At 72.6% G+C, this 57,671-nt stretch carries 45 protein-coding genes and 1 pseudogene (1 of these 46 cut by a window edge); 30 read left to right on the forward strand and 16 right to left on the reverse strand.

Going from position 1 to position 57,671, the window contains the following annotated elements; all coding sequences use genetic code 11:
- From IE145_RS15940 to IE145_RS15965, 6 genes are all read left to right on the forward strand, one after another.
- Nucleotides 1-83, forward strand: the final stretch of a protein-coding gene (locus IE145_RS15940) for an ABC transporter ATP-binding protein (RefSeq protein WP_189525695.1). 1,075 nt of this gene lie to the left of the window's left edge; only the last 83 of its 1,158 coding nucleotides appear in the window; its start codon lies beyond the left edge, outside the window; the stop codon is at nt 81-83.
- A complete protein-coding gene (locus tag IE145_RS15945) occupies nt 80-1,021 on the forward strand; it encodes an ABC transporter permease (RefSeq protein WP_189525696.1) in 942 nt (313 codons plus the stop codon). Before IE145_RS15940 ends, IE145_RS15945 begins: the two co-directional genes overlap by 4 nt.
- Entirely contained in the window at nt 1,021-1,824 is an 804-nt protein-coding gene (locus IE145_RS15950) for an ABC transporter permease (RefSeq protein ID WP_189525697.1), read from the forward strand. Before IE145_RS15945 ends, IE145_RS15950 begins: the two co-directional genes overlap by 1 nt.
- A gap of 23 nt (nt 1,825-1,847) precedes the next feature.
- The gene (locus IE145_RS15955; RefSeq protein WP_189525698.1) at nt 1,848-3,263 is read left to right on the forward strand and encodes an NAD(P)/FAD-dependent oxidoreductase; all 1,416 of its coding nucleotides are present in this window, start codon (nt 1,848-1,850) and stop codon (nt 3,261-3,263) included.
- A gap of 136 nt (nt 3,264-3,399) precedes the next feature.
- Nucleotides 3,400-3,900, forward strand: coding sequence for a hypothetical protein (locus IE145_RS15960; RefSeq protein ID WP_189525699.1), 501 nt, complete (start codon nt 3,400-3,402; stop codon nt 3,898-3,900).
- Between the two features lie 90 nt (nt 3,901-3,990).
- A complete protein-coding gene (locus tag IE145_RS15965) occupies nt 3,991-5,817 on the forward strand; it encodes a chitinase (protein ID WP_189525700.1) in 1,827 nt (608 codons plus the stop codon).
- On the opposite strand, the gene IE145_RS15970 is transcribed toward IE145_RS15965, so the two are convergent.
- Nucleotides 5,783-6,301: a phosphatase PAP2 family protein gene (locus IE145_RS15970; RefSeq protein ID WP_229825584.1), complete on the reverse strand. Its 519-nt coding sequence runs from the start codon at nt 6,299-6,301 to the stop codon at nt 5,783-5,785. The two genes, IE145_RS15965 and IE145_RS15970, sit on opposite strands and share 35 nt — an antisense overlap.
- Nucleotides 6,302-6,775: 474 nt before the next feature.
- Nucleotides 6,776-8,116, reverse strand: coding sequence for a 4-aminobutyrate--2-oxoglutarate transaminase (gene gabT, locus IE145_RS15975; protein ID WP_189525701.1), 1,341 nt, complete (start codon nt 8,114-8,116; stop codon nt 6,776-6,778).
- A gap of 268 nt (nt 8,117-8,384) precedes the next feature.
- Between gabT and IE145_RS15980 the strand changes: the two genes are divergently transcribed.
- The 3 genes from IE145_RS15980 to IE145_RS15990 all read left to right on the forward strand — a co-directional run bounded on the left by IE145_RS15980 (nt 8,385) and on the right by IE145_RS15990 (nt 14,345).
- A complete protein-coding gene (locus IE145_RS15980) occupies nt 8,385-10,916 on the forward strand; it encodes an ATP/GTP-binding protein (RefSeq protein WP_189525702.1) in 2,532 nt (843 codons plus the stop codon).
- Between the two features lie 195 nt (nt 10,917-11,111).
- The gene (locus IE145_RS15985) at nt 11,112-12,695 is read left to right on the forward strand and encodes a PucR family transcriptional regulator (protein ID WP_189525703.1); all 1,584 of its coding nucleotides are present in this window, start codon (nt 11,112-11,114) and stop codon (nt 12,693-12,695) included.
- Between the two features lie 204 nt (nt 12,696-12,899).
- Complete coding sequence (locus IE145_RS15990; RefSeq protein ID WP_189525704.1) at nt 12,900-14,345, forward strand: aldehyde dehydrogenase family protein; 1,446 nt, start codon at nt 12,900-12,902, stop codon at nt 14,343-14,345.
- Between the two features lie 160 nt (nt 14,346-14,505).
- On the opposite strand, the gene IE145_RS15995 is transcribed toward IE145_RS15990, so the two are convergent.
- The gene (locus IE145_RS15995; RefSeq protein WP_189525705.1) at nt 14,506-14,796 is read right to left on the reverse strand and encodes a hypothetical protein; all 291 of its coding nucleotides are present in this window, start codon (nt 14,794-14,796) and stop codon (nt 14,506-14,508) included.
- A gap of 173 nt (nt 14,797-14,969) precedes the next feature.
- Between IE145_RS15995 and IE145_RS16000 the strand changes: the two genes are divergently transcribed.
- The 8 genes from IE145_RS16000 to IE145_RS16035 all read left to right on the forward strand — a co-directional run bounded on the left by IE145_RS16000 (nt 14,970) and on the right by IE145_RS16035 (nt 25,801).
- Entirely contained in the window at nt 14,970-16,925 is a 1,956-nt protein-coding gene (locus tag IE145_RS16000) for an acyl-CoA dehydrogenase family protein (protein WP_189525706.1), read from the forward strand.
- A 113-nt stretch (nt 16,926-17,038) separates the two neighbouring features.
- Nucleotides 17,039-18,280, forward strand: coding sequence for a 3-phosphoshikimate 1-carboxyvinyltransferase (gene aroA / locus IE145_RS16005; RefSeq protein ID WP_189525707.1), 1,242 nt, complete (start codon nt 17,039-17,041; stop codon nt 18,278-18,280).
- A 71-nt stretch (nt 18,281-18,351) separates the two neighbouring features.
- Complete coding sequence (gene dxr, locus IE145_RS16010; protein ID WP_189525708.1) at nt 18,352-19,605, forward strand: 1-deoxy-D-xylulose-5-phosphate reductoisomerase; 1,254 nt, start codon at nt 18,352-18,354, stop codon at nt 19,603-19,605.
- Nucleotides 19,602-20,912, forward strand: coding sequence for a M50 family metallopeptidase (locus IE145_RS16015; RefSeq protein WP_189525709.1), 1,311 nt, complete (start codon nt 19,602-19,604; stop codon nt 20,910-20,912). The genes dxr and IE145_RS16015 overlap by 4 nt, the downstream gene beginning before the upstream one ends.
- Nucleotides 20,913-21,094: 182 nt before the next feature.
- Complete coding sequence (gene ispG, locus IE145_RS16020) at nt 21,095-22,252, forward strand: flavodoxin-dependent (E)-4-hydroxy-3-methylbut-2-enyl-diphosphate synthase (protein ID WP_189525710.1); 1,158 nt, start codon at nt 21,095-21,097, stop codon at nt 22,250-22,252.
- Between the two features lie 152 nt (nt 22,253-22,404).
- Nucleotides 22,405-23,250: a GNAT family N-acetyltransferase gene (locus IE145_RS16025; protein ID WP_189525711.1), complete on the forward strand. Its 846-nt coding sequence runs from the start codon at nt 22,405-22,407 to the stop codon at nt 23,248-23,250.
- A 47-nt stretch (nt 23,251-23,297) separates the two neighbouring features.
- Nucleotides 23,298-23,861, forward strand: coding sequence for a GNAT family N-acetyltransferase (locus IE145_RS16030; protein WP_189525712.1), 564 nt, complete (start codon nt 23,298-23,300; stop codon nt 23,859-23,861).
- A 236-nt stretch (nt 23,862-24,097) separates the two neighbouring features.
- Nucleotides 24,098-25,801 carry a proline--tRNA ligase gene (locus IE145_RS16035; RefSeq protein ID WP_189525713.1) on the forward strand — a complete coding sequence of 568 codons (1,704 nt, stop codon included), beginning with the start codon at nt 24,098-24,100 and terminating at the stop codon, nt 25,799-25,801.
- A gap of 69 nt (nt 25,802-25,870) precedes the next feature.
- Here the strand turns inward: IE145_RS16035 and IE145_RS16040 are convergent, their stop codons facing one another.
- The 3 genes from IE145_RS16040 to IE145_RS16050 are packed head-to-tail and all read right to left on the reverse strand — an operon-like array spanning nt 25,871 to nt 27,911.
- Nucleotides 25,871-26,800, reverse strand: a complete 930-nt coding sequence (locus IE145_RS16040) for an aminoglycoside phosphotransferase family protein (RefSeq protein WP_189525714.1) — start codon at nt 26,798-26,800, stop codon at nt 25,871-25,873.
- A gap of 32 nt (nt 26,801-26,832) precedes the next feature.
- A complete protein-coding gene (locus tag IE145_RS16045; RefSeq protein ID WP_189525715.1) occupies nt 26,833-27,357 on the reverse strand; it encodes a ferritin-like domain-containing protein in 525 nt (174 codons plus the stop codon).
- Entirely contained in the window at nt 27,354-27,911 is a 558-nt protein-coding gene (locus IE145_RS16050; protein WP_189525716.1) for a hypothetical protein, read from the reverse strand. Before IE145_RS16050 ends, IE145_RS16045 begins: the two co-directional genes overlap by 4 nt.
- A gap of 176 nt (nt 27,912-28,087) precedes the next feature.
- Here IE145_RS16050 and rimP point away from each other — a divergent pair, with 176 nt between their 5' ends.
- The 10 genes from rimP (at nt 28,088) to IE145_RS16100 (ending at nt 41,228) form a co-directional block, all read left to right on the forward strand.
- Nucleotides 28,088-28,591, forward strand: a complete 504-nt coding sequence (rimP, locus tag IE145_RS16055; RefSeq protein ID WP_088572755.1) for a ribosome maturation factor RimP — start codon at nt 28,088-28,090, stop codon at nt 28,589-28,591.
- 2 nt (nt 28,592-28,593) lie between these two features.
- Nucleotides 28,594-29,634, forward strand: a complete 1,041-nt coding sequence (nusA, locus tag IE145_RS16060; RefSeq protein ID WP_006127966.1) for a transcription termination factor NusA — start codon at nt 28,594-28,596, stop codon at nt 29,632-29,634.
- A gap of 113 nt (nt 29,635-29,747) precedes the next feature.
- The gene (locus tag IE145_RS16065; RefSeq protein WP_179891516.1) at nt 29,748-30,026 is read left to right on the forward strand and encodes a YlxR family protein; all 279 of its coding nucleotides are present in this window, start codon (nt 29,748-29,750) and stop codon (nt 30,024-30,026) included.
- A gap of 148 nt (nt 30,027-30,174) precedes the next feature.
- A complete protein-coding gene (gene infB / locus IE145_RS16070) occupies nt 30,175-33,288 on the forward strand; it encodes a translation initiation factor IF-2 (RefSeq protein WP_189525717.1) in 3,114 nt (1,037 codons plus the stop codon).
- Nucleotides 33,289-33,465: 177 nt separating this feature from the next.
- A complete protein-coding gene (locus IE145_RS16075; RefSeq protein WP_065489697.1) occupies nt 33,466-33,759 on the forward strand; it encodes a DUF503 domain-containing protein in 294 nt (97 codons plus the stop codon).
- A 36-nt stretch (nt 33,760-33,795) separates the two neighbouring features.
- Complete coding sequence (rbfA, locus tag IE145_RS16080; protein WP_010061881.1) at nt 33,796-34,278, forward strand: 30S ribosome-binding factor RbfA; 483 nt, start codon at nt 33,796-33,798, stop codon at nt 34,276-34,278.
- Nucleotides 34,275-35,174 (forward strand): tRNA pseudouridine(55) synthase TruB, encoded by a 900-nt coding sequence (gene truB, locus IE145_RS16085; protein ID WP_189525718.1) that lies wholly within the window; start codon nt 34,275-34,277, stop codon nt 35,172-35,174. The genes rbfA and truB overlap by 4 nt, the downstream gene beginning before the upstream one ends.
- Nucleotides 35,175-35,508: 334 nt before the next feature.
- Nucleotides 35,509-39,060 carry a trypsin-like peptidase domain-containing protein gene (locus tag IE145_RS16090; RefSeq protein ID WP_189525719.1) on the forward strand — a complete coding sequence of 1,184 codons (3,552 nt, stop codon included), beginning with the start codon at nt 35,509-35,511 and terminating at the stop codon, nt 39,058-39,060.
- A 43-nt stretch (nt 39,061-39,103) separates the two neighbouring features.
- Nucleotides 39,104-40,060 (forward strand): bifunctional riboflavin kinase/FAD synthetase, encoded by a 957-nt coding sequence (locus tag IE145_RS16095; RefSeq protein WP_189525720.1) that lies wholly within the window; start codon nt 39,104-39,106, stop codon nt 40,058-40,060.
- Between the two features lie 49 nt (nt 40,061-40,109).
- Entirely contained in the window at nt 40,110-41,228 is a 1,119-nt protein-coding gene (locus tag IE145_RS16100; RefSeq protein ID WP_189525721.1) for an XdhC family protein, read from the forward strand.
- Here the strand turns inward: IE145_RS16100 and IE145_RS16105 are convergent.
- A pseudogene (locus IE145_RS16105) lies at nt 41,223-41,711 on the reverse strand (MFS transporter); the annotation flags it as partial. The gene IE145_RS16100 and the pseudogene IE145_RS16105 sit on opposite strands and share 6 nt — an antisense overlap.
- Before the next feature lie 81 nt (nt 41,712-41,792).
- On the opposite strand from IE145_RS16105, the gene IE145_RS16110 reads away from it, so the two are divergent.
- Nucleotides 41,793-42,356, forward strand: a complete 564-nt coding sequence (locus tag IE145_RS16110) for a dihydrofolate reductase family protein (RefSeq protein ID WP_189525722.1) — start codon at nt 41,793-41,795, stop codon at nt 42,354-42,356.
- 11 nt (nt 42,357-42,367) lie between these two features.
- Here IE145_RS16110 and IE145_RS16115 read toward each other — a convergent pair whose 3' ends face one another.
- From IE145_RS16115 to eccE, 9 genes are all read right to left on the reverse strand, one after another.
- Entirely contained in the window at nt 42,368-43,405 is a 1,038-nt protein-coding gene (locus IE145_RS16115; protein ID WP_189525723.1) for an oligopeptide/dipeptide ABC transporter ATP-binding protein, read from the reverse strand.
- A complete protein-coding gene (locus IE145_RS16120) occupies nt 43,402-44,529 on the reverse strand; it encodes an ABC transporter ATP-binding protein (protein ID WP_373296591.1) in 1,128 nt (375 codons plus the stop codon). Before IE145_RS16120 ends, IE145_RS16115 begins: the two co-directional genes overlap by 4 nt.
- Nucleotides 44,475-45,428 (reverse strand): ABC transporter permease, encoded by a 954-nt coding sequence (locus IE145_RS16125; RefSeq protein WP_229825586.1) that lies wholly within the window; start codon nt 45,426-45,428, stop codon nt 44,475-44,477. Before IE145_RS16125 ends, IE145_RS16120 begins: the two co-directional genes overlap by 55 nt.
- Before the next feature lie 8 nt (nt 45,429-45,436).
- Nucleotides 45,437-46,528 carry an ABC transporter permease gene (locus IE145_RS16130; protein ID WP_189525726.1) on the reverse strand — a complete coding sequence of 364 codons (1,092 nt, stop codon included), beginning with the start codon at nt 46,526-46,528 and terminating at the stop codon, nt 45,437-45,439.
- A gap of 3 nt (nt 46,529-46,531) precedes the next feature.
- Entirely contained in the window at nt 46,532-48,409 is a 1,878-nt protein-coding gene (locus IE145_RS16135) for an ABC transporter substrate-binding protein (protein ID WP_189525727.1), read from the reverse strand.
- Between the two features lie 218 nt (nt 48,410-48,627).
- On the reverse strand, nt 48,628-51,702 hold the full coding sequence (locus IE145_RS16140) for an SCO5717 family growth-regulating ATPase (RefSeq protein ID WP_189525728.1): 3,075 nt from the start codon (nt 51,700-51,702) through the stop codon (nt 48,628-48,630).
- A gap of 360 nt (nt 51,703-52,062) precedes the next feature.
- Nucleotides 52,063-52,296, reverse strand: coding sequence for a DUF397 domain-containing protein (locus IE145_RS16145; protein ID WP_010061864.1), 234 nt, complete (start codon nt 52,294-52,296; stop codon nt 52,063-52,065).
- A 151-nt stretch (nt 52,297-52,447) separates the two neighbouring features.
- Complete coding sequence (locus IE145_RS16150) at nt 52,448-53,158, reverse strand: hypothetical protein (RefSeq protein WP_032770050.1); 711 nt, start codon at nt 53,156-53,158, stop codon at nt 52,448-52,450.
- On the reverse strand, nt 53,155-54,525 hold the full coding sequence (gene eccE, locus IE145_RS16155) for a type VII secretion protein EccE (RefSeq protein ID WP_189525729.1): 1,371 nt from the start codon (nt 54,523-54,525) through the stop codon (nt 53,155-53,157). The genes IE145_RS16150 and eccE overlap by 4 nt, the downstream gene beginning before the upstream one ends.
- A 195-nt stretch (nt 54,526-54,720) precedes the next feature.
- Between eccE and eccB the strand changes: the two genes are divergently transcribed.
- Nucleotides 54,721-56,253: a type VII secretion protein EccB gene (gene eccB / locus IE145_RS16160; protein ID WP_189525730.1), complete on the forward strand. Its 1,533-nt coding sequence runs from the start codon at nt 54,721-54,723 to the stop codon at nt 56,251-56,253.
- Nucleotides 56,254-56,255: 2 nt separating this feature from the next.
- Entirely contained in the window at nt 56,256-57,539 is a 1,284-nt protein-coding gene (gene mycP, locus IE145_RS16165) for a type VII secretion-associated serine protease mycosin (RefSeq protein ID WP_189525731.1), read from the forward strand.
- The last annotated feature ends 132 nt before the right edge of the window (nt 57,540-57,671 follow it).

Here is a 57,671-nt window from a genome sequence, read left to right on the forward strand (position 1 = left end):
ACTGGAACCCCGCCCACGCCTTCGGCCTCGACGCCGCCCAGGCCATCGACGCGGGCGCCACCAGCGTGGAGGACGCGGAGTGAGCGTCACCGAGGCGCCGCCCGCGCCGACCCCGAACCCCGAGGAGCCCCGGGAGCTCAAGCTCCGCAAGCCCTCCACCCGCAAACGGCTCGTCCCCTACTGGCTGCTGCTCCCCGGCATCCTCTGGCTGCTCGTCTTCTTCGCCCTGCCGCTCGTCTACCAGGCCTCCACCTCCGTACAGACCGGCTCGCTGGAGCAGGGCTTCGAGGTCACCTGGCACTTCCAGACGTACGTGGACGCGCTGCGCGAGTACTACCCGCAGTTCATCCGTTCCCTGCTCTACGCGGGCACCGCCACGATCCTGTGCCTGCTGCTGGGCTACCCGCTCGCCTACCTCATCGCGTTCAAGGCGGGCCGCTGGCGCAACCTGGTGCTGGTGCTGGTCATCGCCCCGTTCTTCACCAGCTTCCTCATCCGCACGCTGGCGTGGAAGACGATCCTCGCCGACGGCGGCGCGGTCGTGGACGTGCTCAACACCCTGCACGTGCTGGACGTCACCAGCTGGCTCGGCTGGACCGAGTCCAACCGGGTCCTGGCCACCCCGATGGCCGTCGTCTGCGGTCTGACGTACAACTTCCTGCCGTTCATGATCCTGCCGCTCTACACCTCGCTGGAGCGGATCGACGGCCGGCTGCACGAGGCGGCGGGCGACCTCTACGCCACCCCCGCGACCACCTTCCGCAAGGTGACGTTCCCGCTCTCCATGCCCGGCGTGGTCTCCGGCACCCTGCTGACCTTCATCCCGGCCAGCGGCGACTACGTCAACGCCGAACTCCTCGGATCCACCGACACCAAGATGGTCGGCAGCGTCATCCAGAGCCAGTTCCTGCGGGTCCTGGACTATCCGACGGCCGCCGCGCTCTCGTTCATCCTCATGGCGATCGTCCTGCTGATGGTCACCTTCTACATCCGCCGCTCCGGGACGGAGGACCTGGTCTGATGCCCGTACTGCGCTGGATTCGCCGGAACCTGATCGTCATCGCGGGTCTGCTGACCCTCGCGTACATGATCCTGCCGAACATCGTCGTGATGGTGTTCTCCTTCAACAAGCCCAAGGGGCGCTTCAACTACGCCTGGCAGCAGTTCTCGCTGGACGCCTGGAAGGACCCCTGCGGCGTCGCCGACCTGTGCGGCTCGCTCTCCCTCTCGCTCCAGATCGCCTTCTGGGCGACGCTGGGGGCCACCGCGCTCGGCACGGCGGTCGCCTTCGCGCTGGTCCGCTACCGCTTCCGGGCGCGCGGCGCGATCAGCTCGCTGATCTTCCTGCCGATGGCGATGCCCGAGGTCGTCATGGCGGCTTCCCTGCTCACCCTCTTCCTGAACATGGGCGCCCAGCTCGGCTTCTGGACGGTCCTGATCGCCCACATCATGTTCTGCCTCAGCTTCGTGGTGACCGCCGTCAAGGCGCGCGTCATGTCGATGGACCCGAGACTGGAGGAAGCCGCCCGCGATCTGTACGCGGGCCCCGTGCAGACCTTCGTCCGGGTGACCCTCCCCATCGCCGCCCCCGGCATCGCGGCGGGAGCGCTGCTCGCCTTCGCCCTCTCGTTCGACGACTTCATCATCACGAATTTCAACGCGGGCTCCACGGTCACCTTCCCCATGTTCGTCTGGGGATCGGCCCAGCGCGGTACGCCCGTGCAGATCAATGTCATCGGCACCGCCATGTTCGTGATTGCGGTACTGATGGTTCTTGTCGGTCAGCTCATCGCGAGCCGCCGCAAGAGCAGCGCTCGAAACTGAAATTCCTGAAGGAGTTGGAAACCATGGCCCCAGCTGCCATGCGTACTGCTGCACAATCCCTTTCCGGCGCCAAGCCGGTCGCCTACTGGCTCGACGACCCGGCCAAACCCGACGCGCTCGGCGCCCTCACCGGCGACGAGCACACCGACCTCCTGGTCGTCGGCGGCGGCTACAGCGGACTGTGGACCGCGCTCATCGCCAAGGAGCGCGATCCGGAACGGGACGTCGTCCTCATCGAGGGGCACGAGGTGGGCTGGGCCGCCTCGGGCCGCAACGGCGGCTTCTGCGCCGCCTCCCTCACCCACGGGCTGGCCAACGGCGTCGAGCGCTGGCCCGACGAGATCGCGAAGCTGGAGGAGTTGGGGGAGCGAAACCTCGACGCCATCGAGGCCGCCGTCGCCCGCTACGGCATCGACTGCGAGTTCGAGCGGACCGGCGAGATCGACGTCGCCACCGAGCCCCATCAGCTCGAAGAGCTGCGGGAATGGCACGAGGAGATCGTCAAGCTCGGTATCACCGGCGTCGACTTCCTGGACCGGGACGCCCTGCGTGCCGAGGTCGACTCGCCCACCTTCCTCGGCGGCCTCTGGGACCGCCGCGGCGTCGCGATGCTGCACCCGGCGAAGCTCGCCTGGGGCCTGAAGCGGGCCTGCCGGGAACTGGGCGTCCGGATCTACGAGCACACGCGCGGCCTCGACCTCGTCCGCTCGGGGGAGGGGATGGCGGTCCGCACCCCGTACGGCCGGGTCTTCGCCCGCCGGGTCGCGCTCGGGACCAATGTCTTCCCCTCGCTCGTCAAGCGCGTCCGGCCCTACACCGTGCCGGTCTACGACTACGCCCTGATGACCGAACCGCTCACCCCCGAGCAGCTCGCGTCCATCGGCTGGAAGGGCCGCCAGGGACTCGGCGACAGCGCCAACCAGTTCCACTACTTCCGGCTTTCCGCGGACAACCGGATCCTCTGGGGCGGATACGACGCCATTTATCCGTACGGGGGCCGGCTCAGCGCTGATCTCGACCAGCGTCCGGAGACGTTCCTGAAATTGGCGGAGCAGTTCTTCACCTGCTTCCCGCAGCTTTCCGGGCTGAAATTCTCGCACGCCTGGGGCGGCGCGATCGACACCTGTTCCCGCTTCACGGCATTCTTCGGAACGGCCCATCAGGGGCGGGTCGCCTACGCCGCCGGATTCACCGGACTCGGCGTCGGATCCACCCGTTTCGGGGCGGACGTGATGCTCGATCTGCTCTCCGGCGAGGAGACCGAACGGACCCGGCTGGAGATGGTCCGCTCCAAGCCGATGCCCTTCCCGCCGGAGCCGTTCGCCTGGGCCGGGATCGAGATCACCAAGCGGTCTCTGGCCCGCGCCGACAGCAACGGCGGCCACCGCAACCTGTGGCTCAGGGCCATGGACAAGCTGGGCCTCGGCTTCGACAGCTGACCCCCGGTCCCGCCGTGTGACCCACTTCACTGCCAACTGGTGGCCCCGACCCGCGTCATAGTCGGGGCCGAGCGCTCTCTCGCACGTGTACGCACCGGCGGAACCCCGCCGGTGTTCACGTCACGGGAGGCTGGTCATGACGGGACCGGAAACGAAAGCCGCGATCGAGTGGCTCACATCGGTGGCACCGGACCCCGGCGCCTGCCGGTGGGAATGGGAGCGCAACCCGCACGGGATCGCTCTCCTTCCCGCCGGTAGGCGCTGGGACGTGCTGATCCTCCCGGGTGAGCTCGGCTACCCGACGTTCGACGTCCTCACCCGCCTCATCGACCGCCCGGGCCCCGTCCTCGCCGACTTCGGGGAGTCCCGCATGGGCTTCTTCGTACCGCCGGGCACCGTCTCCCGCTGGATCGGCACCGGGGTCAGGGGCTGCGGCCGGGGCACCTGGATCGTCGTCCCGTATCCGGGGCGCGCCACCGGGGGAGTGCGCTGGCTCATCCCGCCGGACGGCTCGGGGACCCTCACCGACGCCGCGCTCCTCGAACTCGCCATGCACGAGGCGGCGGGCGCCGCCGCCCGCGAAGCCCGGGGCGCCCATGAAGGCTGGGACCCCCGTGAAGGGCGCCCGGAGAGCTGAGCGGGCTGCCAGAGGTCTTGACAACCTCATTGGTCTGGACCATGTTGTGCGCACGCCACACCCCGAATTCCCCCCTGCGCGGAGGCTGTTGTGGAACGCACCGGACCCATCGTCAGATTCTCCAGACTTCTGGCCGCCTGCTCGGCCGGCCTGCTCGCCGTCGGAGCCCTGGTCACCTCGGCTCCGGTGGCGACCGCCGCCGACGTGGACCTGGTGCGCAACGGCGGCTTCGAGGCGGGCCTGGACGGCTGGAACTGCGCGAACTCCAGCGGCGCTGCCGTCACCGCACCCAAGCGCACCGGCGCCTCCGCGCTGAAGGCGACCCCGGCCGGCAGCGACCACGCCAAGTGCTCCCAGACCATCACGGTCAAGCCCGACTCCTCGTACACCCTGAGCGCCTGGGTGCAGGGCAGTTACGTCTACCTCGGCGCCTCCGGCACCGGCACCACCGACGTGTCCACCTGGACCCAGTCCCCCGGCGCGTGGAAGCAGCTCACCACCACCTTCAGGACCGGCCCCTCCACCACCTCGGTGAGCGTCTACACCCACGGCTGGTACGGCACACCCGCCCACTACGTCGACGACCTCACCCTCGTCGGCCCGGGCGGCGACCCCGTCGTGGTCCCGGCCGTCCCCGGCGGTCTGAGGACCACCGCGCTCACGTCCACCTCCGTGGCGCTCTCCTGGAACCCCGTGTCCGGCGCGAGCGGATACCACGTCTACCGCGGTGGTACGAAGGTGGCCACGGCCACCGGACCCTCCGCCACCGTGACGGGCCTGACGCCCTCGACCGCGTACAGCTTCCAGGTCACCGCCACCAACGCGGCCGGGGAATCCGCGAAGTCGGCGGCGGTCACGGCGACCACCACGGCAGGCGGAGGCGGGGGCGGCGACAGCAAGCTCCCCGCCCGCGCGCTCGTCGGCTATCTGCACTCCAGCTTCGCCAACGGCTCCGGCTACACGCGGATGGCGGACGTGCCCGACTCCTGGGACGTCATCAACCTCGCCTTCGGCGAGCCCACCTCCGTCACCTCCGGCGACATCCGCTTCTCGCTCTGCCCGGCCGCCGAGTGCCCGAACGTCGAGTCCGAGGCGGAGTTCAAGGCCGCGATCAAGGCCAAGCAGGCCGCGGGCAAGAAGGTGCTGATCTCGATCGGCGGCCAGAACGGACAGGTGCAGCTCGCCTCCACCGCCGCCCGGGACGCCTTCGTCACCTCGGTCTCGAAGATCATCGACACCTACGGTCTCGACGGCCTCGACATCGACTTCGAAGGCCACTCGCTCTCCCTGAACACCGGAGACACCGACTTCCGCAACCCGACCTCACCCGTGATCGTCAACCTGATCTCCGCGGTGAAGTCCCTCAAGGCGAAGTACGGCTCCGACTTCGTCCTCACGATGGCGCCGGAGACCTTCTTCGTCCAGCTCGGCTACCAGTTCTACGGCTCGGGCCCCTGGGGCGGCCAGGACCCGCGCGCCGGCGCCTACCTGCCGGTCATCCACGCGCTGCGCGACGACCTGACCCTGCTGCACGTCCAGGACTACAACTCGGGCCCGATCATGGGCCTGGACAACCAGTACCACACCATGGGCGGCGCGGACTTCCACATCGCGATGACCGACATGCTGCTCGCGGGCTTCCCGGTGGCGGGCGACACCACCAAGGTCTTCCCCGGGCTGCGCCCCGACCAGGTCGCCATCGGGCTCCCGGCCTCCACCCACGCGGGCAACGGCCACACCACCCCGGCCGAGGTCAACAAGGCGCTCAACTGCCTGATCAAGAAGACCGACTGCGGCTCCTACCAGACCCGCGGAACCTGGTCCGACCTGCGCGGCCTGATGACCTGGTCGATCAACTGGGACCGCTTCAACACCTGGGAGTTTAGCCGGAACTTCGACGCCTACTTCGGTAACTGACCCACCCCAGGGGCGCCAGCACCAACGGCCCCAGGCACCAACTGGCCAGCACGTCCAGCGGCCAGTGGTAGCCGTGCAGCACCAGACCGATGCCCGTCGCCGTGGTCAGCAGGATCGCGGCGACGGGCATCATCCACGCCCGGGGCCAGGAGGCCTCCCGCAGCCACGCCGGCCGCCCCAGAGTCAGCAGCACCAGGGCCGAGGCCCCGTACGCCACGGCCGCCGTCGCCGTATGGCCGGACGGGTAGTAGTTGACGGCCTCCGTCAGCGGCCCCTGCCGGGCGGTGGCCACCTTCAGCGGGATCACCAGCACGGGCACCGCCGCCATGGTGAGGGCCGCGTACACGGCGAGCCGCAGGGCACGGCGCCCCAGGGCGTACGCGATCGCGCAGCTCAGCACCGGAAGCGCCACGGGCATCCCGCCGAGGTCGGACAGGACCTGGGTCAGCGGAGCCGGGCCGTGCCCGAAGAGTTCTCCGCCCACCCGCTCGTCGAGCCGGAACAGCGGGCCCTCGACGACGACCTGCCAGGTGATCAGCGCGAAGAGGACCGCGAGCAGACCGAGAAGACCCCAGACGTATCCGGAAACGAGGGGGGCCGGCCACCCGGGAACAGGGGGGGTGTTCCGGGATGGCCGGCGGGATCGGTTCGCCGCGCGCCCCGGGGGGTGTGGGGCGGGCGGCCGTCCGATCGGTGAGGAGTCCCGGAGCCATCGGCCCCGGCGTGCGCGAACGCACGCTCCGGACGGTGCTGGGGGAGCCCCGGCCCGGAGTCGGCCGCGGTTTCCCGGGGCCGAGGTGTTTCTCTCATCTGCGGAAACCGTACGGCAGTGGAAGGGCGACCGACAGTCGACACCGCCTCCCGCCATCGCCCCCGCACACGTTCTTCACAGGCTCTCACCCGGACGCCGTACGGCAGCGGCGCGGGGCCGCCGCCGTACGCACCCGGGTTCGAGAGATCAGAGCGTGCCGAACGCCCGCTCGATGATGTCGAGGCCCTCGTTGAGCAGGTCCTCGCCGATCACCAGCGGCGGCAGGAAGCGCAGGACGTTGCCGTACGTGCCGCAGGTCAGGACGAGCAGGCCCTCGGCGTGGCAGGCCTTCGCGAGCGCGCCCGCCGCCTCCGGGTTCGGGTCCTTCGTGCCGGACTTCACCAGCTCGATCGCGATCATCGCGCCGCGGCCGCGGATGTCACCGATGATGTCGCCGTTCGGGAGCTTCGCCCGCATCTCGGCGAGGCGGCCCTTCATGACCTCCTCGATCCGCTTGGCCTTCCCGTTCAGGTCCAGCTCGCGCATCGTCTCGATGGCGCCGAGCGCACCCGCGCAGGCGACCGGGTTTCCGCCGTACGTACCGCCCAGGCCGCCCGCGTGCGCGGCGTCCATGATCTCGGCGCGGCCGGTCACGGCGGAGAGCGGCAGGCCGCCCGCGATGCCCTTGGCGGTGGTGATCAGGTCCGGGACGACGCCCTCGTCCTCACAGGCGAACCACTGGCCGGTACGGCAGAAGCCGGACTGGATCTCGTCCGCGACGAACACGATGCCGTTGTCCTGCGCGAACCGCGCGATTGCCGGGAGGAAGCCCTTGGCCGGCTCGATGAAGCCGCCCTCGCCGAGCACCGGCTCGATGATGATCGCGGCGACGTTGTCGGCGCCGATCTGCTTGGTGATCGCGTCGATGGCCTGCGCGGACGCCTCGGCCCCGGCGTTCTCGGCCCCGGTCGGCCAGCGGTAGCCGTAGGCGACCGGGACGCGGTAGACCTCGGGCGCGAACGGGCCGAAGCCCTGCTTGTACGGCATGTTCTTCGCCGTCATGCCCATGGTGAGGTTGGTGCGGCCGTGGTAGCCGTGGTCGAAGACGACGACGGCGGTGCGCTTGGTGTAGGCGCGGGCGATCTTCACCGCGTTCTCGACGGCCTCGGCGCCCGAGTTGAACAGCGCGGACTTCTTCGCGTGGTCGCCCGGCGTCAGCTCGGCGAGCTGCTCGCAGACCTCGACGTACCCCTCGTACGGCGTGACCATGAAACAGGTGTGGGTGAAGTCCGCGAGCTGCGCGGAAGCCCGCCGCACGACGGCCTCGGCGGACGCGCCCACGGAGGTCACGGCGATCCCGGACCCGAAGTCGATCAGCCGGTTCCCGTCCACGTCCTCGATGATCCCGCCGCCCGCCCGGGCGGTGAACACCGGCAGGGTGGAGCCCACACCCGCGGCGACGGCCGCGGTACGACGAGCCTGCAGCTCGACGGACTTCGGGCCGGGAATGGCAGTGACGACGCGGCGCTCCTGCGGGATTGCGGTCATGCGGGGCTCCTGGGGGGTGTTTCGGACGCTCTTCCTTTCTGCAGGCTAGGGGTGGGGGAGGGGTGCGGGCATGCTCCGATCGGGAGTGGTGGGGGGTGTGTCCTTGTCCTTGGCGGACAGGTGGGGGGCCTGCCGGCCGTGCGGGTGCGGGCCGAGTCCGCCGCGGGTCCGGCCGTCACTATCCGGGCGCGTTGCTGAACTCGCCGTGTGCGCGCACTAGATTGACCGGGGCAGCGGACGGACCGGCAGGTCAAGGGGGCAGTGGTTCATGGACGACGACGGCACGCGGGGTGTACGGGGACCGAGCGCGGACAGGGCCCCCGGACCGGCCGTTCCGCCACCCCCCGCGCACCCGCCGCGGGTACCGAACCCCGCCACCGGCACGCATCCGGCCGACCGTCACCCGGGCGACCGGAACGAGGCCGACCGGTATCCGGCCGACCACCACCCGGGCCCGCCGGCCGAGCAGCGGCGCTCGGGGGGCGCGTCCGTCCCGTCGATGGAGCACCGCCCGGCCGGTCCCGCCCCGGCGGTCCCGCCCTCCGAGCCGCCGCCCCCCGGATCCCCGGTCGACGCCTGGCTGCGCACCCCCCGCCCCCAGCAGGAACCGGGTGTCTGGCGGTACGGATACACCCCGCCCCCGCCCGAGGAGTCCGAGCGGGTCTCCGACCGGTCGCTGCTCGTCGGCGCACTCATCGCCCTGCTCTCCGCGCTGCTGCTGTGGTCGCTGTGGCGCAACGGCTACCTCCCCTACCGCCTCGTCCCGCTGAAACTCTTCACCCCGGGGGAGTGGTGGAACCCCGGCACGTCCGGTGGCCCCCGCACCATCGAGGGCAGCGACGCCCTCACGGTGTACGAGGCGATCCTCTTCGGTCTGCTGGCCTACGGCTGCGGCCGGATCGGCAACTTCTCCGAACTCTTCCGCCGCCATGTCGCGGAGCGCGGCCAGCCCTTCCTCGCCCTGACGGCGGCCGCCGCGGCGGGCCTGGCCCAGCTGCTCGTCTGGAAGGAGACGCTCCCGGTCGTCCGCCCGGTCCTGGTCCTCGTCGCCTCCGTGGCGGGCGGCGAGATCTACCAGAGCCAGACCGTCGTCAACGTGATCTACGGGCTGATCGCCGCCGCCGTCCTCTGGCCCTTCGCCCGGCTCGGCCGCTGGCGCGAACTGATCGCCACCCGCTGGGGCGGCGGCCCCGCCCCCGCGTCCGCCGCCAGCTCGGCGCCCGCCACCACGACCTCCGCCGACCAGTGGCCCGAACTGCGCGCAGCGGGCTGGACCGACGCCGCGGACACCCTCACCGCCGAGGTCCGCACCGGTCGCATGAACGACGTGGACGTGGCCCGGCTGCGCCACGCCTGGGCGCTCGCCACCCGGCGGCCCGACCGGCTCGGCCCCCTCGCCGAGTCCGTCCTGCGGACCGGCGGGGCCGCCGCCCTGCACCCCTCCGGCCACCGCGACCTCCCGCGGCGCACCGCCCGCCACGATGTGCTCACCGGCCAGGTCAGGATCGGCCGGTGCGCCGACGACCCGCACAACCCCTACATCCGCCGGGGCACGGGCCTCGCCCTGGACCCCGCGCTGCTCGGCACCTCCCTGCTCGCCGTCGGGCCTCCCGGCGCCGGGAAGTCCGCCCGGCTGCTCCGGCCGGCCGTCGAGGCGCTCGCCCTGCGCGCGCTGGCCGGACAGGCGGCGGTCCTCGCCGTCGGCGGAGCGGGTGAGCCGCTCGGCCCGGACGATGCCTTCGACGTCGTCGTCCGGGTCGGCAACCCCGGCTCTGCCCACGACATCGACCTGTACGGCGGCACCACCGACCCCGACGAGGCGGCAGCCGTCCTCGCCGAAGGGCTCGTCGGCGATGTCGGCAGCCTCGACAGCCGCCGCGCCGCCACCGTCCTCGCCCAACTGCTCGGCCCGTACCGCGCGGCCCACGGCCACTTCCCCTCCGTGCCCGAACTACGGGAACTCCTCGACGGCACACCGGCCGCGTTCGCCGGGCTCCGCACCTCCCTGGAAGCCGCCGGTCACCACGCGATGCTCCGCGAGCTGGACGCGCGGTCCCGGCAGGCAGGCGGCCCCGGCGACCCGGCACCCGTCCTCGCCGACCGGGTGGCCCTGCTCGACCGGCCCACGTTCGCCGGGTTCTTCGCCACCGGCCCGGACGCCCGCCCCTTCGAGCTGCGCGCACTCGGCCAGTACCCGCTGCGGGTCCGTGTCGACCTGCCGGAGCGCGGCCACGCGGAGGCGTCCCGGCTGCTGACCCGGCTGCTCCTCGCCCAGTTCACCGCGATCACCGCGGCCCGCACCGATACCTCGCTCTTCGTCTGCCTCGTTCTCGACGACGCCACCCACGCCGTCACCGCCGAGACCGTCCGGGGCATCCGCCGACTGCGCTCGGTCAACGCCGGTGCGGTGCTCGCCCTCCGTACCGTCGACGACGTCCCCGAAGCCCTGCACACCCCGCTGCTCGGCGCGGTCGGCTGCACGGCGGCCTTCTCCGGCATCACCACCTGGGACGGCAAACGCTTCGCCGAGGCCTGGGGCAAGGAGTGGGTGGAGACCCGCGAGGTCGCCCAGCACACCGTCTTCGCCGACCAGCCCTTCACCCGCGCCCTGCACGCCCTGCGCAAGCTCGTCACCGGCAAGGCCGTGACCACGGACGCCGTGACCGTACGTCAGGTCGAGCGGGAACGCTGGTCGGCCTCGGAACTGGCGTACGGGGTGCCCGCCGGTCACGCGGTGCTCTCCCTCACCACCGTCCAGGGCGAACACGCACCCCCCCTCCTCGTCCACCTCGACGGCTGAGACGGCCCCACCGGCTACCCGGAAGTAACGCGAAGGTCGACGGAGAGCGGTTACCGGCACCCTGCCAGCCTGGCAGAATCGAAGGGAGCCGTTCATACGGGACGGCGAAATGCGGGGCCACCGTCACGGCCGGGGGACCGGTCGTCCGTGCGGCGGCGCCCGCGACCTCATCCCCGACCCCGAGGTTCCCCGCCCATGCCCCCCACGCTCGCCTCGCTCGTCCAGCACTCGGCGCTCAAGCTCACCGTGCGGGCGGGCGCGGACCGGCTCGGCACCCCCGTGCGCTGGGCCCACGCCAGCGAGCTCGCCGACCCCGTTCCGTACATGGACGGCGGCGAACTCCTCCTCGTGACCGCCACCAACCTCGACGCCGAGAACGCCGACTCCATGCGCCGGTACGTACGGCGGCTGGCCGGAGCCGGAGTCGCCGGGGTCGGCTTCGCGGTCGGGGTCAACTACGACGACATCCCGCAAGCGCTCGTCGACGCCGCCGAGGAAGCCGGCCTGCCGCTCCTCGAAGTCCCCCGCCGCACCCCGTTCCTCGCCATCAGCAAGGCCGTCTCCGCCGCCATCGCCGCCGACCAGTACCGCGCGGTCACCGCCGGCTTCGAGGCCCAGCGCGAGCTGACGAAGGCCGCGCTCGCCGGGGACGGGCCCGCCGACCTCCTCGCCCGGCTCGCCGCCCACATCGACGGCTGGGCCGCCCTGTACGACACCTCCGGCGTGGTCCTCGCCGCCGCACCCGACTGGGCCGCCCGCCGCGCCGCCGCCCTCACCCCCGACGTCGAACGCCTCCGGGACCGGCCCGCCCCCGCCAGCATCGTCGTCGCCGACAGCGAGGACCGGGTGGAGCTCCAGTCGCTGGGTACCGGCCGCCGGGCGCGCGGCGCGCTGGCCGTCGGAACGGGCGCGGCGCTCGGGACCGCCGAGCGGTACGCCGTACACTCCGCCGTCGCCCTCCTCACCCTCACCACCGCCCGCTCCCGCTCCCTCCAGGGCGCCGAGCAACGCCTCGGCGCCGCCGTCCTGCGGATGCTCCTCGCCGGCCAGCCCGACCACGCCCGGGCCGTCGCCGGAGACCTCTACGGCGACCTGCTCGACGCCCCGTTCCGGCTGATCATCGCCGAGGCCGCCGCGCCCGCCGCACCCGAACCGCTCACCGAGGCCATGGAGGCCGCCGCCGCCCGTACCGGCGAGGCGCTCCTCCTGGTCCCCGAGGGCGAACGCGTCGTCGTGCTCGCCGCCGACGGCGGAGCCGCCTGCGCCGCCTGCGCCGCCTACGCCGAGGCCCAGGACGACCGCGCCCCGCGCGAGGGCGGTGCCGAGGACGGCGACGTCGTGGTGGGGCTCTCGGCCCCCGCCGGCCCGATCGCCGTCTCCGCCGCGTACAAGCAGGCCGAACAGGCCCTCTCCGTCGCCCGCCGCCGGGGCAGGGCCCTCGTCGAGCACGAGGAGCTGGCCGCCGGTTCGGTCCTCCCGCTGCTCGCCGACGACGCCGTACGGGCCTTCGCCGACGGCATGCTCCGCGCCCTGCACGAGCACGACGCCAAGGGCCGCGGCGACCTCGTGGCCTCCCTGCGCGCCTGGCTCTCCCGCCACGGCCAGTGGGACGCCGCCGCCGCCGACCTGGGCGTGCACCGGCACACCCTGCGCTACCGGATGCGCCGGGTGGAGGAGATCCTCGGCCGCTCGCTGGACGACCCGGACGTCCGCATGGAGCTGTGGCTCGCCCTCAAGGCCACGGCGGCGACCGCACCCGCCGAGGCCCCCGGAGGCTGAGCACCGCCCGTCGGGCGGGCGATCCGCGCCCCACCCCCACTCCTTCCGCCAAATCGGCGCACCCGGCCCCCGCTCCGCTCCACGCCGGACAAACGCCCCGAGCGCCTGTCCGCCCTACCGTGGGACCACAGAGGGGAGCCTTCCGGGCGCCCACGACGAGACACACCCCCACCTCCTCACGACCTCCGAAGGGCCGGAACCTCCATGACTTCGCCCCACGCCTTCTGGGTGGCCGGCCGCCGGGCCACCGGTGCCGACAGCTTCGACGTCACCAACCCGTACGACGGACGCCTCGTCGGGACCGTCAGCGTGCCGACCGACGCCCAGGTCGAGGAGGCCGTCGCCGCCGCCCACGCCGTACGCGACGCGTTCGCCGCCACTCCGGCGCACGTTCGGGCCGCGGCCCTCGACCACGTCGTACGGCGGCTCATGGAGCGCACCGAGGAGATCGCCCAGCTGATCTCGGCGGAGAACGGCAAGCCGATCAAGTGGGCCCGCGGCGAGGTCGGCCGGGCCGTGTCCGTGTTCCGGTTCGCCGCCGAGGAGGCCCGCCGCTTCAACGGCGGCGAGGCTCAGCGGCTCGACACCGACCTCGGCGGCACCGGCCGCCTCGGGCTGACCCGGCGCTTCCCGCGCGGGGCCGTCCTCGGCATCGCGCCCTTCAACTTCCCGCTGAACCTCAGCGCCCACAAGGTCGCCCCGGCCATCGCCGTCGGCGCCCCGATCATCCTCAAGCCGGCCCCGGCGACGCCGATCTCCTCGCTCATCCTCGGCGAGCTGCTGGCCGAGACCGACCTCCCGGCCGGCTCCTGGTCCGTCCTGACGGTCCCGAACGACAAGATGCCCGCCCTCGTCCAGGACGAGCGGCTGCCGGTCATCTCCTTCACCGGCTCGGGCCCGGTCGGCTACGCGATCATGGAGTCGGTGCCCCGCAAGCACTGCACCCTGGAGCTCGGCGGCAACGGCGCGGCGGTCGTCCTCGGCGACTACTCCTCGGAGGCGGACCTGGACTGGGCAGCGACCCGGATCGCCACCTTCTCCAACTACCAGGGCGGCCAGTCCTGCATCTCCGTGCAGCGCGTCATCGCCGACGCCTCGGTCTACGACCGCCTCGTCCCGAAGATCGTCGCCGCCGTCGAGGCCCTCGTCACCGGTGACCCGGCCGACGCCGCCACCGATGTCGGCCCCCTGGTCAGCGAGGACGCGGCCAAGCGCGTCGAATCCTGGGTCGACGAGGCCGTCCAGGGCGGCGCCGAACTGCTCACCGGCGGCAAGCGCGACGGCGCCACCTACGCCCCGACCGTCCTCGCCTCCCTCCCCGACGACGTCACGCTCTCCTGCGAAGAGGTCTTCGGCCCGGTCATGTCGATCCAGAAGGCCGACGGCGAGGCCGAGGCGTTCGCCGCCGTCAACTCCTCCAAGTACGGCCTCCAGGCAGGCGTCTTCACCCACGACCTCCAGACCGCCTTCCGCGCCCACCGGGCCCTGGAGGTCGGCGGCGTGATCATCGGCGACGTCCCCTCCTACCGCGCCGACCAGATGCCGTACGGCGGCGCCAAGCAGTCCGGCGTCGGCCGCGAGGGCGTCCGCTACGCCATGGACGACTACACCTACGAGCGCGTCCTGGTCCTCACCGGCCTCGCCCTGTAACACCCCGGACGCCCCTCGCCCGCGCCCCCGCCTGCGCAGTGGGTGCGGGCGGGCGCGCGAGAAGGAGCGGTCTGAGCCCACTGTGCGGGGGCCCAGGCCGCTCCTGTCTCTTCCGGGGCCCCACGGGTCCGTGAAGCGGCACGCCTGCCGCGATCGGCCGTCAGCCGAGGACCAGGAACACGGTGCTCACCACCAGCACGAGAAGGCCGAGGGCGGACACGAACCCTCCCCAGATCCGCACGAGCCGCCGCTGCCGAAGGGCAGAACGGTAGAAGTGCATCTGCGGATGTTCGCATCCCCGCCGGGCGTAGCGCCGCAGAAGCCCCGGCTCCGCGTAGGCCGGGTTCAGCAGAACCTCCACGGCCCACCGGGCCGCCCCGCGGTGGTCGGTCGCCAGCGCGAGGCCGGCCAGGAACACCGCGCTGCCCAGCAGCGGCGGGATCAGGGACATGCGGCGGCCTCCAGTGTGCGTGGAGGACGCACAGTACGCACGGCGAACCTCCGCCCGGGAGACCCACCTCGTGCGCGGGGGCTGGTGCGGGTGCCGAACCACCGGTACACGGGTTACATACGGACCAGAGCAGCCCAGTAGCAGCAGCGACGAGCGGCGAGGTGAGGTCCCTCATGTCCGCACCACACAACACCCCCCAGGTCCCCAGAGCCCCCAAGGTCACCGAACGGGAAGCGCGCCGGGTCGCCGAAGCCGCCCGGGAGCAGGACTGGCGCAAGCCCAGCTTCGCCAAGGAGCTGTTCCTGGGGCGCTTCCGGCTCGACCTGATCCATCCGCACCCCCTGCCGCCGCCCGACGACATACGGCGCGGCGAGGAGTTCCTGGCGCGGCTGGGGGCGTTCTGCGAGACGCACATCGACAGCGCCCGGATCGAGCGCGAGGCGCGGATCCCGGACGAGGTGATCAGCGGGCTGAAGGAACTCGGCGCCCTCGGGATGAAGATCGAGACCAAGTACGGCGGGCTCGGACTCACCCAGGTGTACTACAACAAGGCGCTCGCCCTCGTCGGCTCCGCCAGCCCCGCCATCGGCGCGCTGCTCTCCGCGCATCAGTCGATCGGCGTACCGCAGCCCCTGAAGATCTTCGGCACCCAGGAGCAGAAGGACGTCTACCTGCCCCGGCTGGCCACCACCGACATCTCCGCCTTCCTGCTGACCGAGCCGGACGTCGGCTCCGACCCGGCCCGCCTCGCCACCACCGCCGTGCCCGACGGGCCGGACTACGTCCTCGACGGGGTGAAGCTCTGGACCACCAACGGCGTCGTCGCCGATCTCCTCGTGGTGATGGCGCGCGTGCCCGCGTCCGAGGGCCATCCGGGCGGCATCACCGCGTTCGTCGTCGAGGCCGACGCCCCCGGCGTGACCGTGGAGCACCGCAACGCCTTCATGGGCCTGCGCGGCATCGAGAACGGCGTCACCCGCTTCCACGGCGTCCGGGTCCCCGGGGCCTGCCGGATCGGACCCGAGGGGGCCGGGCTGAAGATCGCCCTGACCACCCTCAACACCGGCCGCCTCTCGCTGCCCGCGATGTGCGTCGGCGTCGGCAAGTGGTCGCTGAAGATCGCCCGCGAATGGTCCGCCGTACGCGAGCAGTGGGGCCGGCCCGTCGCCGAGCACGAGGCGGTCGGCTCGAAGATCTCCTTCATCGCGGCCACCACCTTCGCCCTGGAGGCCGTCGTCGACCTCTCCTCGCAGATGGCCGACGAGGACCGCAACGACATCCGCATCGAGGCCGCCCTCGCCAAGCTGTACGGCTCCGAGATGGGCTGGCTGATCGCCGACGAGCTGGTGCAGATCCGCGGCGGGCGCGGATTCGAGACCGCCGAGTCGCTGGCCGCCCGCGGGGAACGGGCCGTCCCGGCCGAGCAGATGCTCCGCGACATGCGCATCAACCGGATCTTCGAGGGCTCCACCGAGATCATGCACCTGCTGATCGCCCGCGAGGCCGTCGACGCCCACCTCAAGGTCGCGGGCGACCTCATCGACCCCGACAAGCCGCTCTCCGCCAAGGCGAAGGCGGGCGCCGACGCCGCCGGGTTCTACGCCCGCTGGCTGCCCCGGCTCGTCACCGGGGCCGGGCAGCTGCCCCGTACGTACGGTGAGTTCCACCCGACCGGCCACCGCGACCTCTCCGGGCACCTCCGGTACGTCGAGCGGAGCTCGCGCAAGCTCGCCCGGTCCACCTTCTACGCCATGTCCCGCTGGCAGGGCCGGATGGAGACCAAACAGGGCTTCCTCGGCCGGATCGTCGACATCGGCGCCGAACTCTTCGCCATGAGCGCCGCCTGCGTCCGCGCCGAGCATCTGCGCGGGGCGGGGGAGCACGGGCGTGAGGCGTACCAGCTCGCCGACGCCTTCTGCCGGCAGGCCCGCATCCGGGTCGAGGAGCTGTTCACCCGCCTGTGGTCCAACACCGACGACCTCGACCGGCGCGTGGTCGACGGCGTCCTGTCGGGGACGTACACCTGGCTGGAGGAAGGCGTCATCGACCCCAGCGGCGAAGGCCCCTGGATCGCGGACGCCACCCCGGGCCCCTCCGTCCGGGAGAACCAGCACCGGCCGCTGCGCTAGCGACCCGCCGTACGGGGTGTGCCGGGTGCGCCCACCGCGCCCCCGGCGCCCACCGCGTCCACGCACCGGACACACCCCGCCCGGCCCGCCCGTCCCGGGGCAGGATGAGCGCCGTGACCGTCATCGACATCCCCGGCTCCAAGTCCGTCACCGCCCGCGCCCTCTTCCTGGCCGCAGCGGCCGACGGGACCACCACCCTGCTGCGGCCACTGCGCTCCGACGACACCGAGGGCTTCGCCGAAGGGTTGAGGAACCTCGGTTACGCGGTCGAGCAGGAGGCCGGCCGCTGGCGCGTGCAGGGGCGCCCGGCCGGGCCCGCCGCCACCGAAGCCGACGTCTACTGCCGCGACGGCGCGACCACCGCCCGCTTCCTGCCCACCCTCGTCGCGGCCGCCGCCTCCGGCACGTACCGCTTCGACGCCTCCCCCCAGATGCGCCGCCGCCCGCTCGCCCCGCTCACCCGGGCCCTCACCGCCCTCGGCGTCGACCTGCGCCACGGGGGAGCGGAAGGGCACCACCCGCTGACCGTGCGCGCCGCCGGGATCGAGGGCGGCGAACTTACCCTGGACGCGGGCGAGTCGTCCCAGTACCTCACCGCCCTGCTGATGCTCGGACCGCTCACCGCGAAGGGCCTGCGCATCGAGGTCACCGAGCTGGTCTCCGCCCCGTACGTCGAGATCACCCTCGCGATGATGCGCGACTTCGGCGTGGAGGTGGAGCGGGAGGGGAACACCTACACCGTCCCTCCCGGCGGCTACCGGGCCACCACCTACGCCGTCGAGCCCGACGCCTCCACCGCCAGCTACTTCTTCGCCGCCGCCGCCCTCACCGGCCGTGAGGTCACCGTCCCCGGCCTCGGCACCGGCGCGCTCCAGGGAGACCTGCGCTTCGTCGACGTCCTGCGGGACATGGGGGCCGCCGTCGACGTCGGCCCCGACGCCACCACCGTCCGCTCCACCGGCCGGCTGCGCGGGATCACCGTCAACATGCGCGACATCTCCGACACCATGCCGACCCTCGCCGCCATCGCGCCGTACGCGGACGGGCCCGTCGTCATCGAGGACGTCGCCAACACCCGGGTCAAGGAGTGCGACCGGCTGGAGGCGTGCGCCGGGAACCTGCGCGCCATGGGCATCACCGTCCACACCGGCCCGGACCGGATCGAGATCCACCCCGGCACGCCGAAGCCCACCGAGATCGCCACCCACGGCGACCACCGGATCGTGATGTCCTTCGCCGTCGCCGGACTGCGCACACCCGGCCTGACCTACGACGATCCCGGCTGCGTACGCAAGACGTTCCCGCGCTTCCACGAGGTGTTCGCGGACTTCGCGCACGGTCTCCAGGGGCGCTGACCGGGGGCGCGGGTACCACTCACCGGGACGCGCCGTCCCCGCCCGCGGCCGGAGCGGCAACAATGGGGGGCATGAGCGACAGCCCCGCCCCCCTCGCCGATCCGCATCTCCTCTTCGACGCCGCGGACGGCCGCCGGGATCTCGTGATCCTCGGGTCCACCGGGTCCATCGGCACCCAGGCCATCGACCTGGTCCTGCGCAACCCCGACCGCTTCCGGGTCACCGCGCTCTCGGCCGCCGGCGGCCGGGTCGCCCTGCTGGCCGAGCAGGCCCGCCGACTGCGCGTGAACACGGTCGCCGTCGCCGCCGAGGACGCGGTCCCCGCCCTGCGCGAGGCCCTGCGCGACCAGTACGGGGCCGGCGAGCCGCTCCCCGAGATCCTCGCCGGACCCGACGCGGCCACCACCCTCGCCGCGAGCGCCTGCCACACCGTGCTCAACGGCATCACCGGCTCCATCGGGCTCGCCCCGACCCTCGCTGCGCTGCAGGCGGGCCGCACGCTCGCCCTCGCCAACAAGGAGTCGCTGATCGTCGGCGGCCCGCTGGTGAAGGCGCTCGCCGCCCCCGGCCAGATCATCCCGGTCGACTCCGAGCACGCCGCGCTCTTCCAGGCGCTGGCCGCCGGCACCCGCGCCGACGTCCGCAAACTCGTCGTCACCGCCTCCGGCGGACCCTTCCGGGGCCGTACGCGCGAGGAGCTGGCCGACGTCACCCGCGAGCAGGCCCTCGCCCACCCGACCTGGGCCATGGGGCCGGTCATCACCATCAACTCCGCGACCCTGGTCAACAAGGGACTCGAGGTCATCGAGGCGCACCTCCTCTACGACATCCCGTTCGACCGCATCGAGGTCGTCGTCCACCCGCAGTCCTACGTGCACTCGATGGTGGAATTCAGCGACGGCTCCACCCTGGCCCAGGCCACCCCGCCGGACATGGGCGGCCCCATCGCCATCGGCCTCGGCTGGCCCCAGCGGGTCCCGGACGCGGCCCCCGCCTTCGACTGGTCCAAGGCCTCCACCTGGGAGTTCTTCCCGCTGGACACCGAAGCCTTCCCGGCCGTCGGTCTCGCCCGGCACGTCGGCGGGCTCGGCGGCACCGCGCCCGCCGTATTCAACGCGGCCAACGAGGAATGCGTCGACGCGTTCCTCGCCGGACAGCTGCCCTTCAACGGAATCATGGATACGGTCACGGCTGTGGTGTCCGAACACGGCACCCCCGCCCCGGGAACCTCGCTCAGCGTCGCGGACGTCCTCGAAGCGGAAACCTGGGCCCGCGCACGGGCCCGGGAACTCTCGGCGAAAGCGACAGCGGAGGCGCGCGCATGAGTCTGACCTCGATCCTGCTGACGGTCCTGGGGATCGCCGTCTTCGTCGTGGGCCTGCTCTTCTCCATCGCCTGGCACGAGCTGGGCCACCTCTCCACGGCCAAGATGTTCGGCATCCGGGTCCCGCAGTACATGGTCGGCTTCGGCCCCACGCTCTGGTCGAGGAAGAAGGGCGACACCGAGTACGGCATCAAGGCCATCCCGGCCGGCGGCTACATCCGCATGATCGGGATGTTCCCGCCGGGCCCCGACGGCCGCCTCGAAGCCCGCTCCACCTCACCGTGGCGCGGCATGATCGAGGACGCCCGCTCCGCCGCCTTCGAGGAACTGGAGCCGGGCGACGAGAAGCGCCTCTTCTACACGCGCAAGCCGTGGAAGCGCGTCATCGTCATGTTCGCCGGCCCCTTCATGAACCTGGTCCTCGCGGTCGCCATCTTCATGGGCGTCGCGATGACCTTCGGCTTCCAGACCCAGACCACCGAGGTCGGCGGCGTCCAGAAGTGCGTGATCGCGCAGAGCGAGAAGCGCCAGAAGTGCGAGCCGGAGGACCCCGTCTCGCCGGCCAAGAAGGCCGGGCTCCGCGAGGGGGACAAGATCGTCGCCTTCGCCGGCGCCGAGGTCGACGACTGGGCGACGCTCTCGGACCGCATCCGCGAGACGATCGGCCCCGCCACCATCGTCGTCGAACGCGACGGCAAGGACGTCACGCTCAACGCCGTCCTGCTCAAGAACAACGTCGCCAAGAAGGACGGCAACGGCGAGGTCATCCCGAAGGAGTTCGTCGAGGCGGGCTACCTCGGCTTCGCCGCGAAGACCGAGATCGTGCCGCTCTCCTTCGGCGACTCCGTCGTCCGCATGGGCGACATGATCGAGAACGGCGTCGACTCCATCATCGCCCTGCCCTCCAAGATCCCCGCCCTCTGGGACGCCGCCTTCAGCGACGGCGAACGGGCCGACGACTCGCCGGTCGGCGTGGTGGGCGCGGCCCGGATCGGCGGCGAGGTGATGAACCTCGACATCCCGGCGCAGAACCAGGTCGCGATGATGCTGTTCCTGCTCGCGGGCTTCAACCTCTCGCTGTTCCTGTTCAACATGCTTCCGCTGCTCCCGCTGGACGGCGGGCACATCGCGGGCGCGCTGTGGGAGTCCCTGCGGCGCAATCTGGCCAAGGTCTTCCGGCGCCCCGACCCGGGCCCGTTCGACGTGGCCCGGCTGATGCCGGTCGCCTATGTGGTCGCCGGACTCTTCATCTGCTTCACCCTGCTGGTCCTGGTGGCCGACATCGTGAACCCGGTGAAAATCAGCTGACCGCCCCTCGCACCCCTCGTGCCCCACAGGTATCGGCCGGGCACACACGTCGTGTCCGGCCGGTCACCGAGGGGTGGACATGTCGACACGGGTGCGTCCGCCCGGGCTCCGGTGCCGTAACCTCGAAGCCTGGAGCCCGCCGATCTCGGGACCTTGATCCACACCTTGGGGATGCACAGCGCATGACTGCGATTTCTCTCGGAATGCCGGCCGTTCCGACCAAGCTCGCCGACCGAAGGGTCAGCCGACAGATCCAGGTCGGCACGGTCGCGGTCGGCGGCGACGCACCCGTTTCCGTGCAGTCGATGACGACGACCCGTACGTCGGACATCGGTGCCACGCTCCAGCAGATCGCCGAGCTGACGGCGTCCGGCTGCCAGATCGTCCGGGTCGCCTGTCCGACGCAGGACGACGCCGACGCGCTCGCCACCATCGCGAAGAAGTCGCAGATCCCGGTGATCGCCGACATCCACTTCCAGCCGAAGTACGTCTTCGCCGCGATCGACGCCGGCTGCGCGGCCGTCCGGGTCAACCCGGGCAACATCAAGCAGTTCGACGACAAGGTCAAGGAGATCGCCAAGGCGGCCTCCGAGACCCACACCCCGATCCGGATCGGCGTCAACGCCGGCTCCCTGGACGCGCGGCTCCTGAAGAAGTACGGCAAGGCCACCCCCGAGGCCCTCGTCGAGTCCGCCCTGTGGGAGGCGTCCCTCTTCGAGGAGCACGGCTTCGGCGACATCAAGATCTCGGTCAAGCACAACGACCCGGTCGTCATGGTCAACGCCTACCGTCAGCTCGCCGCCCAGAGCGACTACCCGCTCCACCTCGGCGTCACCGAGGCCGGACCGGCGTTCCAGGGCACCATCAAGTCCGCCGTCGCGTTCGGCGCCCTGCTCTCCGAGGGCATCGGCGACACCATCCGCGTCTCCCTCTCGGCCCCGCCGGCCGAGGAGGTCAAGGTCGGCCTGCAGATCCTGGAGGCGCTGAACCTCAAGCAGCGCCGCCTGGAGATCGTCTCCTGCCCGTCATGCGGCCGCGCCCAGGTCGACGTCTACAAGCTCGCCGACCAGGTCAGCGCCGGCCTGGAGGGCATGGAGGTCCCGCTGCGCGTCGCCGTCATGGGCTGCGTCGTCAACGGCCCCGGCGAGGCCCGCGAGGCCGACCTCGGCGTCGCCTCCGGCAACGGCAAGGGCCAGATCTTCGTGAAGGGCGAGGTCATCAAGACCGTCCCCGAGTCGAAGATCGTCGAGACCCTCATCGAAGAGGCCATGAAGATCGCCGAGCAGATGGAGCAGGACGGCATCGCCTCCGGCGAACCCCAGGTCTCCATCGGTGTCTGACCCGCACCTCTGCGCATGATCACCGCCCCGCCGGGCACACGGTCCGGCGGGGCGCCGGCGTCGGCGGGGACCGTCTCCCGGACTCGAGCGGTGTTCGACGGGTTTGTCGGTTACAGTGCGGAAATCAGCAGACCGTATGGTGAGGCCCCCTCGTGTTGACGCAGACCACCACCCGGGTCCTCGAACCCAGCGACCTCGGCGCCGCACTCGCCATTCTCGAGAGCGAGCCCGTCGCCAACGCCTTCGTGACGTCCCGCGTGCAGGTCGCGGGGCTCGACCCCTGGCGCCTCGGCGGCGAGATGTGGGGCTGGTACGCCGACGGCCGGCTCCGCTCCCTGTGCTACTCCGGCGCCAACCTCGTCCCCATCTGCGCCGGACCCGAAGCCGTCCGCGCCTTCGCCGACCGGGCCCGCAGGGCCGGCCGCCGCTGCTCCTCCATCGTCGGCCCCGCCGAACCCACCACCCAGCTGTGGCGGCTCCTCGAACCCAGCTGGGGACCCGCCCGCGAGGTCCGCGCCAACCAGCCCCTCATGGTCACCGAGAGCCCGGCTCCCGACGTCACGCCCGACCCCCTCGTCCGCCGCATCCGCAAGGACGAGGTGGAGGTCCTGATGCCGGCCTGCGTCGCGATGTTCACCGAGGAGGTCGGCATCTCCCCGCTCGCCGGCGACGGCGGCCTCCTCTACCAGGCCCGGGTCGCCGAACTCATCAGCACCGGCCGCTCCTTCGCCCGCATCGACGACGGCGAGGTCGTCTTCAAAGCGGAGATCGGCGCGGCCACCCCCCAGGCCTGCCAGATCCAGGGCGTCTGGGTCGCCCCCGAGCACCGCGGCAAGGGCCTCTCCGAAACGGGCATGGCCGCCGTCCTGCGCTACGCCCTGGCCGACGTCGCCCCCGTCGTCAGCCTGTACGTGAACGACTACAACACTCCCGCCCGCAAGGCCTACCAGCGCGTCGGCTTCCGCGAGGTCGGCGCGTTCATGAGCGTCCTGTTCTGAACCGCCGCGCTTTCCCGGGCGCCCGCCGCGACCAGTAGGGTTCCCGCATGGCAGCAGCCCCCGCGGAAGGCCCCGCAGCACCCGACGCCGAGATCGGCCCCCTCGACCTCGCCGCCCGCGTCGACGAAGCCCTGCACGTCCAGGCGGCCGCCTTCGGACTCGGCCAGGACGAGATCGACGTACGCCGCCACATCATCCTCAGGCACCTGGAACACCCCCGCGCCCGGGCACTCGGCGCCACCACCCCCGACGGGCGGCTCGTCGGCTTCGTCTACGGGCTGCCCAACGACCGCGGCCAGTGGTGGTCCACCGTCGTCGAGCCCTATCTGCGGGCCACCGGCACCGACGGCTGGCTCGACGACTCCTTCGTCATCACCGAACTCCACGTCCACCCCGGCCACCAGCAGCGCGGCATCGGCCGCACCCTGATCACCACCATCACCGACGCCGTCGACCACCCCCGGTCGATCCTCTCGGCGATCGACAAGGACAGCCCGGCCCGCGCCCTGTACCGTTCGCTCGGCTACCGCGACCTGGCCCGCCAGGTCGTCTTCCCGAGCGCTCCGCAGCCGTACGCGGTCATGGGAGCGCCCCTTCCGCTGCTGCGTTAGGGCCTTTCGTTTGGATCAGGTCGGGCTCGCGTGCCCCGGCACGCGCATCTGCGGCGTTGTCGTCAATCACCAACGCTCCGCGTTGCCTCAATCCTCCGCCTTGCAGCTGCACGCACCGGACCCCGCTCCCTGATCCGACCTGATCCAAACGAAAGGCCCTAAGCCTCATCGATTTCCGCCCGCCCGCGCCGCCCGGTTAACCTCGGGCTCACCACTTTCGCGAGCAGGAGTTCACCATGGCCCAGGTCCAGCGCATGTCCCGATTGATGATCAAGACACTGCGCGACGACCCGGCGGACGCCGAGACGCTCAGTCACAAGCTGCTGGTCCGCGCCGGATACGTACGCCGCAACGCGGCCGGCATCTGGACCTGGCTGCCGCTCGGCAAGAAGGTCCTGGACAACATCTCAAGCGTCGTCCGCGAGGAGATGGACGCCATCGGCGCCCAGGAAGTCCTGCTGCCCGCCCTGCTGCCCAAGGAGCCCTACGAGGCGTCCGGCCGCTGGGAGGAGTACGGCGACCTGCTCTTCCGCCTCAAGGACCGCAAGGGCGGCGACTACCTCCTCGGCCCCACCCACGAGGAGATCTTCACCCAGACCGTCAAGGACCAGTGCACGTCCTACAAGGACCTGCCGGTGATGCTCTACCAGATCCAGACGAAGTACCGCGACGAGGCGCGCCCCCGCTCCGGCGTGCTCCGCGGCCGCGAGTTCCAGATGAAGGACTCGTACAGCTTCGACACCACCGACGAGGGCCTCGCGCACTCCTACGCCCTGCACCGGGCCGCGTACATCAAGATCTTCGAGCGGCTCGGCCTGGACCACCGCATCGTCTCCGCCGTCTCCGGCGCGATGGGCGGCTCCGCCTCCGAGGAGTTCCTCGCCCCCGCCGCCGCCGGTGAGGACACCTTCGCCGACTGCCCGAACTGCGACTACGCCGCCAACACCGAGGCCGTGACCTTCGCGCTCGCCCCGGTCGACGGCTCGGCGCACGGCGCGGTCGAGGAGCTGGACACCCCCGACACCCCGACCATCGAGACCCTCGCCGAGCACCTGGGCGTCCCCGCCTCCGCCACCCTGAAGAACCTGCTGGTCAAGGTGGACGGCGAGATCGTCGCCGTGGGCGTCCCCGGCCACCGCGAGGTCGACCTCGGCAAGCTCGGTGAGCACCTGGCCCCCGCCGTCGTCGAGCTGGTCACCGCCGAGGACTTCGTCGGCCGCGACGACCTCGTACGCGGTTACGTCGGCCCCCAGGGCCTGGAGAAGGTCCGCTACCTCGCCGACCCCCGCGTCGCCCCCGGCACCTCCTGGATCACCGGCGCCAACAAGGAGGGCAAGCACGCGAGGAACGTCGTCGCGGGCCGTGAATTCGAGGTCGACCAGTACCTCGACGTCGTCGTGGTCGAGGAGGGCGACCCCTGCCCCAAGTGCGGCACCGGGCTCACCCTGGACCGCGCCATCGAGATCGGCCACATCTTCCAGCTCGGCCGCAAGTACGCCGACACCTTCCAGCTCGACGTCCTCGGCCAGCAGGGCAAGCCCGTCCGCGTCACGATGGGCTCGTACGGCATCGGCGTCTCCCGCGCCGTGGCCGCCCTCACCGAGCAGACCGCCGACGACAAGGGCCTGTGCTGGCCCCGTGAGATCGCCCCGGCCGACGTCCACGTCGTCGCCGCGGGCAAGGCCCTCCAGACCGAGCTGGCCCTCGACGTCTCGGAGAAGCTCAACGCGGCGGGCCTGCGGGTCCTGGTCGACGACCGCCCCGGCGTCTCGCCCGGCGTGAAGTTCACCGACTCCGAGCTGATCGGCGTGCCCAAGATCCTGGTCGCCGGCCGCCGCTCCGCCGACGGCGTCCTGGAGCTGAAGGACCGCCGCACCGGCGAGCGCGAGGAGCTGACCGTCGACGAGGCGATCGCCCGCCTGACGGCCGACCTGGCCTGATCACGCACACCGCCCACGAGGAGGGCCCCCGCGCAGCGTGCGCGGGGGCCCTCCTCGTACGTCCGCGGCTCACAGCCAGCCCGCGAACTCCAGATTCACCTCGCCCATCTGACGCCGCCCCTCGGCCAGCGCACGGGTCCCCGACTCGACCGCCCGGAACAGTGTCCAGCCGTGCAGTCGCGCCTGGTCCACCTCCAGCGACTCCGCCAGCTTCTTCACCCGTCGCCGGGCCGTCGCCGGGCCGCCGGGGGAGGCGACCAGATCCTCCGCCCGGTCCCGCACCAGCCGCGCCAGGTCATAGGCGCGCTCGCCCACCAGCGGCTCGGGGCCCACCGTCAGCCACGGCGCCCGCTCCCCGGACAGCACCTTGCTCTGCCGGAAGTTGCCGTGCAGCAGCAGGAGTTCGGGCTCCCCCTCGACCAGCTCCGCCCGGGCCGCGAGCGCCGCCTCCACCAGGGGCGCCAATTCCGGGTCGGCCTCGGCGGCGGCCCGCATCCCGGCGCTCTGCCGTTCGGTCCGCCCGGCCACGCTCTCGAAGGCGTGCCCGGCGGGCGGCTCCACCCACAGCCGCCGCAGCGTGCCCGCCGCCTCCAGCAGGGCCTTCGCCTCGGGCAGCGAGCGCAGCGACACCTCGGGGTGCAGCCGCTCCAGCAGCAGCACCCCGGACGCGTCGAGCACGTCCCCGGCCGGCCCCGGGACGTTCAGCGGCTTCACCGCGCCCCAGCCGTTCCAGTGCGCGAGCGCCGCCCGCTCCAGCTCCGGCGCGGCGACCGGCGGGGCGATCTTCAGGGCGCCCGGGGTCCCGTCGGCCCGCCGCACCAGGACCACCAGGGAACTGCGCCCACCGGGGGCGGCCACCCGCTCCACGGTCAGGCCGTCCCCGGCGGTGAGCGCCCGCTCGGTCAGCGCGGGGAGCCCGGCCAGCCAGTCGGCGGCCGCGGCGTCCCCGTACATCTCACCGAGCGCGCGCACCAGGCGCTGCGGCGGTTCGCAACCCATACGTCGTGTGTTCCCTTTCCGGAGCCTTCGGTTCAGCGCGGCCCGTCCGCGCCCGCGGCCTCCACCGGGCCCGTCGCGGCCGGATCCGCACCGGCGGCCCGCTCGGCGAGCCCCGGAAAGGCTACGTTGCCGCCCCGCCACCGGGCCGACCGCACCGCGGCCTCCCGCAGCGCGCCCGCGGCGTCCTTGCGCCGCGCGCCCTCGGTGGCCCGGACGAGATCGGCGTAGGCGCCCGCGATCCGGTCCTCCAGGACCGCGGCGAGCCGCAGAGCGGCGGGGCCGTCCGGCACGGCGAACGGCAGGGCGTACGCCGCGTTCGCGGCCACCGGACGCCCGCCCAGGTCCCGCGCCGTGCGCGCCAGCGCGTCCCGGCGGGCCCGGTGGGCGTCGTGCGCCGCCCGGGCCTCGGCGCCCCGCTTGCCGTCGAGACGGCCGCCCAGCACGCCGTACCCGTACACCGCGGCGTGCTCGGCGGCCAGGGCGGCCTGGACGGCGGTCAGCTCGGGGGAGTCGGCGTCGGAGCCGTCATCGGACCGCCGGATCGAACGGGTGCTCATACGGCTGTCTCCTCGGCCAGTTCGGTCAGCAGATACGCGTGCGCCGCGGCGGCCGCCGCCACCGAGGCCAGCAGCCGGGCCAGCTCGGGTCCGGCGATCAGCAGGGCCTCGCCGTATCCGTCGGCCCGGCGCCGCTCGGCGGCGGCCAGCTCCCGCACCGCGGCCTCCGGGTCGGCCGGGACCGGACCGGGGGGTGCCGGAGGGGCCTCGTCGCCCCGGGGCGCGTTCTTCCCCGGCTTGCTTTTTGCGCGCGGCGGCGCCAGTGCCGTCCCGTGCTCGGCCACGGCCGCCCGCAGCGGTACGAGCCCCGCCGCCGTGGCCGGATGCGCCTCGGCCACCAGGTCGTACTGGGCGAGCAGGACGGCGCCGTCGCGCACCGCCTTCTCGCGCAGCGCCTTCTCGGCCTTGGCGGTGGAGGCCCGCGCGCCGGAGTGCGCGGGCTTCTTCCCCCCGGCTCCTTCGTCGTCGCCCCCGCAGCCGGTCAGCACCGCACCCAGGGCGAGGGCTCCCGTCGCGGTGAGCGCCCCCCTGCGCGTCGTCCCCGTGCGCCGCACGTTTCTCCTTCGGGCCTGGACCGGTCCTGACAGGATCTGTCCTGATGTGATCACCGCAGGCGAGCGTACCCGCGGCCGAGCGGCAGGCGGACGGCAACACCCCTGACGACCGGATACCCTTTGACCTGACGCACGACGATCCCCACAACAGCACACGCGGCCGAGGAGTCACCCGGATGAGCACCACCCAGAGCGAGAGGCTGCGCGGGCTGCTGGAACCGCTCGTCAGCGCGCAGCAGCTGGACCTCGAGGAGATCGAGGTGTCCCGGGCCGGCCGCCGAGGAGTGCTGCGGGTCATCGTGGACTCCGAGGAGGGCGTGGAGCTGGACGCCTGTGCGGAGCTGAGCCGCGCGATCTCGCAGAAGCTGGACGAGACCGACGCGATGGGAGAGGGCGAGTACGTCCTCGAAGTCAGCTCCCCCGGCGCGGACCGCCCGCTGACCGAGCACCGCCACTACGTACGCGCCACCGGCCGGCTGGCCAGGTTCCACCTGACCGGCGACGGCTCCGGCGAGCTGGTCGCCCGCATCCTCGCCGTCGACGAGGACGGGCTCGACCTCGAAGTGCCCGGAGTCAAGGGCCGCAAGCCCACCGCCCGCCGCCTCGCCTTCGACGAGATCGCCAAGGCGCGCGTGGAGATCGAATTCAACCGCAAGGACAAGAAGGAAGAGGAGGCGTAGCCGTGGACATCGATGTGAAGCTTCTGAAGGGCTTGGCGCAGGACAAGGAGATCCCCTTCGACGTGCTCGTCGGGGCGATCGAGTCGGCCCTCCTCATCGCGTACCACCGCACCGACGGCAGCTACCGCCGCGCGCGCGTGAAGCTCGACGAGAACGGCCACGTCACCGTGTGGGCCAAGGAGGACCCGGCCGACCTCGAAGAGGGCCAGGAGCCCAAGGAGTTCGACGACACCCCCTCCGGATTCGGCCGCATCGCCGCGACCACCGCCAAGCAGGTCATCCTGCAGCGGCTGCGCGACGCCGAGGACGACAAGACCTTCGGCGAGTACGCCGGCCACGAGGGCGATGTCGTCACGGGCGTCGTCCAGCAGGGCAAGGACCCCAAGAACGTCCTGGTCGACATCGGCAAGCTGGAAGCCATCCTTCCGGTGCAGGAGCAGGTGCCGGGCGAGGAGTACACCCACGGCCTGCGCCTGCGGACGTACGTCGTCCGGGTCGCCAAGGGCGTCCGCGGCCCGTCGGTGACGCTCTCGCGCACCCACCCCAACCTCGTGAAGAAGCTCTTCGCGCTGGAGGTCCCGGAGATCGCGGACGGCTCGGTGGTCATCGAGGCCATCGCCCGCGAGGCCGGTCACCGCACCAAGATCGCCGTACGCTCCACCCGCGCGGGCCTCAACCCCAAGGGCGCCTGCATCGGCCCGATGGGCAGCCGTGTGCGCAACGTCATGGCCGAGCTGCACGGCGAGAAGATCGACATCGTGGACTGGTCCGACGACCCGGCCGAGATGGTCGCCAACGCGCTCTCGCCGGCCCGGGTGAGCAAGGTCGAGGTCGTGGACCTCGGCGCGCGCTCCGCCCGGGTCACCGTGCCGGACTACCAGCTGTCGCTGGCGATCGGCAAAGAGGGACAGAACGCCCGCCTCGCCGCCCGCCTCACCGGCTGGCGGATCGACATCCGGCCGGACACCGAGACGGACGAGGAGCGGGAGAACGCCGACCGCGAGCGGGCCGAGCGGGCCCGGGAGCGCTCGGAAAGGCGTTGACCCGGAGCCGCTCCAGGGAATAGATCTTGGACGCACGCCGCTGAGATCACGACAACATCCGTTCGATTTTTGCCCCCAAGGGGTGAGGTCGGTACGGGGAGGTAGACTTAAACGTGTCTGGCCGGACGCAAGCCCGCGCTTGCCCCGAGCGAACCTGTGTGGGATGCCGGGAGCGAGCGACCAAGAGCGAGCTGCTGCGCATCGTGGTGGACGAGGGCGCCTGCGCCCCTGATCCACGCGGTACGCTGCCCGGCCGGGGTGCTTACGTGCACCCCACCTCTGTCTGTCTCGACCTGGCGGTTCGCCGCCGGGCATTCCCCCGGGCCTTCAAGGCCAAGGGGCCGTTCGACACCGCGGCACTCACGCGGTTCGTCGAACGGGTGACACCGTAAGAAAGTGAACGGCACGGGACCCCGTGCGGTCAGGTACCTCGCGAGTTGGAAGTAGGTCGAGATTGCGATGAGCACTCGATGAGTACGCGATGAGTACGCCCATGAAGTAGCGACGGTCCGGCGGTAACCCGGACCTAAAAGGAGCGAAGTGGCTAAGGTCCGGGTATACGAACTCGCCAAGGAGTTCGGCGTCGAGAGCAAGGTCGTCATGGCCAAGCTCCAAGAACTCGGTGAATTCGTCCGTTCGGCGTCCTCGACGATCGAGGCGCCGGTTGTGCGCAAGTTGACCGACGCACTGCAGGGGCCCGGCGGCAACGCCGGCAAGCCCGCTGCCAAGCCTGGCGCGCCCCGTAAGGCGACGCCCGCGAAGCCCGCAGCGCCCTCCCCGGCCGCTGCGGCACGTCCCGCTGCCCCGAAGCCCGGCGCCCCGGCCCCCAAGCCGGCCGCCGCCGAGGCCCCCAGCAGCACCCCGGCAGCGCCCTCCGCGCCGTCGGCGGGCCCCCGTCCGGGCCCGAAGCCCGCGCCGAAGGCGGCCCCGGTGACCCCGGTCCCGGCCGCCGAGTTCTCGGCTCCGGCACCCGAGCGCCCGGCTGCCCCGCAGCCCCCGCGCCCCACCGGCGCCACGCCGGGCCCCCGTCCCACGCCCGCCCGTCCGGCTCCGGCCGGCGGTCAGCGCGACGGCGGTCAGCGTGACGGTGGCCAGCGTGACGGCGGTCGTGGTGGCGAGCGTGGCGGCGACCGTCCCGCACGTCCCGCCGGCCAGGGCGCCCCGCGTCCCGGCGGTGCCCGTCCGGCCGGTCCCCGTCCGGGCAACAACCCCTTCACCTCCGGCGGCTCCACCGGCATGGCGCGCCCCTCGGCGCCCCGTCCCGGCGGTGCCCCGCGCCCCGGCGGCGGTCAGGAGCGCCCCGGCGCCCCGCGTCCGCAGGGCGGCCCCGGCGGCGCCCCGCGCCCCCAGGGCGGTCAGGGTCAGGGCGGTGCCCGTCCCACTCCGGGCGGCATGCCCCGTCCGCAGGCTCCGCGTCCCGGCGGCGGTCCCGCCGGTAACCGCCCGAACCCGGGCATGATGCCGCAGCGTCCCGCTGCCGGCCCGCGTCCCGGTCCCGGCGGCGGTGGCCGCGGTCCCGGCGGTGGCGGTCGTCCCGGCGGTGCCGGTGGCGGTCGTCCCGGTGGCGGCGGCTTCGCGGGTCGTCCCGGTGGCGGCGGTGGCGGCTTCGCCGGCCGTCCGGCCGGTCCCGGTGGCGGCGGCGGTGCCGGTCGTCCCGGTGGTGGCGGCGGCTTCGGCGGTCGTCCCGGCTTCGGTGGCCGTCCCGGTGGTCCCGGTGGCCGCGGTGGCACGCAGGGTGCGTTCGGCCGTCCCGGCGGTCCCGCGCGTCGTGGCCGTAAGTCGAAGCGGCAGAGGCGCCAGGAGTACGAGGCCATGCAGGCCCCGTCGGTCGGCGGCGTCATGCTGCCCCGCGGCAACGGACAGGCCGTCCGGCTGTCGCGCGGCGCCTCGCTCACCGACTTCGCGGAGAAGATCAACGCCAACCCGGCGTCGCTCGTCGCCGTGATGATGAACCTCGGCGAGATGGTCACCGCCACGCAGTCCGTTTCCGACGAGACGCTCCGGCTTCTCGCCGAGGAGATGAACTACGTCCTGGAGATCGTCAGCCCCGAGGAGGAGGACCGCGAGCTGCTCGAGTCCTTCGACATCGAGTTCGGCGAGGACGAGGGCGGCGAAGAGGCCCTGGTCTCCCGTCCGCCGGTCGTGACCGTCATGGGTCACGTCGACCACGGTAAGACCCGACTCCTCGACGCGATCCGCAAGACCAACGTGGTCGCGGGCGAGGCCGGTGGCATCACCCAGCACATCGGTGCCTACCAGGTCACGACCGACGTCAACGACGAAGAGCGCAAGATCACCTTCATCGACACCCCGGGTCACGAGGCGTTCACCGCCATGCGTGCCCGTGGTGCGAAGTCGACCGACATCGCGATCCTCGTGGTGGCGGCCAACGACGGTGTGATGCCCCAGACGATCGAGGCGCTGAACCACGCCAAGGCGGCCGAGGTGCCGATCGTGGTCGCGGTCAACAAGATCGACGTCGAGGGCGCCGACCCGACCAAGGTGCGCGGTCAGCTCACCGAGTTCGGGCTGGTGGCCGAGGAGTACGGCGGCGACACCATGTTCGTCGACATCTCCGCCAAGCAGGGCCTCAACATCGAGGCGCTCCTGGAGGCCGTCGTCCTCACCGCCGACGCCTCGCTCGACCTGCGGGCCAACCCGAGCCAGGACGCGCAGGGTATTGCGATCGAGTCCCACCTCGACCGCGGTCGCGGTGCCGTCTCGACCGTCCTGGTCCAGCGCGGAACGCTGCGCATCGGCGACACGGTGGTCGTGGGCGACGCGTACGGCCGTGTGCGCGCCATGCTCGACGACAACGGTCAGAACGTCCAGGAAGCGGGTCCCTCGACCCCCGTCCTGGTGCTCGGTCTCACCAACGTCCCGGGCGCCGGCGACAACCTCCTGGTCGTCGACGAGGACCGTACGGCCCGTCAGATCGCCGAGAAGCGTGCCGCCCGCGAGCGCAACGCCAACTTCGCCCGCAAGGGCGTCCGGTTCTCCCTGGAGAACCTGGACGAGGCGCTCAAGGCCGGTCTGGTCCAGGAGCTCAACCTCATCATCAAGGGCGACGCGTCCGGTTCGGTGGAGGCCCTCGAGTCCTCGCTGCTCCAGCTCGACGTCGGTGAAGAGGTCGACATCCGGATCCTGCACCGCGGTGTGGGTGCGGTCACCGAGTCGGACATCAACCTGGCGACGGGTTCCGACGCCATCGTGATCGGCTTCAACGTGCGCGCCGCGGGGCGTGCCGAGCAGATGGCCGAGCGCGAAGGCGTGGACGTCCGGTACTACTCGGTCATCTACCAGGCGATCGAAGAGATCGAAGCGGCCCTCAAGGGCCTGCTCAAGCCGGAGTACGAAGAGGTCGAGCTCGGCACGGCGGAGATCCGCGAGATCTTCCGCTCGTCCAAGCTGGGCAACATCGCCGGTGTGCTGGTCCGCTCCGGCGAGGTCAAGCGCAACACCAAGGCGCGCCTGCTGCGCGATGGCAAGGTCATCGCGGAGAACCTCAACATCTCCGGTCTGCGCCGCTTCAAGGACGACGTCACCGAGATCCGCGAAGGCTTCGAGGGCGGTATCAACCTCGGAAACTTCAACGACATCAAGATCGACGACGTCATCGCGACGTACGAGATGCGCGAGAAGCCGCGAGGCTGATCCGCGGGGATTCGGCCGGGTCCCGGGGGTTCGCCCCCGGAACCCGGCCACCACGGTCGGGGCCGGTCGACGGGTCGTATTTCCGTCGATCGGCCCCGGCCGTTCCGGTACGGTTTGGATGTCCCCGGCAAGCTCTGGCGGGGCACGAACCCGAACCGGCGGGACATCCGGACACACATGTATGTGGGGACCCTGTCCTTCGATCTGCTCCTCGGCGACGTACGGTCGTTGAAGGAGAAGCGTTCCGTCGTCCGCCCGATCGTCGCCGAACTCCAACGCAGGTTCGCGGTGAGCGTGGCCGAGACCGGCGGGCAGAATCTCCACCGCAGGGCCGAGATCGGCCTTGCCGTGGTCTCCGGTGACACCGGACACCTCACGGACGTGCTGGACCGCTGCGAGCGGCTGGTCGCGGGACGCCCCGAGGTGGAGCTGCTGTCGGTCAGACGGCGGCTGCACAGTGACGAAGACTGACAGTCGAGCGAAATCAGAAGGAAGAGTGACGGACCGGTGACCGACAACGCGCGGGCCCGCAAGCTGGCCGATCGCATCCAGGTCGTGGTCGCGGAGACCCTGGACCGGCGAATCAAGGATCCGCGGCTGGGATTCGTGACGATCACGGACGCCCGGGTCACCGGCGACCTGCGGGAGGCCACGGTCTTCTACACGGTCTACGGCGACGACGAGGAGCGCGCGGCCTCCGCGGCCGCGCTGGAGAGCGCCAAGGGCGTGCTGCGCTCCGAGGTGGGCCGGCAGACCGGGGTCCGGTTCACGCCGACCCTGGCCTTCGTGCCGGACGCCCTCCCGGACAACGCCCGCACCATCGAGGACCTCCTCGACAAGGCGCGGGCCAAGGACGCGGAGGTGCGCCAGGTCTCCACCGGAGCGACGTACGCCGGTGAGGCCGACCCGTACCGCAAGCCCGAGGACGAGGACGACGAGGCGGACACCCCCGGCTCGACCGACAAGAACGAGGGTCCCGCCTCCGCATGACCGAGCAGACCACCACGCCGGACGGACTTGTCATCGTCGACAAGCCGTCCGGCTTCACTTCGCACGACGTCGTCGCCAAGATGCGCGGCATCGCCCGTACGCGACGCGTCGGCCACGCCGGCACGCTGGACCCGATGGCGACCGGGGTCCTGGTGCTCGGCGTCCAGCGGGCCACCAAGCTCCTGGGCCACCTCGCCCTGACCGAGAAGGAGTATCTCGGCACGATCCGGCTCGGCCAGGACACCGTCACCGACGACGCCGAGGGCGAGATCACCTCGTCCACCGACGCCTCCGGGGTGACCCGTGAGGGCATCGACGCCGGGGTGGCCGCGCTGACCGGCGCGATCATGCAGGTGCCGTCCAAGGTCAGCGCCATCAAGATCGACGGCAAGCGGTCCTACGCGCGGGTGCGCGGCGGCGAGGAGTTCGAGATCCCGGCCCGCCCGGTGACCGTCTCCTCCTTCCGCGTCTACGACGTCCGCGAGGCCGTCGCCGAGGACGGCACCCCCGTCCTCGACCTGGTCGTCTCCGTCGTCTGCTCCTCCGGGACCTACATCCGGGCGCTGGCCCGCGACCTCGGCGCCGGGCTCGGCGTCGGCGGCCACCTGACCGCGCTGCGCCGCACCCGGGTCGGCCCGTACGGCCTGGACGCGGCCCGCACCCTGGACCAGCACCAGGAGGAGCTGACCGTGATGCCCGTCGCCGACGCGGCGGACGCGGCCTTCCCCCGCTGGGACGTCGACGAGAAGCGCGCCAAGCTGCTCCTCAACGGCGTACGGCTGGACATGCCGGCCTACCCGCCGGGGCCGGTCGCGGTCTTCGGGCCCGACGGGACGTTCCTCGTGCTCGTCGAGGAGGAGAAGGGCAAGGCCAAGAGCCTCGCCGTATTCGCCTGACCCGGCCGTGTCCGGCGGACGAGCCGACCGCTTGTCGCGGACGCGCCGACTGCCTGTCGCGGACGCGCCGACTGCCTGTCGCGGACGCGCCGACCGCTTGTCGCGGACGCGCCGACCGCTTGTCGCGGACGCGCCGACCGCTTGTCGTGGAGCGGGCACCACCCCCCATCGGTGCCCGCTCCACCCTTTTCCCCTCCCCGGCACCATCCCTGCTCCCCGCAGGACACGCTTATTCACCCCATTGGACGGGCGCTCGGAGTGAACGGCGGGGGCGCGGGGGGCGCTTTCCCCGTCCGTACGCTCCGGGCGATCACCGGCGGCCTACCGTCGGACCATGGGCAGTGGGGACCGGTCGAAGCTGGTAAAAATCTGCGATCAGGCCGGCCGGCCGCGAGGGACGGGATTCGTCGCGGACGAGCGCGGCACGGTCGTCACCGCCCATCAGGCCGCCGCCTCCCCGGGCCCGCTCCTCCTGCACGGCACCGACGGCCGCACCTGCTCCGTCGCCCCCGACGACATCACCGCACTGCCCGCCCTCGGCCTCGCCCTCCTGCGCACCGGCGGCCCCGAAGCCCTCGACGCCGAACCGCTGCCCATCGCCGGACGCGACCGCGCCGAGCCCGGCGGCTACGTGGACATCGCCGCCCACGGACGGCGCGAGGCCCGCGTGCTCGGCACGACCCCCGCCACGTACACCGCACCGGACGGCGTCGGCCACCCGGTCCCCGCCGCCCTGGAGCTGGCCCTCGGCACCGACGGGCGCGACGCCCTGCGCTCCGGCGGCGCGGCCGTCGGCGGACCGGTCACCGACCCGGCCACCGGCGCGGTCCTCGGCATCCTCTGCACCGCCCTCACCGCCCAGCACGAGGCGGCCGGCCTCGCCCTCCCGATCACCCGGGGCACGGACGACACCCTGGACGCCCTGCTCCGCCGCAACGCCGCCGTCGCCCCCGCCTACGGCCCCCACCTCAACCTCGCCGGGGCCCTCCAGCTCACCGCCACCTCCGTCGGCTCGGCGGACGGCCCGAAGGCCCGCACCGCACCGGTCGAGCGCGCGGACGTCCACGCCGAGCTGGCCGCCTTCGCCGCGGGTACGGGCCTGGTCCTCGGCCTCGTCGGCGCACCCGGCACCGGCCGCACCACCGAACTGGCCGCCCTCGCCGCCCGCCGCGCCGACGGCGCCGCGCCCGCCCCCACGCTCTGGCTGCGCGGCGCGGACCTGCTGGCCGAGGACGTCTCGATCGCGGACGCCGCGAGCCGCACGCTCACCCGCTCCGCCCGGATCGTCACCGCGGCGGGCGCCCGCGGCGACATGAGCACCGCCACCCCGGAGCGCGTCGCCAAGCTCGCCGCCGACGCGGGGCACCCGCTCCTGGTGGTCCTCGACGGCCCCGAGGAGATGCCGCCGCTGCTCGCCCACCGGCTGGCCGACTGGACGCGCTCCACCCTCGGCTGGCTCCGCGAGAACGCCGTCCGGCTCGTCGTCGCCTGCCGCCCCGAGCACTGGGAGACCGCGGGCGCCCTCTGGCCCCGGGACGCCCTGCACCGACCGCACCGCCCCGCCCGACGGCTGCCGCCCGCCCTCCGGCTGGCCGACCTCACCCCCGAGCAGGCCGAGAGCGCCAAGGAGGCGTACGGCATCCCGCCCACCGCGCTGGCCCCCGGCCACGACCGGCACCCGCTGACCCTGCGGCTCCTCGCCGAGGTCCGCGCCGCCCTGCCGCCGGGCGTGCCGGGCCGCCCCGACACCGAGGACGTCTTCGGCGCCCACCTCGACCTGCTGTGCGTGCGCGCCGCCGTCCGGATCGCGGCCGCCGCCGACGAGCAGCCCCGCGGTGCGGCCGTCCGCCGGCTGGCCGCCCGGGTGGCGGGCCAGGTCCACGAGGCGGCCCGCCGCTGTCTGGGCCCGGGCCAGGGCGAGCTGGACCGGGCGGCGTTCGAGGAGATCTTCCCCTGGCGCACCGGCTGGGCCTCCGCCGTGCTCACCGAAGGGCTCCTCGTCCCCGCCGGGGCGGGCTACCGCTTCGCCCACGAGGAGCTCGGCGACTGGGTGCAGGGCGCCCACCTCGACCTGGACGCGGCCCTGCGCTCCCTCGTGCACCGCTGGCACCGGGGGAGCGGCACCCCGGACCGCACCCCGCACCCCCACGACTCCGGCGAACCCCGCAGCCTCCCCGTGCCCCGGCACCGCATCGGCCCGGTGATCCAGGCGATGGTGCTCCTCGGCCGCCGCCAGGGCACCGCCGCCCTCGCGCACCGGATGGCCGACCTGATCGAGGCGCTGGACCGGCTCTGGACCGACGAGGGCCCGCGCGACGAGGACGCCGCCTGGTGGGCGGCCCACCTGCTGGGCGGCAGCCTGCTGCGGGTGCCCGACGCCCGCCCGTACCTCGGCGTCCTGCGGGTCCTCGCCGGGCGCATCACCCGCCGCTCCGCAGCCCCCGAAGGACCCGGGGACCTCGGGGCGTACGGGGAGTTCGGTCCCTGGTTCTGGCGGCGGCTCCGGCTGCCCGAGGAGGACCGGATCGACCTGCTCCGCCGGCTGGTGCCCGCCGACGGGCTGCCCCGCACCGACGGCGACGAGCGCTATCTGGACGCGGTCGCCCGCCGCCTCGCCCTCGACGCCCCGGCCGTCCAGCCGCTGCTGTGCCGCTGGTTCACCGACGAACGGCCGCTGCTCGTGGGCCCCGACGCCCCGGACGTCCCCCTGCGCCCCACCGTCGCCGCCGCCGCGCAGGCCCTGCTGTACGCCCGTCGCGAGCTGGACCTCGACGGTCTCACCGACGCGCTGATCGCCACCCCGCACACCCGGGCCGGGGAGCTGCTCGCCGCCCTCGCGGAGGACGAGCCCACCGCGCTCTGCCGGGCCGTCGAGCGCTGGGCCCGCGACGAGGACCGACCGGCCCGCCGCTCCGCCGCCGCCCGCTACGCCGGACTCCTCCAGCAGCGCGTCACCGCCGAGGGCGACCGGGCCCTGCTGCGCTCCGCCGCCGAGATCCTGCTGGAGCGCCCCGAGGACGCCGGCCTGCACGCCGCCGCCCACACCCTCCTGGTCCGCGACCCGAAGGCCCGGGGCCGCCATCTCCCGGCCGCCCTGCGCGCCTTCGCCGCCGGAGACCCCCGGCTGCCCGTCGAACTGCTCGCCGAGGTGTTCCCGTCCCACCAGGAGCCGGTCCTCGCCGCCCTCCGCGCCCGCCTCGCCCACCCCGGCGACGGTGGGGGAGCGGTGCTGCGATCCCTGGCCGGCCTCGACACGCCCGCCCTCGCGCTGCATGTCGCCGGACTCGTACGGGAGTACATCGACGCCCACCCCGACGACGGCACGCACGCCGCCGAGTACGTCGACCTCCGCCTGGAGCACGGTCCGGCCGCCCGCGCCCTGCTGCTGCCCCTGGTCACCGGGCTGCTCAGGGACCGGCCCGCACCGCCTCCGGTCCGCGCCGCGCTCGCCGCCGTCCTCGCCGGGCCCGGCAGCGCGGACTCCCGGCCGCTGCGGGCCGAGCTGCTGGAGGTGCTGCTGGAGTTCGAGCAGACCGCCGGCCGTGACCCGCACGTCCTGGAAGCCCTGCTCCGGGCCGCCGCCCAGGGCTCCGGGCGCCGCCCCGAGATCCGCACCCGCGCCCTCGTCCACCGCACCGGCATACTGCTGGTCCGCACCCCCGAAGGCGCCGTCCGCTTCGACCGGGGCCTCGTCGAGTGCGCCCGCGACGTGCCCGGCTTCGCCGCCCTCGTCACCCGCTGGCTGGCCGACGCCCCCGAGGAGTGGGCGGCGGTCGTCGGCCCGAGCGCCCGGCGCACGGTGGAGGCGTTGGAGACATCACGCCCGCCGATGACGATGCCGATGCAGGCGGCGGGACGTGAGCATGGCAGTCTTAGACCTGCGTAATCGACATACACACGTACACAGGTTCGGGCGAGGAGCGGTCACAGTGCAGCGCTGGCGTGGCTTGGAGGACATCCCCCAGGACTGGGGACGCAGCGTCGTCACCATCGGCTCCTACGACGGCGTGCACCGCGGACACCAGCTGATCATCGGCCGGGCCGTCGAGCGCGCCCGTGAGCTGGGCCTCCCGTCGGTCGTCGTCACCTTCGACCCGCACCCCAGCGAGGTCGTCCGCCCCGGCAGCCACCCGCCGCTGCTCGCCCCGCACCACCGCCGCGCGGAGCTGATGGCGGAGCTGGGCGTGGACGCGGTGCTGATCCTCCCGTTCACCTCCGAGTTCTCGAAGCTGTCGCCCGCCGACTTCATCGCGAAGGTCCTCGTCGACCGCCTCCACGCCAAGGCCGTCATCGAGGGCCCCAACTTCCGCTTCGGCCACAGGGCCGCGGGGGACGTCGCGCTGCTGACCGAGTTGGGCGCCACCTACGACTACACCGTCGAGGTCATCGACCTGTACGTCACCGGCGAGGCGGGCGGCGGACAGCCGTTCTCCTCCACGCTCACGCGCCGCCTGATCGCCGAGGGCGATGTCGCCGGGGCCGCCGAGATCCTGGGCCGCCCGCACCGGGTCGAGGGCATCGTGGTGCGCGGCGCGCAGCGCGGCCGGGAGCTGGGCTTCCCGACGGCCAACGTCGAGACCCTGCCGCACACCGCGATCCCCGCCGACGGCGTGTACGCCGGCTGGCTGGAGGTGGACGGCGAGTCGATGCCCGCCGCGATCTCGGTCGGCACGAACCCGCAGTTCGACGGCACCGAGCGGACCGTGGAGGCGTACGCCATCGACCGCGTCGACCTCGATCTGTACGGGCTGCACGTGGCCGTCGACTTCCTGGCGTACGTCCGCGGCATGCTGAAGTTCGACTCGATCGACGAGCTCCTGGTCGCCATGGCCGCCGATGTGAAGCGCTCCAGCGAGCTGACCGCCGCGTACGACGGCGCCCACTGACGCACGGGCCGGCCGTGCGTTCCGCCCCGGGACGACGGATGCTGGCAGGGTGCGCGACATCCTGCCCGACCTCCGTGCCCGGTGTGCCGACGGCGTCCCCCTCGCCCTGGCGACCGTCGTCGCCGTGCACGGCAGCGCGCCCCGCGACCCCGGCGCCGTCCTGGCCGTCGACGCGGCGGGCGCGGTGGTCGGCAGCGTCTCCGGGGGCTGCGTCGAGGGCGATCTGTACGAGGTCGCCCGCGAGGTCCTCGCCGGGGCGGGGCCGCGCGTGGTGGCGTACGGGATCAGCGATGACGAGGCGTTCGGTGTCGGGCTGACGTGCGGCGGCACGATCGAGGTCCTGGTGCGCCGTTACGCCTCCGCGGCCGAGCTGGCGGATCTCGGCGCCCTGCTGGACCTGATCGCCGCCGGCCGGCCGGCGGCCGAGGCGACCGTCCTCTCCGGCGCGGCGGAGACCGGGGCCCGCCTGGTGGTCCGCCCCTCCGGCGCCGGGCCCACCACCGGCACGCTCGGCTCCGAGGGGCTCGACGCGGCCGTCACCGACGACGCCCGCGGACTGCTGGCCCAGGGCCACACCGCGACCCAGTGGTACGGGGCGCACGGCCAGCGCCGGATGCAGGAGGTGGCCGTCTTCATCCGGACGTACGCCCCGCCGCCCCGCATGCTGGTCTTCGGCGCGATCGACCACGCGGCCGCCACCGCCCGCATCGGCTCCTTCCTCGGCTACCGGGTCACCGTCTGCGACGCCCGCCCCGCCTTCGCCACCCGGGAACGCTTCCCCACGGCGGACGAGGTGGTCCGCGCCTGGCCGCACACCTACCTGGAGTCCACCGAGGTCGACGCCCGCACGGTGATCTGCGTCCTCACCCACGACCCGAAGTTCGACGTGCCCCTGCTCCTCGCGGCCCTGCGCACGCCCGCCGCGTACATCGGTGTGATGGGCAGCCGCCGCACCCACCACGACCGGCTCGCCCGGCTGCGCGAGGCCGGGGCGGACGACGCGGCGCTCGCCCGCCTCGCCTCACCGGTGGGCCTCGACCTCGGAGCCCGTACGCCGGAGGAGACGGCGGTCTCCATCGCCGCGGAGATCATCCAGCACCGCTGGGGTGGCACGGGACGGCCGCTGGGTGAGCTGACGGGGGCGATCCACCACGGCGAAACGTCATGACCCCGTCTTCGTAGCGTCCCGAGCCTCCTCCCGTTGTGCGCCGTTCTCGCGGGGGCGGTCCATGGCCCGCCACTCCGGCCGCAGCCCGGCCAGGGTGGTGGTGAGGAAGTACGCGGCCCCGCAGACGAGGAGCACCGGAGTCAGCCCGGCGGCCGTCACCGCCGCCCCGGCGAGCAGCCCGCCGAGCGGGATGCCGGACCAGGACAGCGAGTCCCCGAGGGCGTTGACCCGGCCCAGCATCCGGCGCGGCACCCGCTCGACGAACACGGCGCCCAGCACGGGGTTGATGAACCCGGCCCCGAACCCGCTGACGGCGAAGACCGCCAGCACCACGCCCAGGGGGGCGTCCAGCGCGAGGACCAGGAACCTCGGGGCCCCGCCCAGCAGGAACCCGATGAGGAACACCGCTCTGCGGGGCAGCCGGTGGGCGGCCATCGCCGCGATGAGGCTCCCGCCGACCGCGGCGGCGCCCATCGCCGTGCTGGTACCGATGAGTTCCGCCGGGAGCGGCAGTCGTCATGGGTGGGACCGCCGGAGGGGCGCGTCCGTAGTGAAGGAGATGCCGTGGCCAAGCTCATCTACTCCATGATCACCTCGCTCGACGGTTATGCCGAGGCGGCGGAGGGCGGCCTCGGGGCCGGGGCCGCCGAGGATCCGGAGGTCCACACCTTTGTCAACGATCTCTTCCGGCCGGTCGGCACCTACCTCTACGGCCGGCGGATGTACGAGACGATGGTCTACTGGGAGACCGCGCTCGACGAGCCCGGCCAGCCGCCGCACGTCGCGCAGTACGCCCGCGACTGGCAGGCCGCGGAGAAGGTCGTGTACTCCACGTCGCTCGACGCGGTGTCCAGTGCGAGGACCCGTATCGAGCGGTCCTTCGACCCGGACGCGGTCCGCCGGCTCAAGGAGGAGGCGGACGCCGACCTCACCGTCGACGGCCCGAACCTCGCGGCCCAGGCCATCGCGGCAGGTCTGGTGGACGAGTACCACCTGTTCATCACCACGAGCGTGGTCGGCGGCGGCAAGCGGTTCTTCCCCGACGGCGTGCGCCTCGACCTCGAACTGGTCGAGGAGCGCGCCTTCGCCGCGAGTGGGCTGATCTACGCCCGCTACCGGACCCGCTGAGGCCCGGCGGCTCAGGCCGTCGGCGGGGCCGCGGACCCGCCCCCGTCCACCCCGGCGCACGCCGCCGCCCAGTGGCACGCCACCTGGGCGTCCCCGCCCCCGTTCAGCACCGGCAGATCCACCGTGCGGCAGGCTGCCGCCACCCCCGCCCGCTCCGCCTCGCCCGAGGCCAGGACCTGGCAGCGGACGTGGAACCGGCAGCCGGAAGGCACCTTCGAGGGGTCCGGCGGCTCGCCGGCCAGCACCACCGGTTCGCCCTCCGCCTCGGGAAGCACGGACAGCAGGGCGCGGGTGTACGGGTGCTGAGGGGCCGTGAGCAGCTGCTCGACCGGGCCCGTCTCGACGATCCGGCCCAGATACATCACGGCCACCCGGTCCGCGATGTTCCAGGCGAGCCCGAGGTCATGGGTGACGACGAGCGCCGAGAGGCCCAGCTCGTCCCGGAGGCGGAGCAGGAGGGCCAGGATCTCGCCCCGTACCGACGCGTCCAGCGACGCCACCGGCTCGTCGGCCACGATCAGCTCCGGCTCCAGCACCAGGGCCCCGGCGATCACGACGCGCTGGCGCTGACCGCCCGACAGCTCGTGCGGGAAGCGCAGGAAGAACCGCTCCGGCGGGCGCAGGCCGGCCCGGGAGAGGGCATCCGACACGGCGGCCCGCTCGTCGCCCGCGTAGCCGTGGATGCGCAGCCCCTCCGCCACCGCGTCGTACACCGTGTGCCGGGGGTTGAGCGAGCCGCTGGGGTCCTGGAGGACCAGCTGTACGCGTTTGCGGTACGCCTTCAGCGCCCGGCCCGTGTAGTCGAGCGGGGCGCCGCCGAAGGTGACCCGCCCGGAGGTGGGCGGGACCAGGCCGAGCAGGGACCGGGCCAGCGTCGTCTTGCCGCAGCCGGACTCGCCGACCAGCGCGACGATCTCGCCGGGCCGGATGTCCAGGTCGACGCCGTCGACGGCCCGGGCGGTGGCGGCCCCGCGCCGGCCGGGGAACGCGACCTTCAGCTCCTCGGCGCTGAGGAGGGGCGCGGTGCCGACCGGAGGGACGGTGCTCATGTCGTGCTCCTCGTGTCGTCGGCCCCCGGGGAGACCGGTTCGTCCACCAGGACGCAGGCCGCCCGGCGCTCCGGTCCGGCCTCCCGCAGCTCCTGGTCCTCGGTGTCGCAGACGTCCAGCGCCACCGGGCACCGCGGATGGAACGTACAGCCGCCCGGCAGCGCGGCCGGATCCGGCGGGTCGCCCGGCAGCCCGCGCGGGGCGTGCCGCGAGGACAGGTCCCCGATCCTCGGGAACGCGGCGGACAGCGCCCTGCCGTACGGGTGGCGGGCGTCCGTGTACACCTGCCGGGCCGGGCCCTCCTCCACGACCCGGCCCGCGTACATCACCGAGAGCCGGTCGCAGGTGTCGGCGAGCACCGCCAGGTCATGGCTGATCATGATCAGGCCGACGTTCTGGTCGGACACCAACTGCTCGATCAGGCGCAGGATCTGCGCCTGGATCATCACGTCCAGCGCGGTCGTCGGTTCGTCCGCCACGATCAGCCGCGGATCGCAGGCGAGTGCCATCGCGATCATCACGCGCTGGCGCTGCCCGCCGGACAGCTCGTGCGGATACGCCTGTGCGCGGGCGGCGGGCAGGCCCACCTGTTCCAGCAGCTCGCCGGCGCGCTTGCGGGCGGCCGCCGGGGTGGCCTTGCTGTGCAGCAGGATCGGCTCGGCGATCTGGTCCCCGACCCGGTGCACCGCGTTCAGCGAGTGCATCGCGCCCTGGAAGACGATCGACGCGCCCGCCCAGCGGACCGCCCGCAGGCGGCCCCACTTCATGGTGAGGACGTCCTCGCCGTCGAGCAGGATCTCGCCCGTCAGTTTCGCCGTCGCGGGCAGGAGGCGGAGCAGGGCGAGGGCCAGGGTGGACTTCCCGCAGCCGGACTCCCCGGCGATGCCGAGCTTCTGCCCGGCCTCGACCCGCAGATCGACCCCCCGTACGGCGGGGACGGCGTCGGCCCCGCCGCCGTAGGTGACGGTCAGATTCCGGACCTCCAGGAGCGGGGGTTCGCCGACCGGATCCGACAGGCCGGGCGAGCCGGACGGGTCCGGGTTCGGCGTGGTGGTCGTGGTCGTGGCGGTCAACGGGACACCCCCAGCTTGGGGTTGAGCACGGACTCGATGGTGCGGCCGCACAGCGTGAAGGCGAGGGCGACCACGGCGATGGCGAGTCCGGGCGGAGCGAGGTACCACCAGTTGCCGGAGCTGACCGCGCCGGCCTCGCGGGCGTCCTGGAGCAGACCGCCCCAGGAGACGATCGTGGGATCGCTGAGCCCGAGGAAGGCGAGGGTCGCCTCGGTGAGGATGGCGGTGGAGATCACCAGCGTGGTCTGCGCCAGCACCAGCGGCATGACATTGGGCAGGACGTGACGCGTCATGATGTGCCCGTGACCGCCGCCGAGCGCCCGCGAGCGTTCGATGTACGGGCGGGACTCCACGGACAGCGTCTGGGCGCGGACCAGCCGGGCGGTCGTCGGCCAGGTCGTCACGCCGATCGCCAGGATCGTCGTCCAGATCGACCGGGAGAGGACCGTGGCCAGGGCGATGGCCAGAACGAGGGTCGGCATCACCAGGAACCAGTCCGTCACCCGCATGATGACGGTGGCGTACCAGCCCTTGAAGTGGCCCGCGGTGATCCCGATCAGGGTGCCGATCGCCACCGACAGGAAGGCGGCGAGCAGCCCGACCGTCAGCGACACCCGCGTACCCCACAGCATCAGGGCCAGCAGGCTGCGCCCGAACTGATCGGTCCCGAGCGGGAATTCACCGCTCGGCTCCTCCAGCGGGCCGCCCGTGGCGTTCGTCACGCTCTGTGAGTCGGCCCCGACCAGCAGCGGGGCGGTCAGCGCCAGCAGGGCGATCACCGCGAGCACGGCGAGACCGGCGAGGCCGGCGTGGTGCGTGCGGTACTGCCGCCAGAAGCGGGCCACCGCCTGCCGTCGCCGGGCCCAGGTCAGGGCACGGGGGCTCTGCGCCGGTACCTCCCCGGAGGGCTTGCGGGCGTCCGGCTCCCGCGGCTCGGAGGGCTTCTCCATCGACGTTGTCATCGGCCCACCCGGGGATCGAGCAGCGGATAGATCACATCGGCGAGCGTGTTCATCAGGATCACCGCGGCGGCGAACACGAAGAACAGCGCCTGCACCAACGGCAGGTCCGGCACGCTCAGCGCCTGGTAGAAGAGACCGCCGAGCCCCGGCCAGGAGAACACCGTCTCCACCAGGATCGCCCCCGCCACCGTCGTACCGAGGTTCACGAAGAGCAGCGTGACCGTGGGCAGCATCGCGTTCGGCACGGCGTGCCTGCGGCGCACCAGGTCGTCACGCAGCCCCTTGGCGCGGGCCGTCGTCAGATAGTCGCTGCCCATCTCGTCCAGCAGCGACGAGCGCATCACCAGCAGGGTGCGCGCGTACTCCACGGCGACCAGTGTGACGACGGGCAGCACCAGGTGGTGGGCGATGTCCAGCACCCGGTCGAAGCCCTCCGTGTCGCCGGACTCCATACCGCCGGTCGGGAACAGCCCGGGGACCGGTCCGATGCCCACCGACAGGGTGATGATGAGGAGCAGACCGAGCCAGAACGAGGGCACCGAGTACAGCGTCAGCGCGAACGCCGTGTTGGCCCGGTCCCCGGCGCTGCCGTTGCGCCAGGCGGAGCGTGCACCCAGCCAGATGCCGAGCAGCGTGTAGATGACGAAGGCGGTACCGGTCAGCAGCAGAGTGGCGGGCAGCGCCTCGGTGATCTTGTCGATGACCGGGGCGCGGAACTGGTACGACGTACCGAAGTCGCCGGTGAGCGCCTTGCCGCAGTACTGCGTGAACTGCTGCCACAGCGGCAGGTCGAGGCCGAACTCACGGCGCATCGCGGCGATCTGTTCGGTCGACACCTGACGGCCGCCGGTCATCTGCTTGACCGGATCGCCGGGGATCAGGCGGAAGAGGAAGAAGCTGGTGACGAGGACGGCGAAGAGGGAGACGGCCGCCCCGGCGAGCTTGCCCGCCGCGTAGCGGGCGTAGGCGGCCGTACTGCGTGAGCGCGGGGAGCGGGCCGACGGCCCGGCCGGAGCCGGGCCGTCGGATTCGGTGCTCTCCACGCCCGCCGCGCCCTGTCGCAGGGCAGGAGTGCTTTCTGAGCTCATGGACTATTCACGGTCTTCCGCGGTGGAGCGGCGACGCATGGCGAACAGGAGTCCGCCACCGGCGAGGACGACGACGGCGATCCCGACCCCGACGAGCACCCCGGTGGAGGAGCCACCGGACTCGGAGGAACCGGACGAGGAGGCCCCGGCGGCCGGGACCGCCGACCACCAGCTCCAGTAGCCGTCCTGGCCGTAGATGTTGCCCGCGGCCGACGGCATGGTGGTGATGGACTCGATGTGGTCGGTGCGGTAGGCCTCGACGGCATTCGGGTACGCCATGACGTTCATGTACCCGGTGTCGTACAGCCGCGACTCCAGTTGCTTGACCAGATCCGCCCGCTTGGCGGGGTCGTACTCCGCCAGTTGCTTCCTGTAGAGCTCGTCGTACTGCTTGTCGCAGATGAAGTTGTCGGTCGCGGCCGACTCCTTCGCCTTGGCCGGCAGGGCGGCGCAGGTGTGGATGGAGAGGACGAAATCGGGGTCGGGGTTGACGGACCAGCCGTCGAAGGCGAGGTCGTACTCACCGGCGTACCAGGGGTCGGAAACGTTGTCGAGGCACTCCACCTTCAGCCCGATGCCCTGCTCGCCCCACCACTCCTGGAGGTACTTGCCGATCGCCTTGTCGTTGGGGTCGGTGGCGTGGCAGAGGATACGGAAGTCCAGCGGCTTGCCGTCCTTGCCGACGCGCTTGCCCGCGCCGTTCTTCTTGTACCCGGCCTCGTCGAGGAGGGAGGCCGCCTTCGCCGGGTCGTAGGCGAGCTTCTGGCCCTCCGCCGGCTTCCAGAAGTAGTCGCCGAAGCGCGGCGGGATGTACCCCTCGCCCTCGACGGCGTGGCCCTGGAAGACCTTGTCGATGATGGTCTTGCGGTCGACCGCCATGAACAGCGCGTGCCGCACCTTCTGGTCCAGCAGCGCCGGGTGCCCGTCGCCGAACCGCTGCCCGTCCTTCGTCCGCGCCCCGGGGTTGACGGCGAGCGCGAAGAAGCGGCGGCCCGGGGCGTCGTTCACCTTGATGTCCGGGGCGCTCTTCAGCGAGGTGGACTGAGCGGGCGTCAGGCTCGGGCTGCCCGAGACGAAGGAGACCTCACCCTTGCGCAGGGCGGCCACGGCCGCGTCCTGGTCCTTGTAGTAGCGGAAGACCAGCTCGTCGAACTTGGGCGAGCCGCGCCAGAAGTCCTTGTTGGCCTTCAGCTTCACATAGCTGTCGACCTTGTAGTCCGTCAGGATGAACGGACCGTTCCCCACGATGGGGAAGTCCTTGTCGTTGTTGAACTTGGAGAAGTCGCCGACCTTCTCCCACACGTGCTTGGGGACGATCGGGACGTCGAGCGCGGCCATCGTGGCCTGCGGCTCCTTGAGCGTGATGACCAGCTTGTCCTTGCTGGGCGCGGTCACCTTCTCGAAGTTGCCGACGAAGCTGCCGTTGGAGGTGGCCGCGCCCTCGTCGGTCATCATCTTGTTGAACGTCCAGGCCGCGTCCTCGGCCGTGGCCTGCTGCCCGTCGGACCACTTCGAGTCCGAGCGGATCGTGTACGTCCACGTCAGTTTGTCCGCGGAGGGCTCCCAGGCGGTGGCCAGGCCCGGGATCGCCTTGTTGTCCTTGGGGTCGTAGTTGGTGAGGTAGTCGTACATCAGCCGGTGGATGCTCGTGCTGACGAGCCGCTGCGCCAGGAACGGGCTGAGGGAGTCGACACTCTGCGCCACGGCGACGGTGAGCGTCGTCTTCCCGTCGTCGGCGCGGGCCTCGGAGGGCGCGGGCGCGAGCGGGTTGCCCGGGACGACGGACCCGGCGGCGAGCGCCAGGGCAGCCGCTCCGGAGGCCAGCAGGAGGCGTAGGCGTCGGCGTGGCCGGACGGAGTGGTGGGGAACTCTTGTGACCATGGACGGGGACCTCGCGTCATCACTCGCTGGAGAAGGCGGGCAGATCTCTGGTTCGCCAGTTGGTGAAGCGAAGGTCTATCAGCGGTGGTCGAGGCTCGTCAACGGTGTGTCAAACCGCGTGTGGGCTGCGGGAATGCGGAAGGGCCCGCACCGCGTGAGCGATGCGAGCCCTCATTGGTCTCAACCACTTCGGCCGTTCCGGCGGCCCTGCCACCGGTCTACTGCTGCGGTGCCGGCGGCGGCTGCGGAGGCGTCTGCTGCCACCCGGCGGGAGGCACCGGGCCCTGCGGATCGGCCTGGCCTGCCGGGTTGCCCGTTCCGCCCTGCTGATCCGGCTGCCCCTGCTGCGGCACACCGGCGCCGGGCGTGGCCGGCCCGGCCTGCGGGGGAGGCGTCTGCTGCCACCCGTTCTGCGGTCCGCCCGGCGCCGGCTGCGGCGGGTAGGGGGCCTGGGGCGCCCCCGGCTGCCCGGCCGCCTGATATCCCCCGTACGGCGGCTGCCCGCCGTAGGGCTGACCGCTGTAGGGCTGCTGGCCCGGCTGGGGCTGCTGCGGCTGCCCGGGGTGCTGGGGCTGCTGGCCCGGCTGGGGCTGTGGGGCGTAGGGCTGACCGGGGCCGGGCTGCTGGGGTGCGTACGGCTGCTGACCCGGGATCTGCTGACCGGGCATCGGCTGTCCCGCCGCGGGCTGACCCGGCATCGGCTGGCCCTGGCCGCCGTGGCCCGGGTGGCCCTGCTGGCCGGGCAGGGGCGGGGCGTACTGCGGCGGCGGGTTCTGGCCGTCCGCCGTCCACAGTCCCTGCTGCTGCTGGGCGCGCGCGAAGTCCTCGGCCACCAGTGCCGAGAGGTGGAAGTACGCCTCACGGGTCTTGGGCCGCATCATGTCGAGGTCGACCTCGGCGCCCGCCGCCAGGTGCTCGTCGAACGGTACGACGACGACGCCGCGGCAGCGCGTCTCGAAGTGCTGCACGATGTCGTCCACCTTGATCATCTTGCCGGTCTCGCGGACCCCGGAGATGACGGTGAGCGAACGCTGCACCAGGTCCGCGTACCCGTGCGCCGAGAGCCAGTCCAGCGTCGTGGAGGCACTGGAGGCGCCGTCGACCGAGGGGGTCGAGATGATGATCAGCTGGTCGGCGAGGTCGAGGACCCCGCGCATCGCGCTGTAGAGCAGCCCGGTGCCCGAGTCGGTGAGGATGATCGGGTACTGCTTCCCGAGCACCTCGATCGCGCGCCGGTAGTCCTCGTCGTTGAACGTCGTCGAGACGGCCGGGTCCACATCGTTGGCGATGATCTCCAGGCCGGAGGGCGCCTGCGAGGTGAACCTGCGGATGTCCATGTACGAGTTGAGGTACGGGATCGCCTGGACCAGGTCGCGGATGGTCGCCCCGGTCTCGCGGCGCACGCGGCGCCCCAGCGTACCGGCGTCCGGGTTGGCGTCGATGGCGAGGATCTTGTCCTGCCGCTCGGTGGCCAGCGTCGATCCGAGGGCCGTGGTCGTGGTGGTCTTGCCCACGCCGCCCTTGAGACTGATGACGGCGATGCGGTAGCAGGACAGCACCGGCGTACGGATCAGGTCCAGCTTGCGCTGCCGCTCGGCCTCCTCCTTCTTGCCGCCGAGCTTGAACCGGGAGGCGGCGGAGGGGTTACGGCTGCTCTTGGCCTTCTGCTTGCCCCGCACCAGGCGGTCGGAGGAGAGCTCGACGGCCGCGGTGTACCCGAGCGGGGCGCCCGGCACGGACCGCTCGCGCTGGTCGTGCGCGACCGGGGTGGGCCAGGCGCCGCCCGCGCGCGGGTCGACGGGCTGCTGCGGCGGCTGGGCCTGGGCCGGGGGCTGGCCTTGAGCTGGGGGCTGGGGCTGAGCCTGGGGCTGCCGGCCGTACGCCTCCGGCTGCTGCGGGGCGGCGGGGGCGGGGAGGTTCGGGGTGCCCTGGGCGGGGAAGGGCGCGGGGGGCTGCTGGCCCGGCTGGCCTTGCTGCGGGGGCTGCGGTGCGCTGGGTGCCTGCCCCGGCTGCTGGCCCGGCTGACCCGGCTGCGGGAAGCCGTAGCCGCCCTGCGGCGGGAACCCGTAGCCGCCCGCGCCCTGCGGGGCCTGGGGGTGGGCCTGCGGCGGCAGCGGTGCGCTCGGCCCGGTCCCCGGGTGGCCGGGCTGACCGGGGAACGGCTGCTGCTGGTGCGCCGGCTGGGGGGCCTGGGGTGCCGGGGGTGCCAGCGGCGGTTGGCCGGCCGGGCCCGCCTGGGGGAAGCCGTAGCCGCCGGGCGCCTGGTCCGCCGGGGCGGCGCCGGGCCACTGCGCCGCGGGCTGCGGTGCGGAGGGCGCCGGGGCGGCCGGCTGGAACGCGGGCGGCAGGGGCGGCAGGGCGCCGCCCTGCGCGGGCGGCGACCACGGCACCGGTGCGGCGGCGGCCTGCGGGGCGTCGGCGGCGGGCGGCGGCGCGTCCTGGGGCGGCGCGTCCTGAGGCGCGGCATCCTGCGGTACGACGTCCTGCGGTACGACGTCCTGCGAACCCGGGTCCGTAACGGCGGCGTCGGGGGCGGCGGGCGCGTCGTCGGAGCCGGGAGTCCCGTCCGTGCCGGTGCCGGTGCCGGTGCCGGTCGCGTCGCCGTCGTCCTTGGTGTCCGCGGAAGTCACGTCCGTACGGGAGTCGGCGTCCGTGAGCGAGGCGGGAGAGGCCGACGGCTCGGAGGACGTACCGGACGAGGACGCACCCGACACGGAAGCGTCCTCGGAGCCCGTGCCGGACGAGGCCGGGGCATCGCCCTCCGCAGCCTTCTCATCCTTCTCCTCGCTCTGTGCCCCGGCAGCGGACGCCGCCGCGGCCTCCGCCTCGCGATCCGCGATCTCCCGCTTCAGCGCGGCGGGCGAGAACCGCATCGTCGCGCCGCTCTCCACATCGCCACCGCCGAACGGACCGGCATCCGCGGCCGGAGCGGGCGTCTGCGGTGTCTGCGGCGTCTGAGGCGTCTCCGGGACGGCGGGTGCGGCCGGGGCCTCCCCAGCCGAGGGAGCAACCGGCTCGGCGGACGCCGGCGGTGCGGGCGCCCAGGTGGGCTCGAAGTCGCCGGGCGCCGCCGACAGGTCGGGCGAGGACACGGGCGCCCCGACCGGCGGCGGAGGGGGAGCCAGATGCGAGCCCGCTCCTCCCGACGAGTCCCCCGCCGCGTTCTGCGTGTACCAGGCGGGAGGGGTGTAGTCGATGGTGAACTCACCCGTCATCTCGGCGGGATCCGCGTCGGACGACTCGTCGACGGGCAGGTCCCATCCGCCGCGGATCTCGTCCCGATCGCCGTTCACTTTGCCTCCTGGTGTGGTCGAGCACCCTTGTGCCGTGGTGGGTGGGGGCGACCGTTCCCGATGTGCCGGTCCGCCCGGCTCTCCCCCTTGCGACGCGCATCACCTGCTCGCAGGTTTCTTCTGCCGCGCCCCACCCACCCTAATCGCCATCCGGCGAACTCAGGCAGGCGTAGGGCACGGCAAAACCCGCCCCACGGGCCCCGTGTCACGGCCCGGTGAACCAGGTGTGAGGGAAGGACGGTCGCGAGACGGGCATTTACGGCCATACGCGTACAGGGGCGAAGGGGGAAAGGCCACTTCGCCGGGCCGCCCACCACCGTGCCCGCGCCCCCGGGGCGACGAAACCGCCCGACGCCGGACCTACGTGAGGTCGAACTCACCGTCGCGAGCGCCCAGGACGAACGCCGTCCACTCCGCCTCCGTGTACCGCAGGACGGTGTCCGGGTCCAGTGAGGAACGCATGGCGACACCGCCGCCCGGCAGATGCGCGATCTCGACGCGCTCCTCCGCCTCCTCGGTGCCCGGGGCGCTGAGCCAGGTCACGTCGGAGATGTCGAGAGCGTAGAGCTCGTCCTTTTCCTGCTGGGTGCCCATGACTGGCGTCCCTTCGATCGAACGGATTCGGTGCGTGGTCCATGTTCCCCGGTGACAGGGGCGTCCGTGGGCCGAACGGGACAGCGAAACGGATGAGGAATGCGGGAACAGGACCGGGACCGGGACCGGGAACAGGGAAACGGGGCAGGAATCAGTCCATCCGGCGAGCTGTGCCCAGCAGACCGGTCTCGGCGTCGGTCGGGTTCGTCATCACCCAATGGTGTTCCCGCCCCGCGACCCACAGGGTGACCCCGTCCGCCAGCGTGGGCAGCGCCTCGTACTCGGCGCGCGCGAGCCCCAGGATCCGGCCGATCTGCTCGGCCTCGCCGGGGGAGACCCGCTGGACGCCCACCAGCGCCGAGGACCGCATCAACCGCGGTGCGACGGGGCTCAGATAGGGCAGCAGCGTCAGCACGGACTGCCACGGCGAGGACACCACCCGGCCCCGCGGCGGCCGCATGCCGCAGTCCCGTACGACGACCACGGGGCTGCCCACGGTCGCACCCGTCGGCGGAACGCGCCCCACGTCGTACAGGGACACGCACTCAAGACCGGCGCCGGCCGCCTGGGCGAGCGTGGTCCAGGCCTGGACGCGACCGGTCTCGACCGCCACCCGGGCGCCGGTGCCCGCCGCCCGCAGCGCCAGGACCTGCGCCGTCCACAGCCCGCCGATCAGCGTGACGTCGTACGGCACCGGGCGGTGGAACCCGATCAGCTGCGGCTTGTTGTTCGCGTCGTTGCCGATGATCACGCCGTCGTCGCCGACCGGCAGCGACAACGCGCCCAGATGGTCCGCGGGCACGGTGTGACCCGCGTGCCGGGGGCCGCGCAGCCCGCGCCGGGGTTCGGTCCGGTTGCTCACTGTGCGCCTCCCAGCGGGAGCGTGGCCAGGACACCCGGCAACTGCTCGCGGTCCAGCCGTACGAGACCCACCTTGGCGTGCCGGGCGGCCTGCTCCAACGTCCTTCTCACCCCGATGAGTTCGGTGTCCGAACCACCGGTGACCCGCACATGGCCGACCACGCTCGTCGAGCCCTGCCGCGCCCCTCGGCGCACCGTCAGGCTGAACGTCGTCGCGTACGCGGGAACCGACGTCAACAGCGCGACCAGTTGCGGCAGCGGCGTCGCGCCCCGCCCCAACTCGGGCCAGCGGTCCACCGCGTACGTCGTGTGCCAGCGGTCGTCGCACCGCCAGACCCGCGACGTCTCCATGGTGCGCCGCTGCGGTGCGGCGTCCGGGCGGCCCGCCCGACCCGACAGGATGGGATTGGCGCACGCGGAGGTGGCCACCGCGGAGTTCAACTCGTCCTGGTCCAGCACCGCGGCCTGGAAACCGGCGCCCGTGATCCGGCTCGCGACATGGTCGGCGACCCGCACCAGACAGCGCTGCGCCCCCTCGACACCGCCGCCGCGCGCCTCGATGGCCTCACGGCACAGCTCCGGATCCAGCTTCACCGCCACCCAGGTCATCCGCAGGGCGGGCGCACCCGTCTGGTCCTGCAACGGCGCGTACGAGAGCCGGGCCACCGACTGCTGCGGCAGATGAGGGGCCGGGGCGCACCGCACCTGCTGCACCAACTGCGCCGACTCCACCACGATGTCGTCCACCGTGAGGGCGTCGCCCAGCAGCGACAACGGGAGCGACCGGGCGCCGAACGCGGGCCGCAGCGCCTCGCCGCTCGCCTGCACCCGCACCACGGCGGTCAGGAACGTACCGTCGCCGAGCATCCCCACCGTCCGGTGGTTCCGGTCGACATGGACGTGCGGGGCGAAGCCGGGCACGTTCTCGGCGACCGGGGCCAGCATCGGCTCCGCGTCCGCGTCCGCGGACGGCGCGGCGGAGGCGGCCCGGCGCCGGGCCCGCAGCCCCAGAGCGCTCGACACCCAGTCCTGGAGCGCGCGGCCCCGTCGGCGTACCAGCGCGAGCGCGACCAGCAGACACAGCAGCACGAGCGAGGGGATCAGCCACGCGCCGCCCAGCGCCGCGCCCACGGCGGCGATCACGAGACCCAGCTCGACGATCACGAGCTGACGCAGAACGGGGCGCACCCGGTCGGTCCGCGAGATCGAACGCAAGGTCGTCGCGGCAGGTGCGGCCGGCCCGGGAGAGGCGGAACGCGAGGACGGATCGGGGGCCGTTGCGGGCGGCTGGTTGCTGCGTTGCCTCCGGGAAGTCCCGGCGGCCCGACGGCCGGCCCGCCCGGTACGCTCGCGCGTAGCTGCACCCATCGCCGCGTTGCCCCCTCGTGTCCGTATTCACCGCTTTTTGCACGGGTGTTGATCGGGTCGTCACCCTACCTGAGCACGGGGAGCGGAAGCCCAGCAGGCATAGTAGGGACGCGGTACGGCAGCGGGGGCCGATGGTGCGTGTGGGACCCTGCTCCGATCGCTTTCGATCACCGGGGACGAAGGGTCAGCGGACACATGGCATCACGGCGGGACGAGCTCAACGCCTATACCTTTGCGAAGCGGAGGTTGATCGCACAGTTCCTGCAGCCCAACCCCACCGGTTCCGAGGAAGGCGCCCCCCGGCCGCTGCGCGCGGTGCTGCCCGGGGCCATCATCGCCGTCGTGGTTCTCGCCGTGTTCGGCGCCTGGGGCATGTTCAAGCCGGTGGCCCCCCAGAAATGGGACACCCCCAAGGAACACGTCATCATCGCGAGCAAGTCCACCACCAGGTACGTGGTGTTGACGACCGACGGCAAGAAGCAACTGCACCCCGTTCTGAACATGGCCTCCGCGAAGCTCCTGCTCGCCCCGGACAAGGGCACCGTCGTCAACGTCAACGAGTCCGTCCTGGACAACGGCAAGATTCCGCACGGCGCCACCCTCGGTATCCCGTACGCCCCCGACCGGCTGCCCGATGCCAAGCAAGCGGGCGCGGCCAAACGCTGGGCGGTCTGCGAACGCCCCGGTGAGGGGGGCCGGGCGATCCAGAAGGCGACCTTCATCTTCGCCGAGCGCGAGGAGAAGAAGACGGAGGGGAAGAACGCCCTGCGGGGCGGCGAGCTGATGTACGTCGAGGGCCCGGACCGGACCCGCTACATCGTCGACGCCTCCGGCAAGGCCTACCCGGTCCAGAAGGACGAACTGCTCCTGCGCACCCTGGTCGACCAGAACTCCAAGCCCCAGCGGGTCTCCGCCGCCTGGCTGGCCACGTTGCACACCGGGGACCCGATCACCTTCCCGACCGTGGACGGCACCCCCGGCGCCCCCGCCGGTGCCCCCGGCACCCTGGACGAGCAGACGAACCGCGTCGGCATGGTCCTCACCGCGACGGCGGGAACCAAGACCCAGAGCTACGTCGTCCTGCCGGGCAGGGTCGCCCCGGTCTCCGACTTCACGGCCAAGCTCCTGCTCAGCAGCCGGCAGCTGGTCCCCCTCAAGCAGGCGGGCACGGCGAAGCCGGTGAGCGCCGCCGAACTCCAACCGGGCGCCCCGTTCGGCCAGGGGAGGGACTGGCCGGTCGACAGGCCCGAGCCCGTCAACTCCCCTGACGTCAAGAAGGGCAGCCGGAACACCGTGTGCAACGTTCTGCGGGGCGTGGACGCCGACAGCGGCGCCACCACCCTGAGCACCTGGGTGGGTACGAGCTTCCCCGCGACGCTCCCCACCGGCTCCAGCAGCGCCTACGTCACCCCCGGATCGGGTGAGTTCTTCCGCCAGTTCAAGGGTTCCACGACCAGCGCGGGTTTCCTCTTCCTGGTCACCGACACCGGCCTGCGCTACGCGATGCAGTCCAACAGCGACAGCGGCAGCGGCCGGGGCGACTCCGGCATCGGCGAATCCGGCAGCAAGAAGGAGCGGGAGGCCCAGCAGCAGGAGGCGCAGCAGGCGCAGAACCGGCTCGGCTACAAGGACGTCGACCCCAACCCCGTACCCGCGACCTGGTCCTCACTCCTGCCGACCGGCCCCCGGCTCTCCACCGGCGCGGCCCGCCAGCCGCAGGGATCGTGACGATGGCAGACACCTCCACCGCCGGCCTCACCGTCGGCCGGACGGCCCGCCGACTCGCAACGGCCCGCCGCCTCGCAACGGCCACGGCGGCAACGGCCGTTCTCCTGATCACCCTGCCGGTGACCTCCGCGGCGGCGGAAGACTCGACCCAGTGCACGTTCCCGTCCAAGAAGTACCCGGGCCGTCCCTGGGCCTTGCAGCGCGTCCTGCTGGACGAGCTGTGGAAGCAGTCCACCGGAAAGGGCGTCCGGGTCGCGGTCATCGACACCGGCGTCGACATCAAGAACGACCAGCTCAGGTCGGCGGTCGACGTCAAGGCAGGGCGCAACTACCTCCCGAAGGGCCTCAAGACCGAGGACGGCACGAAGATCGAGCGCGGCAAGGAGAACGGCACCACGGACACCGTGGGCCACGGCACCAAGGTCGCCGGGATCATCGCCGCCCGCGAGGCGAAGGGCACCGGCTTCAGCGGCCTCGCCCCCGACGCGACGATCATCCCGATCCAGCAGAACGACGCCGAGGGCCACGGCAACACGGCGACCCTCGCCAGGGCGATCACCTACGCCGCCACCGAGGCGAAGGCCGACATCATCAACATCTCCCAGGACACGGCCGACGCCGTAAAACCCTCCACGGAGCTGAAACGGGCCGTCGACAGCGCCCTCGCCCGGAACATCGTGGTCGTCGCCTCGGCGGGCAACGACGGACTCGGCGGAAACGTCAAGGAGACCTACCCGGCCTCCTTCAAGGGCGTCCTGGCCGTCGCCTCCTCCGACCGCAACAACGAGCGAGCGCCCTTCTCCCAGTCGGGAGACTTCGTCGGCATCGCCGCCCCCGGGGTGGACGTCATCTCCACGGTCCCCGGCGGCGGACACTGCTCCGACAACGGAACCAGCTTCTCCGCCCCGTACGTCGCCGGGGTCGCCGCCCTGATCAGGGCGAAGCACCCCGACTGGACGCAGGGGCAGATCGTCGCGCAGATCCAGCAGACGGCGGAGCGCTCCATCGCCGGCCACGACAGCGCAGTCGGCTGGGGCGTCGTCGACCCGGTACGCGCCCTCACCGAGGACGACAAGCCGATCGACCGCCCGATCGCGAGCGAGGGCATGAGCAAGGGCAAAGCCCCGACCCCCGCCGAACTCCACCTGGGCGAGACGGCCGACGAGCGGAACGCCCGCCTGGCGACGTACGTCATGGTCGGCGGCGGCGTCCTGGTGGCGGCCATCGCGGGCACGGCAGTGGCGGTACGGGACAGACGACGACGCCTGGAACGAGCGGCGGGGTGAGGCGGAGCGGAGGAACGGTAGAGGTTCCAAAGGCCCGTCAGACGACCGGTCATGAGACAAGTCACGTGGCCACCAAGTCGATTGGCGCTGTCCTAGGCAGTGACTAGAGTTGTTGCGATGAGATCGGATCGG

Origin of the sequence: Streptomyces sindenensis (genome assembly GCF_014649035.1) — a bacterium.
Classification (GTDB): domain Bacteria; phylum Actinomycetota; class Actinomycetes; order Streptomycetales; family Streptomycetaceae; genus Streptomyces; species Streptomyces sindenensis.

Coding starts and splice junctions, on each gene's coding strand:
- IE145_RS15950 (WP_189525697.1), top strand. CDS start 1,021: ATGCCCGTACTGCGCTGGATTCGCCGGAACCTGATCGTCATCGCGGGT.
- IE145_RS15955 (WP_189525698.1), top strand. CDS start 1,848: ATGGCCCCAGCTGCCATGCGTACTGCTGCACAATCCCTTTCCGGCGCC.
- IE145_RS15960 (WP_189525699.1), top strand. CDS start 3,400: ATGACGGGACCGGAAACGAAAGCCGCGATCGAGTGGCTCACATCGGTG.
- gabT (WP_189525701.1), bottom strand. CDS start 8,116: ATGACCGCAATCCCGCAGGAGCGCCGCGTCGTCACTGCCATTCCCGGC.
- IE145_RS15980 (WP_189525702.1), top strand. CDS start 8,385: ATGGACGACGACGGCACGCGGGGTGTACGGGGACCGAGCGCGGACAGG.
- IE145_RS15985 (WP_189525703.1), top strand. CDS start 11,112: ATGCCCCCCACGCTCGCCTCGCTCGTCCAGCACTCGGCGCTCAAGCTC.
- IE145_RS15990 (WP_189525704.1), top strand. CDS start 12,900: ATGACTTCGCCCCACGCCTTCTGGGTGGCCGGCCGCCGGGCCACCGGT.
- IE145_RS15995 (WP_189525705.1), bottom strand. CDS start 14,796: ATGTCCCTGATCCCGCCGCTGCTGGGCAGCGCGGTGTTCCTGGCCGGC.
- IE145_RS16000 (WP_189525706.1), top strand. CDS start 14,970: ATGTCCGCACCACACAACACCCCCCAGGTCCCCAGAGCCCCCAAGGTC.
- dxr (WP_189525708.1), top strand. CDS start 18,352: ATGAGCGACAGCCCCGCCCCCCTCGCCGATCCGCATCTCCTCTTCGAC.
- IE145_RS16015 (WP_189525709.1), top strand. CDS start 19,602: ATGAGTCTGACCTCGATCCTGCTGACGGTCCTGGGGATCGCCGTCTTC.
- ispG (WP_189525710.1), top strand. CDS start 21,095: ATGACTGCGATTTCTCTCGGAATGCCGGCCGTTCCGACCAAGCTCGCC.
- IE145_RS16030 (WP_189525712.1), top strand. CDS start 23,298: ATGGCAGCAGCCCCCGCGGAAGGCCCCGCAGCACCCGACGCCGAGATC.
- IE145_RS16035 (WP_189525713.1), top strand. CDS start 24,098: ATGGCCCAGGTCCAGCGCATGTCCCGATTGATGATCAAGACACTGCGC.
- IE145_RS16040 (WP_189525714.1), bottom strand. CDS start 26,800: ATGGGTTGCGAACCGCCGCAGCGCCTGGTGCGCGCGCTCGGTGAGATG.
- IE145_RS16045 (WP_189525715.1), bottom strand. CDS start 27,357: ATGAGCACCCGTTCGATCCGGCGGTCCGATGACGGCTCCGACGCCGAC.
- rimP (WP_088572755.1), top strand. CDS start 28,088: ATGAGCACCACCCAGAGCGAGAGGCTGCGCGGGCTGCTGGAACCGCTC.
- IE145_RS16075 (WP_065489697.1), top strand. CDS start 33,466: ATGTATGTGGGGACCCTGTCCTTCGATCTGCTCCTCGGCGACGTACGG.
- truB (WP_189525718.1), top strand. CDS start 34,275: ATGACCGAGCAGACCACCACGCCGGACGGACTTGTCATCGTCGACAAG.
- IE145_RS16090 (WP_189525719.1), top strand. CDS start 35,509: ATGGGCAGTGGGGACCGGTCGAAGCTGGTAAAAATCTGCGATCAGGCC.
- IE145_RS16115 (WP_189525723.1), bottom strand. CDS start 43,405: ATGAGCACCGTCCCTCCGGTCGGCACCGCGCCCCTCCTCAGCGCCGAG.
- IE145_RS16125 (WP_229825586.1), bottom strand. CDS start 45,428: ATGGAGAAGCCCTCCGAGCCGCGGGAGCCGGACGCCCGCAAGCCCTCC.
- IE145_RS16130 (WP_189525726.1), bottom strand. CDS start 46,528: ATGAGCTCAGAAAGCACTCCTGCCCTGCGACAGGGCGCGGCGGGCGTG.
- IE145_RS16135 (WP_189525727.1), bottom strand. CDS start 48,409: ATGGTCACAAGAGTTCCCCACCACTCCGTCCGGCCACGCCGACGCCTA.
- IE145_RS16145 (WP_010061864.1), bottom strand. CDS start 52,296: ATGGGCACCCAGCAGGAAAAGGACGAGCTCTACGCTCTCGACATCTCC.
- eccE (WP_189525729.1), bottom strand. CDS start 54,525: ATGGGTGCAGCTACGCGCGAGCGTACCGGGCGGGCCGGCCGTCGGGCC.
- eccB (WP_189525730.1), top strand. CDS start 54,721: ATGGCATCACGGCGGGACGAGCTCAACGCCTATACCTTTGCGAAGCGG.
- mycP (WP_189525731.1), top strand. CDS start 56,256: ATGGCAGACACCTCCACCGCCGGCCTCACCGTCGGCCGGACGGCCCGC.